Annotated in this window: 53 protein-coding genes, 1 other RNA gene and 1 pseudogene (2 of these 55 running past the window's edge); 22 read left to right on the top strand and 33 right to left on the bottom strand. The window is 72.9% G+C overall.

Annotation, left to right across the window (positions count from 1 at the left end; translation table 11 throughout):
• Positions 1–139 carry the end of a prenyltransferase gene (locus ACFXOA_RS11945; RefSeq protein WP_385025419.1) on the top strand. The gene continues 938 nt to the left of window position 1, outside the view, so 139 of the gene's 1077 nt are visible here — the last part of the coding sequence; its start codon lies off the left edge, out of view; it ends in the stop codon at positions 137–139.
• A 43-nt stretch (positions 140–182) separates the two neighbouring features.
• Here ACFXOA_RS11945 and ACFXOA_RS11940 read toward each other — a convergent pair whose 3' ends face one another.
• From ACFXOA_RS11940 to ACFXOA_RS11910, 7 genes are all read right to left on the bottom strand, one after another.
• Positions 183–473: a hypothetical protein gene (locus ACFXOA_RS11940; protein ID WP_362543906.1), complete on the bottom strand. Its 291-nt coding sequence runs from the start codon at positions 471–473 to the stop codon at positions 183–185.
• Between the two features lie 126 nt (positions 474–599).
• Positions 600–1406: a hypothetical protein gene (locus ACFXOA_RS11935; RefSeq protein ID WP_385025416.1), complete on the bottom strand. Its 807-nt coding sequence runs from the start codon at positions 1404–1406 to the stop codon at positions 600–602.
• A 186-nt stretch (positions 1407–1592) separates the two neighbouring features.
• Positions 1593–2465 (bottom strand): N-acetylmuramoyl-L-alanine amidase, encoded by an 873-nt coding sequence (locus tag ACFXOA_RS11930; RefSeq protein ID WP_385025414.1) that lies wholly within the window; start codon positions 2463–2465, stop codon positions 1593–1595.
• A 14-nt stretch (positions 2466–2479) separates the two neighbouring features.
• A complete protein-coding gene (locus ACFXOA_RS11925) occupies positions 2480–3067 on the bottom strand; it encodes a class I SAM-dependent methyltransferase (protein ID WP_385025544.1) in 588 nt (195 codons plus the stop codon).
• Positions 3068–3260: 193 nt separating this feature from the next.
• Complete coding sequence (locus tag ACFXOA_RS11920; protein ID WP_385025411.1) at positions 3261–4568, bottom strand: M20/M25/M40 family metallo-hydrolase; 1308 nt, start codon at positions 4566–4568, stop codon at positions 3261–3263.
• On the bottom strand, positions 4565–5950 hold the full coding sequence (locus ACFXOA_RS11915; protein ID WP_385025408.1) for a cytosine permease: 1386 nt from the start codon (positions 5948–5950) through the stop codon (positions 4565–4567). Before ACFXOA_RS11915 ends, ACFXOA_RS11920 begins: the two co-directional genes overlap by 4 nt.
• The gene (locus ACFXOA_RS11910) at positions 5950–6903 is read right to left on the bottom strand and encodes a DUF1177 domain-containing protein (protein ID WP_385025405.1); all 954 of its coding nucleotides are present in this window, start codon (positions 6901–6903) and stop codon (positions 5950–5952) included. Before ACFXOA_RS11910 ends, ACFXOA_RS11915 begins: the two co-directional genes overlap by 1 nt.
• 148 nt (positions 6904–7051) lie before the next feature.
• Here ACFXOA_RS11910 and ACFXOA_RS11905 point away from each other — a divergent pair, with 148 nt between their 5' ends.
• Positions 7052–7879, top strand: a complete 828-nt coding sequence (locus tag ACFXOA_RS11905) for an IclR family transcriptional regulator (protein ID WP_385025402.1) — start codon at positions 7052–7054, stop codon at positions 7877–7879.
• A gap of 68 nt (positions 7880–7947) precedes the next feature.
• Complete coding sequence (gene pepE / locus ACFXOA_RS11900; protein ID WP_385025399.1) at positions 7948–8676, top strand: dipeptidase PepE; 729 nt, start codon at positions 7948–7950, stop codon at positions 8674–8676.
• On the opposite strand, the gene ACFXOA_RS11895 is transcribed toward pepE, so the two are convergent.
• The 6 genes from ACFXOA_RS11895 to ACFXOA_RS11870 all read right to left on the bottom strand — a co-directional run bounded on the left by ACFXOA_RS11895 (position 8642) and on the right by ACFXOA_RS11870 (position 15867).
• Positions 8642–10168, bottom strand: a complete 1527-nt coding sequence (locus tag ACFXOA_RS11895) for an MFS transporter (protein ID WP_385025396.1) — start codon at positions 10166–10168, stop codon at positions 8642–8644. The two genes, pepE and ACFXOA_RS11895, sit on opposite strands and share 35 nt — an antisense overlap.
• Positions 10169–10491: 323 nt before the next feature.
• A complete protein-coding gene (locus tag ACFXOA_RS11890; protein ID WP_385025540.1) occupies positions 10492–11124 on the bottom strand; it encodes a response regulator in 633 nt (210 codons plus the stop codon).
• 83 nt (positions 11125–11207) lie between these two features.
• Positions 11208–12437 (bottom strand): sensor histidine kinase, encoded by a 1230-nt coding sequence (locus ACFXOA_RS11885; RefSeq protein ID WP_385025393.1) that lies wholly within the window; start codon positions 12435–12437, stop codon positions 11208–11210.
• A 3-nt stretch (positions 12438–12440) separates the two neighbouring features.
• Positions 12441–13163 (bottom strand): ABC transporter permease, encoded by a 723-nt coding sequence (locus tag ACFXOA_RS11880; protein ID WP_385025390.1) that lies wholly within the window; start codon positions 13161–13163, stop codon positions 12441–12443.
• The gene (locus ACFXOA_RS11875) at positions 13163–14140 is read right to left on the bottom strand and encodes an ABC transporter ATP-binding protein (RefSeq protein ID WP_385025387.1); all 978 of its coding nucleotides are present in this window, start codon (positions 14138–14140) and stop codon (positions 13163–13165) included. The genes ACFXOA_RS11880 and ACFXOA_RS11875 overlap by 1 nt, the downstream gene beginning before the upstream one ends.
• Positions 14141–14586: 446 nt before the next feature.
• A complete protein-coding gene (locus tag ACFXOA_RS11870) occupies positions 14587–15867 on the bottom strand; it encodes a hypothetical protein (RefSeq protein ID WP_385025537.1) in 1281 nt (426 codons plus the stop codon).
• Between the two features lie 925 nt (positions 15868–16792).
• Here ACFXOA_RS11870 and ACFXOA_RS11865 point away from each other — a divergent pair.
• Genes ACFXOA_RS11865 through ACFXOA_RS11855 form a run of 3 tightly spaced genes read left to right on the top strand, consistent with a single transcriptional unit; the run spans position 16793 to position 19628 of the window.
• A complete protein-coding gene (locus ACFXOA_RS11865; protein ID WP_385025384.1) occupies positions 16793–17629 on the top strand; it encodes a Nif3-like dinuclear metal center hexameric protein in 837 nt (278 codons plus the stop codon).
• Positions 17626–18369 (top strand): C4-type zinc ribbon domain-containing protein, encoded by a 744-nt coding sequence (locus ACFXOA_RS11860; protein WP_365095139.1) that lies wholly within the window; start codon positions 17626–17628, stop codon positions 18367–18369. Before ACFXOA_RS11865 ends, ACFXOA_RS11860 begins: the two co-directional genes overlap by 4 nt.
• On the top strand, positions 18369–19628 hold the full coding sequence (locus ACFXOA_RS11855) for a bifunctional RNase H/acid phosphatase (protein ID WP_385025381.1): 1260 nt from the start codon (positions 18369–18371) through the stop codon (positions 19626–19628). Before ACFXOA_RS11860 ends, ACFXOA_RS11855 begins: the two co-directional genes overlap by 1 nt.
• 83 nt (positions 19629–19711) lie before the next feature.
• Here the strand turns inward: ACFXOA_RS11855 and eda are convergent, their stop codons facing one another.
• The 3 genes from eda to ACFXOA_RS11840 form a co-directional block, all read right to left on the bottom strand.
• Entirely contained in the window at positions 19712–20359 is a 648-nt protein-coding gene (eda, locus tag ACFXOA_RS11850) for a bifunctional 4-hydroxy-2-oxoglutarate aldolase/2-dehydro-3-deoxy-phosphogluconate aldolase (protein ID WP_385025378.1), read from the bottom strand.
• 179 nt (positions 20360–20538) lie between these two features.
• Positions 20539–21339 (bottom strand): peroxide stress protein YaaA, encoded by an 801-nt coding sequence (gene yaaA / locus ACFXOA_RS11845; protein WP_385025375.1) that lies wholly within the window; start codon positions 21337–21339, stop codon positions 20539–20541.
• A gap of 134 nt (positions 21340–21473) precedes the next feature.
• Positions 21474–22706, bottom strand: coding sequence for an MFS transporter (locus ACFXOA_RS11840; protein WP_385025372.1), 1233 nt, complete (start codon positions 22704–22706; stop codon positions 21474–21476).
• Positions 22707–22865: 159 nt separating this feature from the next.
• Between ACFXOA_RS11840 and ACFXOA_RS11835 the strand changes: the two genes are divergently transcribed.
• The 3 genes from ACFXOA_RS11835 (at position 22866) to rnpB (ending at position 24972) form a co-directional block, all read left to right on the top strand.
• The gene (locus ACFXOA_RS11835) at positions 22866–23801 is read left to right on the top strand and encodes a LysR family transcriptional regulator (RefSeq protein ID WP_385025369.1); all 936 of its coding nucleotides are present in this window, start codon (positions 22866–22868) and stop codon (positions 23799–23801) included.
• A gap of 173 nt (positions 23802–23974) precedes the next feature.
• A complete protein-coding gene (locus tag ACFXOA_RS11830; protein ID WP_385025366.1) occupies positions 23975–24496 on the top strand; it encodes a TetR/AcrR family transcriptional regulator in 522 nt (173 codons plus the stop codon).
• Between the two features lie 76 nt (positions 24497–24572).
• Positions 24573–24972, top strand: an RNA gene (rnpB, locus tag ACFXOA_RS11825) — RNase P RNA component class A.
• Positions 24973–25178: 206 nt separating this feature from the next.
• Here rnpB and ACFXOA_RS11820 read toward each other — a convergent pair.
• Positions 25179–26120 (bottom strand): helix-turn-helix domain-containing protein, encoded by a 942-nt coding sequence (locus tag ACFXOA_RS11820; RefSeq protein ID WP_385025363.1) that lies wholly within the window; start codon positions 26118–26120, stop codon positions 25179–25181.
• Between the two features lie 246 nt (positions 26121–26366).
• Between ACFXOA_RS11820 and ACFXOA_RS11815 the strand changes: the two genes are divergently transcribed.
• Complete coding sequence (locus ACFXOA_RS11815; RefSeq protein ID WP_385025360.1) at positions 26367–27806, top strand: MFS transporter; 1440 nt, start codon at positions 26367–26369, stop codon at positions 27804–27806.
• Between the two features lie 327 nt (positions 27807–28133).
• Here ACFXOA_RS11815 and ACFXOA_RS11810 read toward each other — a convergent pair whose 3' ends face one another.
• From ACFXOA_RS11810 to ACFXOA_RS11800, 3 genes are all read right to left on the bottom strand, one after another.
• Complete coding sequence (locus ACFXOA_RS11810; protein WP_385025357.1) at positions 28134–29063, bottom strand: LLM class F420-dependent oxidoreductase; 930 nt, start codon at positions 29061–29063, stop codon at positions 28134–28136.
• Positions 29064–29198: 135 nt separating this feature from the next.
• A complete protein-coding gene (locus ACFXOA_RS11805) occupies positions 29199–30002 on the bottom strand; it encodes an SGNH/GDSL hydrolase family protein (protein WP_385025354.1) in 804 nt (267 codons plus the stop codon).
• Positions 29989–30558, bottom strand: a complete 570-nt coding sequence (locus ACFXOA_RS11800; protein ID WP_385025352.1) for a PadR family transcriptional regulator — start codon at positions 30556–30558, stop codon at positions 29989–29991. Before ACFXOA_RS11800 ends, ACFXOA_RS11805 begins: the two co-directional genes overlap by 14 nt.
• Before the next feature lie 87 nt (positions 30559–30645).
• Between ACFXOA_RS11800 and ACFXOA_RS11795 the strand changes: the two genes are divergently transcribed.
• The 6 genes from ACFXOA_RS11795 (at position 30646) to ACFXOA_RS11770 (ending at position 35808) form a co-directional block, all read left to right on the top strand.
• On the top strand, positions 30646–31080 hold the full coding sequence (locus ACFXOA_RS11795; RefSeq protein WP_385025349.1) for a nuclear transport factor 2 family protein: 435 nt from the start codon (positions 30646–30648) through the stop codon (positions 31078–31080).
• A 362-nt stretch (positions 31081–31442) separates the two neighbouring features.
• Positions 31443–33155 (top strand): ATP-binding protein, encoded by a 1713-nt coding sequence (locus ACFXOA_RS11790; protein ID WP_385025346.1) that lies wholly within the window; start codon positions 31443–31445, stop codon positions 33153–33155.
• Positions 33156–33160: 5 nt separating this feature from the next.
• A complete protein-coding gene (locus ACFXOA_RS11785; protein ID WP_385025344.1) occupies positions 33161–33571 on the top strand; it encodes a roadblock/LC7 domain-containing protein in 411 nt (136 codons plus the stop codon).
• Positions 33568–33939 (top strand): DUF742 domain-containing protein, encoded by a 372-nt coding sequence (locus tag ACFXOA_RS11780; protein WP_385025341.1) that lies wholly within the window; start codon positions 33568–33570, stop codon positions 33937–33939. Before ACFXOA_RS11785 ends, ACFXOA_RS11780 begins: the two co-directional genes overlap by 4 nt.
• Positions 33920–34528: an ATP/GTP-binding protein gene (locus ACFXOA_RS11775; RefSeq protein WP_385025338.1), complete on the top strand. Its 609-nt coding sequence runs from the start codon at positions 33920–33922 to the stop codon at positions 34526–34528. The genes ACFXOA_RS11780 and ACFXOA_RS11775 overlap by 20 nt, the downstream gene beginning before the upstream one ends.
• On the top strand, positions 34525–35808 hold the full coding sequence (locus ACFXOA_RS11770) for a cytochrome P450 (protein WP_385025335.1): 1284 nt from the start codon (positions 34525–34527) through the stop codon (positions 35806–35808). Before ACFXOA_RS11775 ends, ACFXOA_RS11770 begins: the two co-directional genes overlap by 4 nt.
• A 108-nt stretch (positions 35809–35916) precedes the next feature.
• Here ACFXOA_RS11770 and ACFXOA_RS11765 read toward each other — a convergent pair whose 3' ends face one another.
• The 5 genes from ACFXOA_RS11765 to ACFXOA_RS11745 form a co-directional block, all read right to left on the bottom strand.
• A complete protein-coding gene (locus ACFXOA_RS11765) occupies positions 35917–36948 on the bottom strand; it encodes a 7-epi-alpha-eudesmol synthase (protein ID WP_385025332.1) in 1032 nt (343 codons plus the stop codon).
• Positions 36949–37217: 269 nt separating this feature from the next.
• On the bottom strand, positions 37218–37646 hold the full coding sequence (locus ACFXOA_RS11760; protein WP_385025329.1) for a pyridoxamine 5'-phosphate oxidase family protein: 429 nt from the start codon (positions 37644–37646) through the stop codon (positions 37218–37220).
• A 150-nt stretch (positions 37647–37796) separates the two neighbouring features.
• Positions 37797–38699, bottom strand: a complete 903-nt coding sequence (locus tag ACFXOA_RS11755; RefSeq protein ID WP_385025326.1) for a glycosyltransferase family 2 protein — start codon at positions 38697–38699, stop codon at positions 37797–37799.
• Positions 38700–38783: 84 nt separating this feature from the next.
• A complete protein-coding gene (locus ACFXOA_RS11750) occupies positions 38784–39365 on the bottom strand; it encodes a GNAT family N-acetyltransferase (RefSeq protein ID WP_385025323.1) in 582 nt (193 codons plus the stop codon).
• Positions 39366–39421: 56 nt separating this feature from the next.
• Entirely contained in the window at positions 39422–40867 is a 1446-nt protein-coding gene (locus ACFXOA_RS11745; protein ID WP_385025320.1) for an MFS transporter, read from the bottom strand.
• 105 nt (positions 40868–40972) lie between these two features.
• Between ACFXOA_RS11745 and ACFXOA_RS11740 the strand changes: the two genes are divergently transcribed.
• Complete coding sequence (locus ACFXOA_RS11740; RefSeq protein ID WP_385025317.1) at positions 40973–41590, top strand: TetR/AcrR family transcriptional regulator; 618 nt, start codon at positions 40973–40975, stop codon at positions 41588–41590.
• A 64-nt stretch (positions 41591–41654) separates the two neighbouring features.
• Positions 41655–42653: an aldo/keto reductase gene (locus ACFXOA_RS11735; protein ID WP_385025314.1), complete on the top strand. Its 999-nt coding sequence runs from the start codon at positions 41655–41657 to the stop codon at positions 42651–42653.
• Between the two features lie 22 nt (positions 42654–42675).
• On the opposite strand, the gene ACFXOA_RS11730 is transcribed toward ACFXOA_RS11735, so the two are convergent.
• Positions 42676–43530 (bottom strand): PhzF family phenazine biosynthesis protein, encoded by an 855-nt coding sequence (locus tag ACFXOA_RS11730; protein ID WP_385025311.1) that lies wholly within the window; start codon positions 43528–43530, stop codon positions 42676–42678.
• Between the two features lie 553 nt (positions 43531–44083).
• Positions 44084–44839: an SDR family oxidoreductase gene (locus ACFXOA_RS11725; protein WP_385025308.1), complete on the bottom strand. Its 756-nt coding sequence runs from the start codon at positions 44837–44839 to the stop codon at positions 44084–44086.
• Positions 44840–44980: 141 nt separating this feature from the next.
• Between ACFXOA_RS11725 and ACFXOA_RS11720 the strand changes: the two genes are divergently transcribed.
• On the top strand, positions 44981–46645 hold the full coding sequence (locus tag ACFXOA_RS11720; RefSeq protein ID WP_385025305.1) for an alkaline phosphatase D family protein: 1665 nt from the start codon (positions 44981–44983) through the stop codon (positions 46643–46645).
• A 28-nt stretch (positions 46646–46673) separates the two neighbouring features.
• Here ACFXOA_RS11720 and ACFXOA_RS11715 read toward each other — a convergent pair whose 3' ends face one another.
• Positions 46674–47681, bottom strand: coding sequence for a Gfo/Idh/MocA family protein (locus tag ACFXOA_RS11715; RefSeq protein WP_385025302.1), 1008 nt, complete (start codon positions 47679–47681; stop codon positions 46674–46676).
• Between the two features lie 84 nt (positions 47682–47765).
• Between ACFXOA_RS11715 and ACFXOA_RS11710 the strand changes: the two genes are divergently transcribed.
• Positions 47766–49160, top strand: a complete 1395-nt coding sequence (locus tag ACFXOA_RS11710) for a Bcr/CflA family multidrug efflux MFS transporter (RefSeq protein WP_385025299.1) — start codon at positions 47766–47768, stop codon at positions 49158–49160.
• A 31-nt stretch (positions 49161–49191) separates the two neighbouring features.
• Here the strand turns inward: ACFXOA_RS11710 and ACFXOA_RS11705 are convergent, their stop codons facing one another.
• Positions 49192–50502, bottom strand: coding sequence for a hypothetical protein (locus tag ACFXOA_RS11705; RefSeq protein ID WP_385025296.1), 1311 nt, complete (start codon positions 50500–50502; stop codon positions 49192–49194).
• 176 nt (positions 50503–50678) lie between these two features.
• Between ACFXOA_RS11705 and ACFXOA_RS11700 the strand changes: the two genes are divergently transcribed.
• Positions 50679–51677, top strand: coding sequence for a small ribosomal subunit Rsm22 family protein (locus tag ACFXOA_RS11700; protein WP_385025293.1), 999 nt, complete (start codon positions 50679–50681; stop codon positions 51675–51677).
• Positions 51678–51711: 34 nt separating this feature from the next.
• Here ACFXOA_RS11700 and ACFXOA_RS11695 read toward each other — a convergent pair whose 3' ends face one another.
• Together ACFXOA_RS11695 and ddaH are read right to left on the bottom strand one after the other, a co-directional pair.
• Positions 51712–52050, bottom strand: a complete 339-nt coding sequence (locus ACFXOA_RS11695; RefSeq protein ID WP_385025291.1) for a DUF4333 domain-containing protein — start codon at positions 52048–52050, stop codon at positions 51712–51714.
• A 67-nt stretch (positions 52051–52117) separates the two neighbouring features.
• Positions 52118–52960, bottom strand: a pseudogene (gene ddaH, locus ACFXOA_RS11690) (dimethylargininase); the annotation flags it as partial.
• Between the two features lie 613 nt (positions 52961–53573).
• On the opposite strand from ddaH, the gene ACFXOA_RS11685 reads away from it, so the two are divergent.
• Entirely contained in the window at positions 53574–54317 is a 744-nt protein-coding gene (locus ACFXOA_RS11685; protein ID WP_385025288.1) for a bifunctional DNA primase/polymerase, read from the top strand.
• Between the two features lie 50 nt (positions 54318–54367).
• Here ACFXOA_RS11685 and ACFXOA_RS11680 read toward each other — a convergent pair whose 3' ends face one another.
• Positions 54368–55366: a hypothetical protein gene (locus ACFXOA_RS11680; protein ID WP_385025285.1), complete on the bottom strand. Its 999-nt coding sequence runs from the start codon at positions 55364–55366 to the stop codon at positions 54368–54370.
• Between the two features lie 124 nt (positions 55367–55490).
• Positions 55491–55666: the final stretch of a heme ABC transporter ATP-binding protein gene (locus tag ACFXOA_RS11675; protein WP_385025282.1), read on the bottom strand. It continues 664 nt past the right edge of the window; 176 of the gene's 840 nt are visible here — the last part of the coding sequence; its start codon lies beyond the right edge, outside the window; it ends in the stop codon at positions 55491–55493.

Below are 55666 nucleotides of genomic sequence, written 5' to 3'. Positions count from 1 at the left end.
GCCGGAGGAACTCACCACCTGGACGGCCGGATCACTGCTGCTCGCGGTGGCCGCGCTCGGAGGGGACGAGGCGACCACCGCGGTCTTCGGTGGTGAACGGCTGCCCAGGGGGCTGGAACCGGACTGCTGCGCGCGGTGACCGCGCCTCCCGCCCGGCCACGGGCACACGGGCGGGTCCTGGCTCAGCTGCGGACACGGCCCGCGATCGCGTGCCCGACGAAGAGGTAGACGGCCGCGGCGAGACCGTACCCGGCGACGACGCGCGCCCATGCCTCGTCGAAGGTGAACAGGTCGTAGGACCAGCCCGCCAGCCAGTTGGCCGAGTCATGGACGAAGTCGACCAGTTCGTTGCCCCGGTTGGCGTCGAGCAGATACATCAGTATCCACAGGATGAGGATGAAGGCCATGATGTCGGCGATCACGGCGATCGCGCGGGCGGCCGTACTGCTTCCTGAGCCTCGTCTGTATGCCATGCACTCCGGATTGCCGCTCCGCGACGGGTGAAACCCGCCCGCTCGCGCATGCGTCGGGGGCGGCGACGCCCGGACACGCGACGAGCCCCGCCCTGAGGAGGGCGGGGCTCGCTCTGCGCTCGGGGCTCAGCCGCGCTGGATGCCCGTGGTGTCCTGGAGGACACCGCGACGGCCGTCCTGCGTCTGGGCGATGAGGCCCGTGCCGCGCTGCTCGACCGCGAGGTACCAGGTGCCGGGGGCGAGTTCGGCGATCGGGTTCGGGGCGCCGTCCTCGCCGTAGAGCGGCCGGGCGACCGGCACCGCGAACCAGAACGGGGTGAAGTCACCGGCCGGGGCACCGCCGCCCTGGGGCGCCTGAGGCGCGGCCTGCTGGTGGTCCGGCCCGCCGGGCTGCTGGGCGCCGTAGGGCTGCGTCTGGCCGTACGGCTGCTGTGCACCGGGGTAGCCGTAACCCTGGCCGGGCTGCTGGCCGAAGGCCGGCTGCGGGGTCTGCGCCGGACGCGGGGCGCCCATCAGCGGCGCCTTGAGCGCGGGGACCATCGGGGTCGCCACGGCGGCGCCGGCCAGTACGAGGGTGGCGAGCAGGCCGAGGATCAGGCCGGCGCCCGCGTCACCCGCGTCGATGATCGTCCAGAACATCGTCCACAGGGCGTACACGGTCAACGCGGCGCCGAACTGGCCGAGTTCGAAGCCCACCACCTTGCGGCCCGGCATCGCACGGCTGACGATCAGCAGCGCGGCACCGATGATTCCCGCCAGGTAGATCCCCATCAGGAGGGAGAGCGAGTCCCAGGCGTTCGCGCTGCTGAAGCCCGAGCAGTCCACGCCCGAGGGGCAGTCGTAGCCGGAGAGGTCGAGGAAAGAGGCGATGAACAGCACGACCGCTGCTCCGATCACCACGCCGTCGCCTCGAGTGAGGGAGCGGATATTCACGTGAAGGTCCTTAGTCGGTCGTCTCGTCGGGGCGGTCGTCGATGCCGCCTGGACGGCGGGTACGGCGTGAAGCTCGGAGGCGGCACCCCATCGTACGGATGAATCTATCGTCTGCCGGGGCGGGTTGTGCCGGTGCCCGCACACCGGACAAGCCATCCCCCCGATGTCGCCACTTTCACCGCAGAACTACCTCTTGAGATAGCTGGTGACGCCCTCGGCGATGCCGAGAGCCGCCTTCTGGCGCCAGCTCTCGCGGGTGAGCAGGGCGGCGTCATCCGGATCACGCATATTGCCGCATTCGATGAACACTTTGGGCACGGTCGACAGATTCAGGCCGCCGAGATCGCTCCTGGTGTCGAGCCCGGTACCGCCCCCGATGTAATTGGAAGGGGTGCTTCCGGTAATGCGTGCGAAATTCCCCGCAATCCGTTCTCCCAGTTCACGCGAGGGGGCCACGATCTTCGCGGTGTCCGCGTCGCCGCCGTTCACCGCCGCGGGGAGAATGACGTGGAACCCCCGGTTTCCGGTCGCGGAACCGTCCGCGTGGACCGAGACGACCGCGTCGGCCTTCGCCTTGTTGCCGATCCGCGCCCGCTCGTCGACGCACGGCCCGAAGGGGCGGTCGCCGTCCTGGGTGAGGACCACCTTCGCGCCCTCGGCCTCCAGCAGGGTGCGCAGCCGGCGGGACACGTCGAGGGTGAACCGGGCCTCCGCGTAACCCGAGTTGGTGGCCGTACCGGTGGTGTCGCACTCCTTGTGCCCGGTGCCGATGCCGACCTGGGCGCCGATCTCCCGCGGGTGGTCGCGGTTGCCGGGGTTGTGCCCGGGGTCGATCACCACGGTCCGGCCGCCGAGCGGCGCCGTGGGCGCCGGCCGCGCGGCCGTGGACCCGGCGGGTGCCTCGGTGGCGGGGGCGGGGGAGGACGGGGCCTCGCCGCCGCCGGCGCATCCGGCCGTCGCGGCCAGGCAGAGGCCGGTCAGGGCCGCCGAGGCGAGGAGGGGCCTGCGGCGAGGGCGGGACGTGGAGGGAGCGGAGTCGTGGGGGCGCACGTCGCGCATGCTATCCGTGGTCCTCAGATCCCCGTCCCCGTACGGCACAGCACACGCAGCGAGTCCGTGACCGAGATCTCGGTGAACGCCCCCGAGGCCAGGGCCCGTTGGTGGACGCGGTAGGGGGCCTGCCCTCCGTCGGCCGGGTCCGGGAAGACGTCGTGGATGACGAGCAGGCCGCCCTCGGCCACCTTGGGCGCCCACCCCTCGTAGTCACCGTTCGCGTGCTCGTCGGTGTGTCCGCCGTCGATGAACACGAGACCGAGCGGCCCGCTCCACACCGCGGCGACCTGGGGGGAGCGCCCGACGAGCGCCACCACGTGGTCCTCCAGGCCCGCCCGGTGCAGGGTGCGCCGGAACGTCGGGAGCGTGTCCATCAGACCGATCTCCGGGTCCACGACCGAGGGGTCGTGGTACTCCCAGCCCGGCTGCTGCTCCTCGCTGCCACGGTGGTGGTCGACGGTGAGGGCCGTCACCCCCGCGTCGCGGGCGGCGGCGGCCAGCAGGATCGTGGACCGCCCGCAGTAGGTGCCGACCTCCAGGAGGGGCAGGCCCAGCGCGGCGGCCTCGGTCGCGGCGGCGTGGAGCGCGAGCCCCTCGTGGAGCGGCATGAAGCCCTTGGCTGCCTGGAACGCGGCAAGAATCTCCGGCTTGGGCTCGGCGGCCACGGGTTCCTCCTGGTGGGACGTGGGATCGGACGGCGTCCCATCGTGCCGTACGCCCCCGCCGGCGGGACCGGCGGGGGCGTACGGGTGGGGTGGGCCCGGGTCGGGGCAGGCCCCTGGCAGGGCGGCCGAGGTCAGGTCAGCAGCTCTGCCAGAGTCGGGTCATGACCCGGACGCCGAAGCGCAGGCCCTCCAGCGGGACGCGTTCGTCCACGCCGTGGAAGAGCCGGCCGTAGTCCAGGTCGTGCGGGAGCTTCAGCCCCTTGAAGCCGAAGCAGCGGATGCCCAGGTGGGTGAAGGCCTTGGCGTCGGTGCCGCCCGGGTTGCAGTACGGGACGGGGTGGCCGTCCGGGTCCTCGGCGCGGACCGCGTCGCACATCGCGTCGACCAGCGGGCCGTCGAACGACGTCTCCATCGCGATGTCGTGGTTGACCCACTCACGGCTGACGGACGGCAGCAGCAGCCGGTCGATCGTGTCGATCAGCTCCTGCTCGTGGCCCGGGAGGAACCGGCCGTCCACCCGCGCCGTGGCCTTCCCCGGGATCACGTTGGTCTGGTAGCCCGCGGAGAACATCGTGGGGTTGGCCGAGTTGCGCAGCACCACCTGCATGAAGTCGGCGACCGGGCCCAGCCGGGACAGGGTGCCCTCGATGTCGTCCGCGTCGAACTCGACGCCGTACAGGCGCGCGGCCTCCTGGAGGAGGGCGCGTACCGGTTCGATCAGCCGGACGGGGAAGGTCTCGCGGCCGATGCGGGTGAGGGACTCGGCGAGGTCGGTGACGGCGTTCTCGTCGTTGGGGGACGAGCCGTGCCCGGCCCGGCCGGTCGCCGTGAGCTCCATCCACGCCATGCCGCGCTGGGCGTTCTCGATCGGGTACAGCCGGCGGGTGTCGTCGATCGCGAAGGAGAAGCCGCCGCCCTCGCCGATCGCCTCGGTGACCCCGGAGAACAGCTCCGGGCGGTGCTCCACCAGCCAGTGGGCCCCGAACTTCCCGCCCGCCTCCTCGTCGGCGAGGAAGGCGAGGACCAGGTCCCGGGAGGGCCGCGTGCCCGTCCGGGCGAAGTGCCGGGCGGTGGCCAGCATGACCGCCACCGTGTCCTTCATGTCGATCGCGCCGCGCCCCCAGAGGTAGCCGTCGCGGATCTCGCCGGAGAACGGCGGGACCTGCCACTCGGAGGCGTCGGCCGGCACCACGTCGAGGTGGCCGTGGACCAGCAGGGCGCCCCGGGAGGGATCCGAGCCCTCGACGCGGGCGATGACGCTGGCGCGGCCGGGCGCGGACTCGACCAGTTCGGAGGCGATGCCGACCTCGTCGAGGCGGGCCACCACCCAGTCGGCGGCCGCGCGCTCGTCACTGGTGGGGTTGGAGGTGTCGAAGCGGATCAGGTCGGCGCAGAGGCTCACGACCTCTTCCTGCGCCTGCTCGGAGGCGGGGACGAAGCTCATGCTGCTGCCTTCACGGTGACGGGGGCGGTCGGGGCGGTCTCCTCGTCCTCCAGGGCGGAGGTGCCGTACGGCCGGACCCAGCCCAGCTTGCCGATCACGCAGTAGAGGACGAAGGCGGTGAGGAGCGAGTTCAGCGCCGGAATGCCGCCGTCGACGAACTTGCCGACGCAGAAGGCCGCCGCCCAGATCAGCAGGGACATCGGCACCCAGGTGGGCGAGGACGCCGGGAGCGTCTGCGCCTCACGGGTCTCGTCCAGGGGCCCCCGCATCCGCTTCACGACCCAGTACTCGGCGACGACGATGCCGCCGATCGGCGGGATCATCACGCCCAGGAAGGAGAGGAACTCCGTGAAGTGGGTCATGATGCCGACCGCGGAGAGCAGGGTGCCCGCGACACCGAGGGCGACGGTGACGACGCCGCGGTGCAGCCGCTTGCCGAAGACGACCTGGAAGAAGTTGACGACGCCGAGCGAGGAGCCGTAGAGGTTCCAGTCGTTGATCTTGGCGGTGGACATCAGGACCACGATCACACCGAAGACGCCCGAGGTGGAGAGCACGATGTGCGAGACCTCGCTGGACTTCACCAGGTGGCCCAGCAGCACACCGGTCAGGCCCACGATGTACTCGGAGAGGATCATCGAGGAGGCGCTCTGCAGGAAGACGTGCGAGCCCTTCCTGTTGTAACGGGTCATCTCCGGGGAGACGATCGCGCCCGTCATGTAGCCGCCCGCGATGGCGGTGGCCGCGACGGCCAGCGGGATCGTCTCGCCGGGGGGCGGCGAGCTGATCAGGTCGCTGACGGAGTGGTCGTTCAGCGTGGTGACCACGGACCAGGCCACCATGGCGAAGAACAGCGGGGCGACGATCTTCGCGAAGAACGCCATGTACTTGAAGCCGAAGATCACCAGAGCGGTGATGGCGACGCCGGCGAGGACGCACCACAGCCAGGACGGACCGCCGACGAGGGCGGACACGCTGTCGCCGAAGATCGAGTTCTGCACACCGAACCAGCCGACCAGGCTGACCGCGATGACGAAGCTGACCAGCGCGGAACCGTTGCGGCCGAAGCCCGCCCAACGGGTCAGCATCGGGGTGGCGAGTCCTTCGCGCATCCCGGCCAGGCCGATGGCGAAGATCACGATCTCCAGGATCACCGCGCCGAGCGTGAAGGCGAGGAAGGCGTCGCCGAAGGTCATGCCGACGCCGATGGTGGCGCCCAGGGTGAACTGGGAGATCGACCCGGACTGGGCCAGCCACTGCAGGAGCATCGACCAGAAGCCGAAGCGCTTGTCACGGGGCACCCGCGACAGCGCGTAGTCGTCGCTGCCGATGCTCTTGGCCTCGGGGGCAGCCGAGACGGCGGCCCGGTTGTCGGAAGCCATCAGGACTCCAGGGGTGTGCGGCCGAAGGTCTGCAGGTGAGCCAGCGACCCGTAGCGGTTGACGAGGTTGTCGAACTCCACCGCGTCGTGGAAGTCCAGGTTTCCGGCGCCGAAGGCCTTGGCGACCTCGACGGCGTACCGGGCGGCGGACGCGATGTCGCTCTCGTGACTCGCGCCCGTCTGGCAGCCCGGCACCGCGGCGGCCGAGGTGACCGCGAGACCGACGACCGGTGCGGCGGTCGCGGTGGAGGGCTGGAGAATCGAATTGATGTGGTGTGCCCCATTACCGTACGGGGTGATGTCCTGTGTGGTCACCGGGTACGTGACCAACGGCTCACCGGTCACGACGGCCAGGAGCTCTCCGAGCTGCTCGGAGACCCGGAGCACCCAGCCCTCCTTGACGGTGGGCGACAGGGCCAGGCCCTTGTGGTTGATGATCCGGTTGCCCTTGGTGGTGTCGATGGAGAGCACGGCCTCCATCTCGCCGGTGACCTCGTGCCGGTTCATCGTCGCGATGTCCACCGGGGACCCCATGAACGGGACCGGGTCGTGCGGCTCGGTCGGCGCGCTCGGGCAGATGTGCGTGGCGATGATCACGTCACCCGGCAGGCTGTCCCCGCGCCGGCGCATGTCCAGCAGCTTGGCGGCGGTGGCGACCGCCGCCGCCGCGCCGTCCGCGTCGGACACCAGGCCCGTCACCTCGGGCCGGGCCCCGACGCCGCCGAGGCGGCCGACCACTCCGAGTGTCCTGGCGTCGCCGCCCGAGGTGCGCCCACGCGAGCCCGGGACGCGGACGAGTACGAAGTCGGTCGACCCCTGCTCGCCGGTGACGGTCGTGACCTCGGCGGACACGCCCTCGGCCCCGGCCACGGAGTCGAGGTAACCGGCCACCGACTTGCCGGAGACCTGCGGGTCGTCGAGGAGCTCGACGATGTCCAGTACGTACTTGAGCATGGGGGGCCTTTCTCGGAGCGGGACACCCGCCCGGCGCTCGCTCAGGGCGGGCGCGGGGCGGGGTGCAGGAGCAACATTCGGGATCGGCTACCGTAGGGCGCAATAGTTTCCCGTTATCTGCAATTCAGGTCTGAATGGTGAGATACCGATGACCGATCTCGTCCCGGACCGGCGCACTCCCGCCGGCGCCCTGCAAACCGTCGACCGGGCGCTCCTGGTCCTGCTCGCCTTCGAGCGCACCCGCCCCGACTGGGGCGTCACCGAGGTCGCCGCGGAGTTCGGCTGGGACACCTCCGTCGCCCAGCGCCTGCTGGCCACCCTCGCGGGCCGCGGGTTCCTGGTCTCCGACCCCGTCACCCGCCGCTACCGCATCGGACCCGCGGTGCTGCGCCTGGGCCGGCTCTGGGAACGCTCGGGCTCGCTCGAACTGCTGGCCGCGCCCGTGCTGGAGGAACTGCGCCGCGCCACCGGCGACACCGTCCTCTTCTCCCTGCCCGACAGCTTCCACATGCGGTGCGTGGCGGCCGAGGAGGGCGAGACCGGGCCGCTGCGCTACTACCCGCTGGTCGGTGAGCTCTACCCCGCGCACGCGGGGGCGACCAGCAAGTCCTTCTACGCGTACCTCCCCGACGAGCAGCGGCACCGGCTCTTCAGGGGCCGGCCCATGGCGCGCTTCACCGACCGGACCGTGACCGACCCGGACCTGCTGGAGCAGGAGTTCCTGAAGATCCGCGCCCAGGGCTACGCCTGGACCGTCGGTGAGTACGACGCCGGGATCGCCACGGTCGCCGTCCCGGTCTTCCTGGGGCGCGAGCCCTACGGCAGCCTCAGCCTCGGCGGCGGCGAGGAGCGCTTCCGCGGGGCCCCCGAGGACCGGCTCGACGCGCTGCGCCACGCCGCGCACCTGCTGGAACAGCGGCTCACCCACCCGCCGCAGCGGCCGAAGACCCGCGCGGGCCGCCCCCGCGCCACCTGAGACGGCCGCTCCCCGCCCGAACCGGCGAGCGCACGCGCCGCCGGCCCCACCCGTACGAGGATCCGAAGATGAATCTGCTGCTTCTCTCCAACTCCACCCAGCACGGCCGTGGTTACCTGGAACACGCGCTGGAGACCGTCACCGCGTTCCTTCCGGCCGCCGCCCGGCTCGCCTTCGTGCCGTACGCGCTCGCCGACCACGACACGTACACCGCCCGCGTACGCGCGGCCCTGGAACCGTCCGGGATCGGCGTACGCGGCGTCCACGAGGGGCGCGACCCCCTCGCCGTACTCGCGGACGCCGACGCCGTGTTCATCGGCGGCGGCAACTCCTTCCGGCTGCTCGACGCCCTGTACCGCACCGGTCTGCGCGAGGCGGTACGGGACGCGGCACGCGGCGGACTGCCCTACATGGGCGCCAGCGCCGGCACCAACATGGCGGCGCCGACGCTCCGCACCTCCAACGACATGCCCATCGTCCAGCCGCCGTCTTTCGACACCCTCGGCCTGGTCCCCTTCCAGATCAACCCGCACTACCTGGATCCGGACCCGGCCAGCACCCACAAGGGCGAGACCCGCGAGGAGCGGCTCACCGAGTTCCTGGAGGAGAACGACGTCCCCGTGCTCGGGCTGCGCGAGGGCACCTGGCTCCGCGTGCAGGGCGACACCGCCACCGTCGAAGGCGCCCATCCCGCCCGCCTGTTCACCCGGGGTGCCCCGCCGCAGGAGCTCGCGGCGGGTTCCGACGTCTCCCGGCTGCTCGTTACGGAGCCGAGGTTCGACTCCCCGGCACGCTGACCGCGGCCCCGGCCTCCGCCGCCGCGTCCCGCGCGTCACCGGCGCTGCTCGCCAGCAGCACCGGGCGCGCGGGCCGCTGGGCCGGGAGGAACGCGGCCAGCACCAGGCCGATCAGCACCGCCCCGGTGGCGATCATGAACGAGGTGCGGAACCCCTCCATGCTGGGGACGTCCACCGGGCCCATGCGTACCGAGGTGTTCGCCAGCACCATGCCGATCACCGCGCTCGACAGCGAGGTGCCGATCGACCGCATCAGCGTGTTCAGCCCGTTGGCCGCTCCCGTCTCCGAGGCGTCGACCGCACCGATGATCAGGGCGGGCAGCGAGGAGTACGCCAGTCCGATCCCGGCACCCAGCACCACGGCGATCACCACGGTCTGCCAGGGGGCGCTCATCAGCCCGAGGCCCGCCCCGTAGCCGACGGCGATGACCAGCATGCCGAGCATGAGGGTGACCTTGGGGCCGCGGCGGGCCGAGATCCGGGCGTACAGCGGGGCCACGAACATCATGGTCAGCCCCAGCGGAGCCACGCAGAGCCCGGCGACCACCATCGACTGCCCGAGACCGTAGCCCGTCGCGGCGGGGAGCTGGAGCAGCTGGGGCAGGACGAGGGAGACGGCGTAGAACGCGACGCCCACCATGATGGAGACGAGGTTGGTGAGCAGCACCTCACGCCGTGCGCTGGTCCGCAGATCGACCAGGGGCGCGGGGGAGCGCAGCTCGAACAGCCCCCACAGGACCAGGATCACCAGGGACGCGACGATCAGGCCGAGGGTCAGCGGGGAACCCCACCCCCAGTCCGAGCCCTTGGTGACCGGGAGCAGCAGGCAGACCAGGCCGAGGGAGAGGCCCAGTGCCCCGACGAGGTCGAAGCGCCCCGGCGCGCGCAGCGGCGGCTCCGGCACCACGAGGACGGTCAGGGTCATGGCCAGGACTCCCAGCCCCGCCGAGGCGAGGAAGAGCGCGTGCCAGTCCGCGTGCTGGGCGACGAGCGCGGCGGCGGGCAGCGCGAGCCCGCCGCCCACGCCTATGGAGGAGCTCATCAGGGCCATCGCCGAGCCCAGCTTCTCCGGCGGCAGCACGTCGCGCATGATGCCGATCCCCAGCGGGATCGCCCCCATGGCGAAGCCCTGGAGGGCCCTGCCGGCGATCATGACCACCAGGGTGTCGGTCGAGGCGCAGATCAGCGAGCCGACGACCATCACCGCGAGGCTGGCCAGCAGCATCCGCCGCTTCCCGTAGAGGTCGCCCAGCCGCCCCATGATCGGGGTCGCGACGGCGCCGGCGAGCAGCGTCGCCGTCATCACCCAGGTCGCGTCGCCGGGGTCGGTGCGCAGGAGGGACGGCAGGTCCTTGATGACGGGGACGAGCAGGGTCTGCATCACCGCGACGGTGATCCCCGCGAACGCGAGCACGGGAACGACACCGCCACCCCTGCCCCGGGGCGGGGCGGGGAGCTCGCCCGCTCGCTGTCTGTTCGTCGTCCGTCGCATACGTGTGGCCTCCGGGCAGGGGGAGTTCGGGAGAGGTACGGGGGTGGAACGTGCGGCAGCGCCGCCCGAGGGCAGCGCCGACCACCAAGTGTGTGCATGCTGAACGCTTCCGTACGCCCGAGATATTCCGGTGAACGCGACGTAAAAACAGCCCGGTGAAACGCGGCGCAGAACAGCCCGGTGAAACGCGGCGTGGAAACAGTCCGGTGTAACGCGGCGTGGAAACAGCGCTGCCCTGTCCACGGTCGTGCAACCCGGTCGCGGGCCCGCGACCGCCGTCCCGCGCTCCCCGAGGCCTGAGGGCGCCCGGCCCGAGCGAGCTCTCAGAGCCAGCCCTGGGAGCGGGCGGCCCGCATCGCCTCCGTGCGGTTGCGGGTGCCCGTCTTGCCGATGGCCGACGACAGGTAGTTGCGCACCGTCGACTCCGACAGGCTCAGCTTCACCGCGATGTCGGCGACCGTCGCCCCGTCCGCCGACGCGTTCAGCGCGTCCCGTTCGCGGGGGGTCAGCGGGCACGGGCCCGCGCCCAGGGCGGCGGCGGCCAGCGCCGGGTCGATCACCGTCTCACCGCCCAGCACCCGCCGGATCGCCTTGGCGAGCTCCCCGACCGGCCCGTCCTTCACCAGGAAGCCCGCCGCCCCGGCCTCCATGGCGCGCCGGAGATAGCCCGGCCTGCCGAACGTCGTCAGGATCAGCACCCGGCACTCCGGCGCCTCGTCGCGCAGGTCGGCGGCGGCGTCCAGCCCGCTGCGCCCCGGGAGTTCGATGTCCAGCAGCGCCACGTCCGGGCGGGAGTGGAGCGCCGCGTCCACGATGGCGTCACCGGACTCCACCTGGGCGACCACCTCGAAGTCCGGCTCCATCCCGAGGAGCAGCGCGAGCGCGCTGCGCATCATGCCCTGGTCCTCGGCGAGCAGGATGCGGACCGACGCGGTGGGCCGGTGGTCCTGCGGCATCTCGTTCACGGAATCAGCGTAGGCCGCGCGGCGCCCGGGGGAGCCCTCACTACGCCACAGGAGTGTCCCCGCCGGTGCGGCCGTCAGCCGCAGGCCCGCTCCTCGGAGCCGCCCGGAGCGTCGTCCTGCATCTCCGCCGTCACAGTGAACCCGCCGTCCTTCGCCCGGCCCGCCTCCAGCGAGCCGCCTACGGCCGCCAGTCGTTCGGCCAGCCCCTTCAGCCCCGTGCCGCCGCCGGCATCGGCACCGGTCCCTCCGCCCGCTTGGTTCCCGGTGGCCGGCCCGTGCCGGGGGCCGGCGCCGTCGTCGGCGACCGTCAGCCGGATGCGTCCGCCCGTGGACTCCAGGGTGAACACACAGCGCGAGGCGCCGCTGTGGCGTACGGCGTTGGTCACCGCTTCCCGGGCCACCCAGCCCAGCAGCGCGTCGGCCCGTGGGCCGGGCGGGCTGCCCGAACGGTCCACGACCGCCTCGATCCCCGCGGCTGCCAGCACCGGTCCGGCCCTCTCCAGCTCGCTCGCCAGGCTGCTGTCCCGGTAACCCGTCACCGCCTCCCTGACCTCCCTGAGCGCCTGCCTGCCCACCGACTCGATGTCGCGGACCTGGGCGATCGCGGCGTCGACGTCGTGCGGGGCGAGCCTGCGCGCCGCCTCCGACTTGACGACGACGACCGAGAGGGTGTGGCCGAGCAGGTCGTGCAGGTCGCGCGAGAACCGCAGCCGTTCCTGCTCGACCGCGGCGCGGGCGAGCTCCCGCCGGGTCGCCCGCAGCTCCATCACCGTCTCGGAGAGGGTGAGGATCGCCGCGGTCACCGCCCCCGAGATGACCGTCCCGTAGCCGATCGTCCACGGCTCCGATACGTGGTCGCCCTTCCACACCGCCACCGCACACGCTCCCGACCCCAGCACCAGCAGGGTGATGCCGAGCCGCCGGCCCCGGAGGATCGTGCCGACGGCGAGCGAGTACACCGGGAAGAACAGCAGCCAGGTGCCGCCGTAGCCGACGGCCAGGCCGACGGTCACCGTGCCCATGAGGGCGAGCAGCACATACGAAGTGACGCTCTCGCGCCGCCTACGGTCGAAGCCCCGGAACACCACCGAGATGTAGAGGGTGTTGAAGGCGAACAGCCCCAGGCCGCCGATCCAGGGGTTGGGGGTCTCGCCCCTCCAGAGGTTGGAGAATCCCCCGAGCCCCATCAGCAGTGTGGGCAGCAGCACGTACGGCCCGGGCGGCCCGGGCCGCCGCTCGCCCGTGACCTTCCTCCGCCTGAACATCCCACGCATGCGGCGCCCTTCGACTCGATCGCCCGCCATCGGTCACACCGTCCTGGCCGAGCGGCGGTAGGAGACCGCGGCGTACAGGCCGAACAGAACCAGCCAGACCCCCAGGACGGCCGTGGACCCGAAGGCCGGCGGATCACCGGCGATCACCGACCGCCCGAGGCCGGAGAAGCCGTACGCGGGGGTGAACTCACCTACGTCCCGCAGCCATTCGGGGAACAGGTCGAGCGGGAACCAGAGCCCGCCGATCACCGCGAAGCCCGTCAGGCAGGCCACGTTGACCACACCCGTCGCCTGCGGCGTGAGCCGGTAGCCGTTGCCGATCCCCAGCAGGGTGAACGGCAGGGCGCCGGCCCACAGCAGCACCACCAGGGAGGCCCACTGCCAGATCTCCAGCCGCACCCCGTTGACGAGCGCCCCGGACAGCAGGACGGCGAGAACGGCGGGCAGGACCGTCACCGAGCCGCTCACCGCCCGGCCCGCCACCGCGCGCCCCTGGGAGAGCGGCGTGATCCTCAACTGCCGCAGCCAGCCGAGTGACTTGTCCGCGGCGATGCCCGTCCCGATGCCCATGGACGAGCCGAGCGCCCCGTAGGCCGCCATACCCACCATCGACAGGGCCTTCCAGTCGTCGGAATCGCCGCCGCCGCCGAGGTTGGTGAAGAGGAGATACATCATCACCGGCATGCCCGCCCCGAAGACCAGGTACGAGGGGTCGCGCAGCGTACGGCGCATCTCGAGAAGGATGTACGGGATCATCACACGGCCTCCTGTCCGACGCGGGTCACCGCGGGCACGTCGACGACCGCCCCGGTGTCCGGCGGTGCGGTCAGGGAGAGGAACGCGTCCTCCAGGGTCGCCCTGCCGACCAGGAGGTTCCGCACGGCCCCGAGCGCGGCCAGCGCGACGACGGTCGCGTCCGAGTCGTCGGTACGCAGCCGAGCGCGTCCCCCGGCCATGTCCACGTGCACGACACCTGGGAGTGAGGCCAGTTCGGAGGGGGTGAGCCCCGCCGGATCGAAGGACACCAGGCCCCCGCCCACCGACCGTCCGATCTCCTCTCCGCTGCCGTCCGCGACGATCCGGCCCCGGTCCATGACGACGATCCGGTCGGCGTACCGGTCGGCCTCGTCCAGCTGGTGGGTGGAGAACAGCACCGTGCCGCCCCTTTCGGCGAACTTCCCGACCGACTCCCACAGGGAGCGCCTCGCCTCCACGTCCAGTGCGGACGTCGGCTCGTCCAGGACGACCAGTTCCGGACCGCCCGCCAGTGCGACGGCGAAGCGGACCCGCTGTGCCTGACCGCCCGACAGCTTGTCGACGCGCCGGTCCGCGTACGCGGTCACTCCGGCCAGGTCGAGGGTCTCCGCCACCGGCAGCGGCCGGGGGTGGAGGGAGGCGACGAACCGCACCAGCTCACGCGCCGTCACCCGGGGGATGGGGCGCCCGTCCTGGAGCATCGCGCCGGCCAGCCCGGCACGGACCGCCTGCTCCGGTGGACGCCCCAGGAGGCGCACCGTGCCGGAGTCGGGGGTGTCGAGCCCCAGGAGCAGGCCGATGGCAGTCGACTTGCCCGCCCCGTTGCGCCCCAGCAGGGCCACGGTCTCACCCCGCCGCACGACCAGATCGACGCCGTCGGCCGCCCTGACCGTGCGCCCCGCTCTCCCGTAGGTCTTGACCACGCCGGTGAACACCACCGCGGGCCTTCCGTCTTCGTTCTCAGCCGTCCCCGTCATGAACCAGACGCTACGGGGCCGCCGTTCGTCCGGGCAGGGGCGAGTGTACGAAGCTGCCCGGGACAAATGTCACGGACGCGCGAGCCGCCGGGAGCGGCAACGCCGAGGGCCGCCGCAGCCGGACGGCTGCGACGGCCCTCGTCCCGTGCGGAGCGGCCTCAGGCCGCCGCGCCGCCACCCCCTTCGGAGGGGCGGCGGTGACGGCCGTGCGGCTGCGATGTCGCGCCCTCCGCGGATGCGCCCCCTCGGTGCTTTCCGTAGCCGCCGGCTTCGGCCCCTTCCGTGTCCGCCTCGGGCGGACGCGGCTGGGTCGTGTCGGTTCGGGCTTCAGACATGTGGGAAGTCTCCCCGTTGCAATCGCTTACGTGTGTGTCGCGGCCCCGCCGCCTTCCGGCACGGTCACCGTCGGCGCCCGGACGGTACGGCTGCGTAGCCCGGGGCAGAGTTTATCCAGGTGCGGTCCTGCCGGTGAGAGGCGCCTGCCCCAGAGGAACGGGCTTACGCGCGCCGGCTTCCGGGGCCTGCGCGGAGGAAGCCGTTCCGTTCGCGACGGACTGGTACGGGTCGTCGGCGGGAGCCTCCAGCAGCGCCACGCCACAGGGCGCGTCCGGCGGTACGTACGGCAGACGCAGCACACCGTCCCGGCTCCAGAAGCCGGTGCCGGTCAGCCAACCGGCGGGCGCCGCGTACTGGTGCAGCCGCCGGCCTGCCGGGCGCCACAGGCCCACCCAGCTGCCGGCCGCGCCGTCGATCCGGAGTGCGACCGCACAGCACTCGGGCATCAGCATCTGGCCCGGCTGCACGGCGAACGGCGTCATCGTCACGTCGGGCGTGCGCAGGCACTCGGGAAAGCGCACCGGCAGACAGCTGCCGAGCACGCCCCAGCCGAGCCGGTCCTGCCCCGGCGCGTCGGAGCGCACCAGCAGCAGGCCGCTGTCGGCGTCGGCCAGCAGCAGGCGGTCGTTGCTCTCCGGTGCGATCTGAAGCAACGGGGTCGCCTCTCCGCCGCGCCCCAGGTCCACCACGATCGTCTTCACCGGCCCGCCGCCCGGCATCTGCCGGTCCAGGGCGAGCAGCCGGCCCTCACGGTCGAGCCAGGCGCCCCCCGAGCACCGCCCCGGGACGTCCGCGATGTGCTCCGGGCCGAACGCCCCGCCCGCCACCAGCCAGACGCCGGTGGATCGCGCGCCGGGGAGCAGCGCGAGGACGTTCATCCCGTCGGGGGACGGGGGCAGGAGCGCGAGCTCCGTCCCGATCACGGCACCGAGGGGAAGCTCACCCGTGTCCGGCCCGGTCGGATACAGGAGCGAGAACGTGTGCCGGTCCGCCGCCGCCCGCCGGCGGATCAGGACCCGACCGTCCGAGAGGGGCAGGACATCGGCGTCCGCCGCCTCTGGGCGGTCGAGAGGAAGGGGGACGGCGTACGGCTCGGGCCCGTCGAGCGTCCAGCGCTCGGGACACCAGCCCGGCCCGCCCCCGGCGGGGGCGAGCCGGGCGGCGTACGAGTGGTCGGCGGAGATGGTGAGCGGCCCCGGCCCCGGCTCCGGTTGCTGCGCCCGGTCGGCGGCATCGCCCGGTACGGACACCGTTTCCGGTGCGGCCCGGTACTCCGCATCAGGAGCGGTGGGGCCCGCGCCTGGCGTCGCCGCGGCCGGTGCTCCGGCGGGCCCCCGGGCATCGCCCGCCCGCCCCGGTTCCGGTGCTTCGGCGAGACCCGCCGGGGGCACCTCCGAGAGGGCCGGCGCCACGACACCGGCGGGCGGGACGGCCGGCACGGGGGGCACGGCAGGCACCGGCGGCACGGGCCCCGCAGGCGACACGGGGGCGACCTTCACCCGCACGGAGATGCCCGGAGCGCCGGTGCCGGACGCCCCGCCCGGTGCGGCGCCGCGCGATGCCGTGCTCCTCGGGAAGGTGACGGCCGGTCCGCCCGGGGAGCCGGTGGAGGGCGCCGCACCGCTCGGAGCGGCGCCCGTTCCGTACCCGCCCGCAGCGGCGGTGGGCGGGGGTGCGGGAGTCGTCGCGGTCCTCGGTGCCGCACCCGCGTCCTCCCGGGGCGTTTCCGCCTCGCCGGGAGCTGACGGGGCAGCGGCGCCCGTGACGCCGGCAGTCCCCGCTCTGAGCGGATCCCCGCCCTCGTCGGAAGTCGCCATGGTGTGGGCCTCTCCGGGCCGGACCGGCCCGTCCGGTTCAGGGGGGCGGGGCGTGGATTCGGCCGTCGCCGCAGCCTCTGCGACTCCGGTGGTCTTGTCCTCGATGGCACAGGCAGTCATGGTCCGGTCACCTCCGGCAACCGAAGCTAGATTTCGCGGTTCCCACCGGACAACACGAGCTTCGGCACTTCACACATAAGGGTGCCGATGCCCTGATTCGCCTGCGGAGACTCAGGAAACTGTGCTGTCGGAACCTCCGTCCGGGCCGGTCAGCCCTCGCCCGCACCACCCGTACCGGAGCGGCACATGCCGCCCGCATGCCCCTCTGTCATCGCGCCAGGTCCGCCGGTACGGCCGGGGTGCGGACCGGCCGTCCCCGCCCCGGGTGGCCCGCACCACGGCGGTACCGGCGCTGCGGTCCGTACCGCCCGCCGGCCCTCCTGTCCCGGGACCGGCGGGCAGGGGCGGCGGGGTGCGGTGGGCAGGTAGCCTTTCTCCCGTGCCCCGTCTGTCTGAAGTCATCGCCGAGCTCGACGCCCTGTGGCCTCCCGAGCGGGCCGAAGGATGGGACGCCGTCGGCACGGTCTGCGGCGACCCCGACGCGGAGATCCACCGGGTCCTGTTCGCCGTCGACCCCGTGGGCCCGGTCGTGGACGAGGCCCGCACCCTCGGTGCGCACCTGATCGTCACCCACCACCCGCTCTATCTGCGCGGTACGACGACGGTCGCCGCCTCCACCTTCAAGGGCCGGGTCGTGCACGACCTGATCAAGCACGACATCGCCCTGCACGTCGCGCACACCAACGCGGACACCGCGGACCCCGGCGTCTCCGACGCCCTCGCCGCCGCACTCGGCCTCCGGGTCACCGGCCCGCTCGTCCCCGACCCGTCCGACGCCACGGGCCGCCGCGGACTGGGCCGGGTCTGCGAGCTCGACCACCCCGAGTCCCTCCGCGACTTCGCCGCCCGCGCCGCCGCCCGGCTGCCCGCCACCGCGCAGGGCGTCCGGCTGGCAGGCGACCCGGACGCGGTGGTACGCCGCGTCGCGGTCAGCGGCGGCTCCGGCGACAGCCTCTTCGACGCCGTGCGCGCGGCCGGGGTGGACGCCTTCCTCACCGCGGACCTGCGCCACCACCCGGCGTCCGAGGCCGTCCAGCACTCCCCGCTCGGCCTCGTCGATGCCGCACACTGGGCTACCGAATGGCCCTGGTGCGAGCAGGCCGCAGCGCAACTCGACGCACTTTCCGACCGCCACGGATGGGACCTGAGGGTCCACGTCTCGAAGCAGGTCACCGACCCCTGGACCACCCACCACTCTTCTGGAGCCCCCAACTGAACGCCGCGCCCGCCGACCAGATCCGACTCCTCGAAGTCCAGGCACTCGACGTACGTCTGTCGCAGCTCTCCCACAAGCGCACCTCGCTGCCCGAGCACGCCGAGCTCGAATCGCTGGGAAGCGACCTCGCCCAGCTGCGCGACCTGCTCGTCGCCTCGCAGACCGAGGAGAGCGACACCACCCGCGAGCAGACCAAGGCGGAGCAGGACGTCGACCAGGTGCGCCAGCGCGCCGTCCGCGACCAGCAGCGGCTCGACTCGGGTGCGGTCTCCTCGTCCAAGGACCTGGAGAGCCTGCAGCGCGAGATCACCTCGCTCGCCAAGCGCCAGGGCGACCTGGAGGACATCGTCCTCGAGATCATGGAGCGCCGTGAGTCCGCCCAGGAGCGGGTGGCCGAGCTGACCGAGCGCGTGAGCGCCGTGCAGGCCAAGGTCGACGACGCCACCGCCCGCAGGGACGCCGCGACCAAGGAGCTGGAGGCCGAGGCCGCGGGCGTCGCCAAGGACCGCGAGGTCGTCGCCGGTGCCGTCCCCGCCGACCTGCTCAAGCTCTACGACAAGCTCCGCGCCCAGCAGGGCGGCGTGGGCGCCGCCCGTCTTTACCAGCGCCGCTGCGAGGGCTGCCGGCTGGAGCTGAACATCACCGAGGTCAACGACGTGAAGGCGGCCTCCCCCGACACGGTGCTCCGCTGCGAGAACTGCCGCCGCATCCTGGTCCGCACCTCGGAGTCCGGGCTGTAATGGCCGCTCCCCGCCGGGTGGTCGTCGAAGCCGACGGAGGGTCCCGCGGCAACCCGGGGCCCGCCGGTTACGGCGCTGTCGTCATCGACCCGGAGACCGGCGGGGTGCTCGCCGAGGCCGCCGAGTACATCGGCGTCGCGACGAACAACGTGGCCGAGTACAGGGGGCTGATCGCGGGCCTCACCGCGGTCAGGTCCCTCTTCCCGGACACCACCGTGCAGGTGAGCGTGCGGATGGACTCCAAGCTGGTGGTCGAGCAGATGTCGGGCCGCTGGCAGATCAAGCACCCCGCCATGAAGCCGCTGGCCCAGGAGGCCGCGGGCATCCTGCCCGCCTCCTCGGTCACGTACGAGTGGATCCCCCGCGCGCAGAACAAGCACGCCGACCGGCTCGCCAACGAGGCGATGGACGCGGGCGGGCGGGGCGAGCAGTGGGACCCCGGGGCCTCGAAGGCCGACCGGGGTACGGCGCGCACCCCGGCGAAGCCCCTGCCCGTCGACGGACCGCCCGGCGACGCCGTGGCCGGAGCGGCGAAGGTGCGGGCCGCGATGGCGAAGGCCCGCCCGGCGGCGGCCTCCACGACCCCGCAGGCGGACACCACACCGCAGGTGGGCTGGGGAAGCGCACCCGATCTGGGCACGCCCACGGTCTTCGCCCTGCTGCGCCACGGCGAGACGGCCCTCACCCCCGAGAAGCGGTTCTCGGGGAGCGGCGGCGGCGACCCTGAGCTGTCGGCCACCGGGCGCGATCAGGCGGCCCGCGCCGCCGAGGCGTTCGCCGCGCGCGGCGCAATCCAGGACATCGTCAGCTCACCGCTGCGCCGCTGCCGGGAGACCGCGCAGGCCGTGGCCTCCCGGCTGGGCCTGGAGGTCCGGATCGAGGAGGGGCTGCGCGAGACGGACTTCGGCGCCTGGGAGGGGCTCACCTTCGCCGAGGTGCGGGAGCGGTACGCCGCGGACCTGACCACCTGGCTGTCATCCCCCGACGCGGCACCCACGGGCGGAGGCGAGAGCTTCGCCGAGGTGGCGGAGCGGGTCTCGGCGGCCCGTGACCGGCTGATCGCCCGCCACGGCGGGCGCACGACGCTCCTGGTCACCCATGTCACGCCGATCAAGACGCTGGTACGGCTCGCGCTCGGAGCCCCGCCGGACTCGCTCTTCCGCATGGAACTGTCGCCCGCGTCCGTCTCGACGGTGGCCTACTACGCGGACGGCAACGCCTCGCTGAGGGTCCTCAACGACACCTCGCACCTGCGGTAGGAGCGGCAGTGGGGCCCGTCCTCCCGTACGGCACGCGCCGTACGGGAGGACGGGCCCCACCCGCACCGGGGACCGCCCGGGGCTCAGCCCCCGGCCAGTGCCGAAGCCTCGGCGGCGAGCCGCTCGACGCGCGCCCAGTCCTTGGCGGCGACGGCGTCGCCGGGAACCATCCAGCTGCCGCCCACGCAGCCCACGTTGGGCAGGGCCAGGTACGACGGCGCCGAGGCGAGCGAGATGCCGCCCGTCGGGCAGAACCGTGCCTGGGGGAGCGGCGAGGAGAGCGCCTTCAGGTAGGCGGTCCCGCCCGCGGCCTCGGCCGGGAAGAACTTCATCTCGGTGACCCCGCGCTCCAGCAGCGCGACGACCTCGGAGGTCGTCGAGACGCCGGGGAGGAAGGGCACGCCCGACGCCTTCATCGCCTCCAGGAGGGCGTCGGTCCAGCCGGGGCTGACCAGGAAGCGCGCACCGGCCGCGACAGTGTCCTCCACATGTGCCCGGGAGATCACCGTGCCGGCGCCGACCACCGCGTCCGGTACCTCGGCGGCGATCGCCCGGATGGAATCCAGCGCGGCCGCCGTCCGCAGCGTGACCTCGATCGCGGGCAGCCCCCCGGCGACGAGTGCGCGAGCCAGCGGCACCGCGTCGGCGGCGTCCTCCAGGACGACGACGGGGACCACGGGGGCGAGATCGAGGACGGAGGCGGACACGGCGGAGGGCGCGGAGGAGGTCATGGCTTCATCCTGCCGCGAGAACCGCACACTGCGCAACGCGCGTTGCGCATGCTGCAACGCCCGCCTTCCGTGCGGAGTCGCACGCGCCTGTGTGTCGTGCGTCCGTGCGCCTGTGCCTCTGTGCGCCGTCGGGCCGGTGTGCTCGCGCCGGTGTCCGCGTGGGGCGCGCGTCCTCCGGGTCAGTGGATCTCGGTGACCACGACGTCCAGCGACCACGGCCGTCCCGCCCGTGCAGGCGCCTGCGCCTCCACCACGTGGCCGAGGTCACGCAGGACCCCCACCAGCTCGGCGGGTCCCTTCGGGCGGGCGCCCGCCACCAGCAGGTCGCGGACCAGACGCCCCTTCGTCGCCTTGTTGAAGTGGCTGACCACGGACCGCTTCTCCACCCCGTCGACCATCCGTGACTGGAGCACCCGCACGCTCGCCGTGCGTTCCGCGACCTCGCCCGCCGGCTTCCATGCGCCGGCGTACGCGGACGACCGCAGGTCCAGGACCAGGCCGTCCCCCGCCGCCTCGGGCATGACCGACGCCATCGGGGCCCGCCAGTACGCGTTCAGCGCTCCGAGGCCCGGCAGCCTGACCCCCATCGACAGGCGGTAGGAGGGGATCCGGTCGCTCACCCGCACCGCACCCCACAGCCCGGAGAAGACCAGCAGCGACGTGGCCGCCCGCCGCTTGGCCGCCGTGTCCAGCGTGGCCAGGCCGAGGGCGTCGTACAGCACGCCGGTGTAGATCTCCCCAGCCGGACGGGTCCCGGCCGTACGCAGCTCCGCGTTCTTCGCGATCTCGCCGCGCAGCCCCTCGCTCAGGCCCAGTACCTCCCGGGCCTTCTCCTCGTCCGCCACGCAGAGCTCGACGAGTTCGTCGAGGATCGCGGCCCGCGCGCCGGCGAGACCCGGCAGGGACAACGACTCCGGCTTCAGCGGTGCCCCGCGCCCCGAGGCGGCCTTACCTTCGGAGGGCGGCAACAGCACGAGCACGAGGGTCTCCTTTTCACACGCGGCGCAGGGCCCCGGGCGGGTGGGAGCCCCCGGCAAGGGTACGGGCCGTCCCTCGGGCGCCGTGCCCGGCGCTGTGACCGGAAGGGCTCACCGGCCGGCTCTCGCGCACGCCACTACCGGACCGGCTCCGCCTCCACGGGGGACGGCGTCCGGCGGGGCATCAGCAGAGGCGTCGCCAGCAGGAACAGCCCGGCCAGCCCGACGGCCGTACGCGGACCGGCCAGGCTTCCCAGCACACCCCAGGCGGCGGTCAGGAGCGCGGTCGCCGCCTTGGCCGTCACGGACCAGGCGGACAGCGCGCGGACGACCCGGTCCGCGGCGGTGCGCTCCAGGCGGCAGGTGGCCGAGACCGGGTTGAAGACGCCGCAGCAGAGGATCAGGCCGGTCTCGACGCCGATGACCAGCAGCAGCCCACCGGTACCGGGCCCCACGAAGGTCAGCCCGACCGGCCACAGCGCCCGCAGAGTCCCGGACCAGGCCAGCACCCGGTGCTGCCCGAACCGGGTCACCAGCGGCCGGGCCAGCCCGGACCCCAGCAGGCCGGCGACCGAGGGGGCGGCGAAGGCGAGACCGTACTGCCAGGGCGCGAAGCCGAGCTCACCCAGCATCAGGACGGCCAGCAGCGGGGAGGAGGCCATCACCAGGCCGTTGAAAAGGGCGGTGTTCAGGAAGAGCGGCCGCAGGGTCGCGTCGGCCAGGATGTACCGCCAGCCGTCCAGCAGGTCCCCGGCCCGTAGCCGTACCACGTCCCGGTGCCCGGGGGGCGGCTCCTTCCCGCCCGTCATGCGAAGCCCCAGCGCCGACAGCAGATAGCTGGCAGCGTCCGCCGCGACCGTCGCCACGGGACCGAGGAGCCCGGTCAGCGCACCGCCCAGCGGCGGCCCGACGATCGTCGCCGTCCAGGCCGTGGACTCGAACCGGGCGTTGGCGACGAGCAGGTCCTCCGCGCTCAGCAGCGTCTTCAGGTATGCGCCCGAGGCCGCCCGGAAGGTGATGTCGGACGCCGCGACGAGGACCGAGACCAGCGCGAGCTGGAGGAGGGTGAGCACTCCGAGCCCGTACGCGGCGGGGACTGTCAGCAGCGCCGCGCACCGCACCAGGTCCATCGCGATCAGCACCGGCCGCTTGCGGCGGAACTCCACCCAGGGGCCGAGCGGCACCGCCACCGCCGCGCCCGCCGCCGCCCCCACGGCGGAGAGCGCGGCGACCTCGGCCGGCCCGGCGTCGAGCGCCTGGATCGCGATCAGCGGGAACGCCCCGAAGGCGAGCCAGGTGCCGAGCGCGCTCGTCCCGTACGCTCCCCAGAGCCACCCGAACGGTCGCCCCAGCCGGTGCCCGCTCCCCATCCCTCGGCGCTCCTTGCCTGCGCTCGTACAACCCGTCCGCGTACGAACCCATCAAAGCGAGACCCCCGACCAGGGATCAAACAACCGTCGTCGCCGCGGGAACAACCACCGGTTGTTCCGATGCCCGCCTGGAGCGGATGCCCGGCCTAGAGTGTCCGTATGGATCTCGATGCCGTCCGGACCTTCGTCGCCGTCCTGGACGCGGGACGGTTCCGCGAGGCGGCCGACGAGCTGGGCGTCACCCAGCAGGCCGTCTCCAAACGCGTCGCCGCGCTGGAGCGCACCCTCGGCGTGCGGCTGTTCACCCGCACCGCGCGGGGGGCCGAGCCCACCATCGACGGCCAGGCCTTCCTGCCGCACGCACGTGAACTGCTCCGCGTCGCCGAACGCGCGGCCACCTCCGTACGCACCGGCCGCCGCCCGCTCCGGGTCGACATCATCGCCTCACGGGGCGCGGCATCGGGCCTGATGCGGGCCTTCCACGGGGCGCACCCCGAGATCGACCTCGACGTGGTGATGCTCTTCTCCATCGAGACGGCCGTCGCCGCCATCCGGTCCGGAGAGATCGACGCGTCCTTCCGCGCCGTCACCGCCCCCGGCCTGCCGCTGCCCGAGGACATCGCCTCCGCGCGGGTCCTCGACGAGGACCTCGAACTCCTCACCGGCCCGCACCACGCGCTCGCGGGAGCCCGCTCGGTGACCCTCGCCGAGCTCACGGGACACCGGATCTGGATGCCCGGCATCGTCCCCGGGACGGAGTGGGCCGCCTACTACGACGACCTCGTCGCCGAGTTCGGCCTGACCATCGAGGCGACCGGCCCCAACTTCGGCTCCGACGCCCTGCTCGACACCGTCGCCGACACCCCCGCGCTGGCCACCTTCATGGGCGGGCAGACCCGTCTCGTCTGGCCTGCGGGACACGGGCTGCGCCGCATCCCGGTCACCGGGCCGAAGCCCGTCTACCCGCACTCCCTCCTCTGGCACCGCGACAACCCCCACCCGGCCCTGGCCACCCTGCGCTCGTACCTCGACACCGCCGCGGCCGGGCAGGACCCGGCGGGGACCTGGACCCCGGGGTGGACGAACGCGCGCTGAGACCGGGGTGCGCACCCGCCGGTCCCTGCGTCCGGGAGGTGCCTCACAATGCTGTGGAATGGGCAATTCCGGACACTCGCGGGCCGCTCGCCGGCCGGCTCGTCCCCCTCTCGTACGATCACGTACTCGGTCACGGACCGCGTACCGACTCCGTACGAGGGAAGGCCTTATGTGTGAGTGACCTCGCGACCGCCCCGACCGCCGGACGGCCCCGGCAGATCGTCTCGGCTGCCCGCACCCTGCTCGAGGCGGAGGGCCCCGACGCGCTCACGATGCGGAGACTGGCGGACCGGGTCGGCGTCAAGGCACCGTCCCTCTACAAGCACTTCCCGGACAAGTCGTCCGTGGTGACGGCGCTGGCCACCGAGATGCTCCGGGAGACCGCGGGCGTCCTCACGGCGGCCGAGGCGGCGGCCCCCGGGTCCTTCTCCGCCCTCGCCACCGCCTACCGCGCCTACGCCCTCGCCCACCCGCACCTCTACCTCCTGACCATGGGCCGCTCCATCCCCGACGGAGCGGCCGCCGACGCCGCGGCCGCGCCTCTGGTCCGGGCGGCGGGCGGCGACGAGGACCGCGCCCGCGCCGCCTGGGCCTTCGCCCACGGGATGCTGGTCCTCGAACTCAACGGCCGGTTCCCCCCGGGCGCGGACCTCTCAGCCGCCTGGGAGGCGGGCATCGCCGCCTTCACGGCCTGACCGCGCACGCGACGGGCGGCCCGCACGGCCGCACGGAGGTGCCCGCCCCGCCGGGTAGCATGGTCACCACGGCAGACGAGCCGGGCGGACGGCCGCGTGAGGATCCCCGGATCCTCCCGAGGAACGTCCGGGCTCCACAGGGCAGGGTGATGGCTAACGGCCACCCGGGGTGACCCGCGGGACAGTGCCACAGAAAACAGACCGCCCGGGACTCCGGTCCCGGGTAAGGGTGAAACGGTGGTGTAAGAGACCACCAGCGCCTGAGGCGACTCAGGCGGCTAGGTAAACCCCACCCGGAGCAAGGTCAAGAGGGAGCACCCCGGTGCTCCTGCGCGAACGTCCGAGGGCTGCCCGCCCGAGTTCGCGGGTAGACCGCACGAGGCCGGCAGCAATGCCGGTCCTAGATGGATGGCCGTCTCCCCGGCCGCCGCGAGGCGACCGGGCGACAGAACCCGGCGTACAGCCCGACTCGTCTGCCGCCCACTGCGGCGTTGTCCGGGTAAGGGCCTCCGGCGTGCGTCGGAGGCCCTTACCGGTCTATCAGGTGCTTGCCGCGTGAGGCGGCGGAAAGTACCTCGGAAGTCCCTCGGACAGCGCTGAAAGTCCCTGCGGAGTCCCCAGCCCGGCACCAGGCCCGACAACCTCAAGCGCGGACGAGCGCCGGCGAGGACGGCGGCCCGGCTCAGCCGGCGGAGGCGTCGGCCGCGGTGGGCACGCTGGTGGGGCACAGCTCGGCTGCCGGCTCCGGGGGCTCCACGCGTGCCGGCTCCGGTGTGGCGCCCACGGTGTCCAGGCGCAGCATGGCCTGCTCGTCCGCGGTGCCGGGGAGTGCCTGGTAGACCACCATCCGCTGGCCGCTCGCCCGGGCCAGTCGCATGACCTCGTATGTCAGGGTCATCGGCCCGACCTTCGGATGCCGGAAGGACTTCTGCCCGCCACCGCGCTCGCAGACGTCGTACCGTTCCCAGATGCGCGCGAATTCCGCTGACTTCAGAGCGAGTTCGCCGACGAGCGCGGTCAGCTCGGGATCGTCCGGGTCGGCCCCGGCGACCGCGCGCAGATGTGCCACCGAGAGGGCGACCGTCTCCTCCCACGGCTCGTAGAGCGTCCGGCCGACGGGGTGGAGGAACAGATAGCGGGTCAGGTTGCGCTGGTCCTCCGGCATGTCCCAGAGGCCGGGCATCAGCCGCCGGCCGGGCCGGTTCGCCGCCAGTACGCGGTTGTAGCGGTCCTCCACATAAGCGGGCAGCGGACGAACCGACTCCAGCATTCGCAGTACCGAGTCGCGGACCGCGTCCTGCGGGCCGGCTGACAGCTCGGAGCACCGGCCGGAGGCCAGCTCCGCGAGTTCGTGCAGGCGTTCGTAGCCGTCGCCGCTCAGCCGCAGGGCCCGGCCCAGGGCGTTCAGCACGGCGGACGACGGATTGGTCTCCCGACCCCGCTCCAGGCGGATGTAGTAGTCGACGCTCACTCCGGCCAGCACGGCCAACTCCTCCCGGCGCAGCCCGGGCGTACGGCGCAGGCCCTCGCCGGCCGGGAGACCGGCCTCCTCCGGCTTCACCTGCGCCCTCCGGGCCTTCAGATATCGGCCGAGTTCGGTGCCCCTCGTCTCTGCTGCTGTCATAGGGCCATTTTCGCAGGCGGTCAACGCCCGTGGGGGGCCGTGTCAGAGCCTGGAGCGCCGTACCCGGGGACAGCGCGGTCTGCCGGACGGCCGCGAGGGGGCGGAGAGTCGATCCCGGAGCGGGCGGTCCGGCCGTCGGGACCCAGGGGGTGCGAGACACCGGGCCGCGGCCCCCGCCGCGTCGGACCGCCCGCCCGCCCGGTCCTTTCTGTCGAACAGTCACCTGGCCTTGATCTGGAGTCCTCCATGACAACCACCCCGTCCGCCTCCGGCACCGGACACACCCCCGAGCCGCCGGTGTCCGGGCTTCCACGACAGCCGGACCGAGCCCGGCCGGCCGCACCGCCGCAGTCCCGCGTCGCCGCACTGGTTGCTTCGTTGCTCGGCTTCACCGTGATCACCATCGACGTGTCGGCCGTGAACATCGCGCTGCCCGCGATCCAGGACTCCCTCGACGGCGGAATGGCCGTACTCCAGTGGGTGGTTGACGCCTACACGCTGATGCTCGCGGCCCTGATGCTCTCCGCCGGTGCCCTCGCCGACCGCGCCGGCGCCCGCCGCGCCTACGCCTGGGGCGTCGCCCTGTTCACTCTCGCCTCCCTCGGCTGCGCGCTCGCGCCCGGCATCGGCGTGCTGGTCGCCGCACGCGTGGCACAGGGCGCTGCTGCCGCGATCGTGATGCCGGCCTCGCTGGCACTGGTCCGGCAGGCCTTCGAAGACGCCCGGGCACGCGCCCGGGCCATCGCGACGTGGACGGCCGGTGGCGCGGTGGCGATGGCGGCGGGCCCGGTGCTGGGCGGGCTGTTCACCGACATGGCCGGCTGGCGGGCCGTCTTCCTGCTCAACCTGCCGGTGGGCGCGGTGATCCTCATCCTGCTGATCCGGGTGCCGCAGTCCCCGCGCCGACCCGCCGTGCTGGACGGCGGTGGCCAGCTCAGCGCGGTTCTGGCCCTGGCCGGGCTGACCTTCACCGTGATCGAGGGTGGCCACCTGGGCTGGACCAGCGGCCCCGTGCCGGCCGCCGCCGCGCTCGCCGCCGTTTCCGGTTACGCCTTCTGGGTGATCGAGGCGCGCCACCGCCAGCCCATGGTCCCTCCGGCCCTGCTGAAGAACCGCCGGCTGGCCGTCACGCTCGCGGTCGGCTTCACCGTCAACGCCGCCTTCTACGGCGGGATCTTCCTGCTGGGGCTGTACTACCAGCAGCTGCGAGGAATGCCGGCGTTCGCGGCCGGGCTGATGTTCGTCCCGGTTTCGGCGCTGGTGACGGCGAACAACCTGCTGTCGCCGCGGCTGGCGGAGCGGATCGGGCGCCGTTCGGTGATCGTCGTCGGGCAGCTGATCTTCGTCATCGCCATGCTCGCCATGCTGCCGCTGGCCGCACAGACTCCGCTGTGGCTGGTGCTGGTCCTGCTGCTGCCGCTGGGTGTGGGCGGGGCGCTCGCGGTGCCCGCGCTGACCGCGCTGCTGATGGACGTGGTTCCGTCGGAGCGCCCGGGGACCGCGTCCGGGCTCCTCAACTCCTGTCGTCAGACCGGCGGTGCGCTCGCCGTCGCGCTGTTCGGCGGACTGCTCGCCGGTTCCGCCGGGGGCTTCTCCCTCCCGGGCATGCGCATCGGCCTCGTCACCGTCGCCGTCCTCCTCCTTGCCACCGCCGTGCTCTCTCGAGCCCTCCTGCCCCGTGACTGACCGCCGCGACGGATGCCGCCCGTCCGTCCGAAGGCGCTCCGGTCCGGGCGAGCGGCCTGATGAGCCGCCGCCCGGACGCCGCCGGAGCGGATCGCGCATCGCACGTACCTCATGCCGGAAGTCGTGAGCGGGACAGACCCCGGCGTGCAGCCCGACTCGTCTGCCGCCGACCGAAGGTCTCATGGCCGGATCGGCCGGCGACGCCGACGAGGGTGACCGAGCGGGGCCGCGAGGCGTAGCGGCGGCCTCCTCGTGAGGTCGATCCGGGAGGGAACACCGGCGACCTTCATCGCGCGGGCCCGGGTTCGGCTCACGGCCGGCAGTCCGTCAGATACCGGCCGCCCGCGCCCCCTCGTACACCTCGGTCGCCACGTCGGCGAGTTCCGACGCGTCATGGAGTGTGGCCTGGAGGTCCAGCAGGATTCCGGGGACCCCGGTGGCGGCATGTGCGACGAGGTCCTCGACGATCTGCGCGGCATCACCGTGGAAGGGCTTGCGGTCGGCGCCTGGCAACGGCTCGGGGGTGTGGCGGGCGTTGGCGCGGGCCCAGACGCCGAGCGGGCGCTCGCGCCCGCGTTCGGCGGCGGTCTCCTGTACCCGCTGCCACTGCTGCGAGAGCTGTGCGGGGCCCGCCGCCACCGGCATCCAGCCGTCGGCCCGGTCGACCAGGCGGCGGGTCGCCCGGGGGCTGCTCGCGGGGAGGTAGACGGGGATGGGGCGGGCCGGCTTGGGGCCGACCTCGGACGGCGCGATCGTGGTCAGGGCGCCGCTGTACGAGACGGGGTCCGGCCCCCAGACGGCCGCGCACACGTCCAGCAGCTCGTCCAGCACGGCGCCGCGCCGCTCGAACGGGGCGACGGAGGCGGCCGCGTACTCGTCCAGCGACCAGCCCGTACCCAGCCCGGCGATCACGCGGCCACCGCTGGCCGCGTCGAGGGAGGCGAGGGAGCGGGCGAGCTGGAAGGGCACATGCAGGGGGGCGACCAGGACGCTCGTGCCGAGCTGGACACGTTCCGTGGCCGCGGCGGCCAGTGTCAGGGTGATCAGGGGATCGGCGACCCCCCGGTAGTTGTCCGGCCAGGCCAGCCCCGAGATGCCGTACAGGCCCTGGGTGGCCGGCTGGGGGAAGATGATCCGCTCGTACACCCACAGGCTGTCGTATCCGGCCGCTTCCGCGGCACGCGCCACCAGGGGGACGTCGCGGCCGATGCCGTACTGGTTCGCCTGCGGCAGACCGAGACCGAGTGCTACGCGCATGCGGGAACTCCCTGCTCAGTAGACCGAGGCAACCATCCTAGGTCTGCGGCTTTCCTGGCGTGCCGTCAGGGGCCCGGTGGCCGGTACGTCGCGGGGGGTGCCCGGCCGGGGAGGGCTGAGCGGCGCTCCCGCCGGTCAGAGGCCGCGCGCGTCCGGGACCTCGGCATCGGTGTACGGCAGCAGCTGAGGGCGTTTCGGCACACGGCCGTCGCCGGAGGACCTGCCGCGCAGCCGGCGTCCGAGCCATGGGCCGAGGAATCCGGCGGCCCAGCGCACCTCAGCCGCCGCGGCTCGTACGCCGGTGGGGAGCCGCTGCGGCGGCAGCGGCAGCGCCCAGGTCTCGTCGCTGCCGGGGAGGCCGAGCGAGTGGGCGACGGCGGCCGCGATCCGCTCGTGGCCCAGCGGGCTCGCGTGCAGGCGGTCGGCGCTCCACAGCCGGGGGTCCGTGGCGACCGGGTACCGGTCGCACTCCGCCACCGTGACGCCGTGCCGGGCGGCCGCTGTCCGGATGCGGGCGTTGAGCTCCAGCACGCGGGACCGTACCGGCCGGGCGGCCGGTGCTATCGCCCCGACGTCAGGGAAGGTGAGGGTCGCCACACGGGCCCCGGCGGCCGTGAGCGCGGCGAACATCTGCTCCAGGTGCCCGGCGACCTCCGCCGCGTCGAACCTGGGCCGCAGTACGTCGTTGACCCCGGCGACGACCGTCGCCAGGTCGGGACGCAGCGCCAGGGCGGGGCCCAGCTGCTCCGCGTGGACCTGGTGGGCGAGCCGCCCCCGTACCGCCAGGTTGGCGTACTCGAGCGCGGGCTCGGCGGCGGCCAGGTGCCCGGCCAGCCGGTCGGCCCAGCCGCGCAGACCGGTGACGTCGTCCCCGTCGCCCACGCCCTCGGTCTGGCTGTCGCCCAGGGCGACATAGCGAAGGTACTCACCGCCGGCCACGTACACCGCTCCTCTCGCGCAGGACGGCCGCGACCCGCAGGCACCAGTCCCTGTTGTCCCGTTCGAAGGCCAGGCCCCGCATGCAGGTCAGATACGGACCGATCCGCTCACCCCGCAGCAGGAACTCCTCCTCGTCGGCGTCGCCCCGCATCTGGCGCAGCAGCCCGCCGAAGAGGTCGATCCTCGCCTCGGCCGCGGTCGCCCGTTCCTCGAGCTGGGCGACGAGCGGTGCGCCGTCGACGCGATCGGCGGCCTGGACCTTCACCAGCAGGTCGTCGCGGATGAAGGAGGGTTTCGACACGGCTGCGGCGAAGCGCTCCAGCTCCGCGAGTCCGGCGTCCGTGACCCGGAACACCCGCTTGTTGGGCCGGGTCTCCTGGACCACCTGCCGTCCCGTGACCAGCCCGTCCCGCTCCAGCCTCGCCAGCTCCGTGTAGAGCTGCTGGGGCACGGCGTGCCAGAAGTTGGCCACGCCGACGTCGAAGGCCTTGGCCAGTTGGTATCCGCTGTACTCGCCGTCCAGCAGGGCGGCCAGCACGGCATGTCGCAAGGCCATCGGGGAGGCCCCTTCCCAAGTCGTGTCCGTCTCCCTCATCATACTCAAGAAAGTGACTAGTAACTTTATTGAGTATCTGGAGGAGTCATGCAGCAGACCGTCGACCGGTTCCGCGCGGCCGTGGAGAAGGGTGATCTCGCGGCACTGGAGGAGCTGTTCACCGAGGACATCCGCCTCTGGAGTCCGGTGAAGTGGACACCCTTCGAGGGCCGGCCCGCGGTCCTGGGGCTCTTCGGTGTCCTGCTCCGCACCTTCGAGGACTTCCGTTACACCGGGCGGTTCGAGGGCGCCGCCGAGACCGGGGCGGGCGGGCCGGACTCACCCTCGGCGATCCTCGTCTTCAGGGCGACCGCGGGTGGCAAGCAGATCCACGGCATCGATCTGCTGCAGTTCGACGACGAGGGCCGCGTCAAGGAGTTCACCGTGATGGTCCGCCCGCAGTCCGCGGTGCACGCCCTGGGGGAGGCGGTGCTCGCGGGCCTCGCGGCGGACGGCCTTGTCCCCGCCCCCGAGGAAGGCTGACGCCCACGGGCTGACGCCCACGGGCTGACGCTTGCGAGCGGACGCGGCGGCGGGTGTCCCGGCCCCGGCGGGGGAGCGCGCCGCCTGCCGCGTCCTCAGGTCAGCTGTGCCGCCCCCTCGGCCGGCGGCGTGGCGCCCTGGCGGCGTCGCGCCCCGGGGCGGACGCACAGTTCCGGCCACAGCATGATCGAATACCTCCCGATATGCGGAGGACGGTTGATCAGTTTGCTGCTGAACCCGATAGGCTCCGCTGCGGCGCGGCGAGTTGACGTCATGTCAGTTTGCTGCCGCGATGCTGCGCGCTCCCCCCGGGCGCTGCCCGCACCGCCCCCGTTCGAAAGTGGTGCACTCGAAGGATGCAGATGGAACTTGCCACTCCACCACCCGCGGCCCGTGCTCCCGCCGCCTGGCTCGGCTGGTGGCTGATGCCGCTGACCCTGGGAGCCGGGACCGTGGTCACAGCGGTGGCCGGACCGGACGAGGCCCAGATACCCGCGACGTTCGCGGGTGCGGCGGTCACCGTCGCCGGCGCGGTCTGCGTGCGGCTCCTGATCCGCTCCCGTACGCAACTGCGGCAGGCCGACGCCGACTTCCGCGCGGCCCAGGCCGAGCACTCCCGGCAGCGCTACGCCGACGTCGCGGACCGGGAGCAGGGATTCGCGGCCGAGCGGTCCTCCTTGCAGGCGCGACTGGCCGAGCAGAAGTCCCGGTTCGAGGCCGAGCTCGCCGAGAGCTCCCGGATGCACGAGGACAGCCTCGAGGCAAGGACCCGCGACTGGGAGCGACAGCTGGAGCTGCGGCGCGAGCTCGTCGTCCGCCTCGGCGACGTCCACCTCCCGGAAGCCGTGAAGCGGCTGCGCGAGGGCGAGGCCATCGACGACATCCTGGCGGAGGCCGGCCAGGAGGAGGACGCCGACCCACGGACGCGGACCGCGCTGAGGAAGGTTCTGCGGACCGCGCTCCTCGGTGTCGAGGAAGAGCTGAATCGTTCGACCTCCGCGGAGCAGGCCGTGGTCGGTATCGGCAGCCGGATCCATGTGCTGACCGGCAGGCTGCGCGGCCGGCTGCACGAGATGCAGGGCGAACACGGGCGGCTGCCCGCCGTGGCCCAGGGCCTCATGGAACTCGACCAGGAGATCGGCCCCGCCGACTGCCTGGCCGCGAGCATCGGCGTGCTCGGCGGTTCGGACCGGCCCGGACGCCAGTGGCAGGACCCCCAGCGCCTGCTCAGCGTCGTACGGGGCGGAATCGGCCGGATCAAGGACTTCAACCGCGTCCAGATACGCCACCTGCCCGAACTCGGGGTGGACGGCTCCCTGGTGGACCACCTCACCCTGATCTTCGCCCACCTCCTGGACAACGCGGCGCGCTACTCCCCGCCGGCCGAACCCGTGGTCGTCTCCGGCAAGGAGGTGCCCAACGGCGTCGGCATCGAGATCCAGGACTCGGGCAAGGGCCTGAGCGACGAGCGCAAGCGCGAGGCCGAGCAGGCCATCGCGGGCACCTCGAAGGGCCCCGGCCTCGGCGGAATCTCCGAGGACGCCAACCTCGGCCTGCGTGTGGTGGGCGCCCTGGCGCGCCGCTACGGCATCCGCGTCACCTTCGCGGACTCGCCCTGGCTCGGCACCTCCGTCGTCGTGGTCGTACCGCACAAGTACTTCAGCCATCTGCCCGCGCCGGCCGTGGAGCCGTCCGCGCCCGCGACCGCCGGGGGTGCCGCACAGGCGCCCAGGCCGATCGCCGCTGCGGCGCCGGCTCCCGTGGGCGTCCCCCGCGCCGCGGAAGCGCCGGTCGCCACGGACACCACGCCGGGCGGACTGCCCCGGCGCAGGAGCCGGAGAGCGGACGCGGTGCCGGGCGCGGCCGCGCGGGCCGTGGAGCCCGTGGCCGCGACGCGGCCCGCGGAGTCCGTGGCCGCCGTGCCGCCGGACGCCTCGTTCGCCGGCCTCGCCGCCTTCGCCACGGCCGGACGCGACAGCGACCTGCCTGGCACGACCGCCCCCGTGGACGCCGGCCCGGGCGCACGTGAGACGCGTGCCGGCCGTGAGTCCGAACGTACGGAAGAGAGCGACTAGTCCCCATGACGCAACAGGGAACCGACGTGAGCTGGGCGCTCCGCGATCTGACGGAGAGCATCCGGGAGATCCGCTTCGCCCTCGTGGCCTCCAGCGACGGAAAGGCCATCACCTCCTACGGCGCCGACGACCCGGACGACGTGGACCGCTTCGCCGCCGTGGTCGCGGGCCTGCAGGCGCTCGCCCAGCCCGTCGCCGAGCAATTCCCCACGTACGCCGGCCAGCTCCGCCTCGCGATGATCGAGGTCGACGGCGGTCACCTCTTCGTGGTGCGGGCAGGGGTGGAGACCTACCTCGGGGTCCTCGCCCGGGAAGGGCTCGACCAGGGCCTGCTCGGCCATCAGATGAGAGACCTGGCGCGCAGGATGGGAGAGCTCCTCGGCACCAGTCCGCGCCTGGAGGAGCACACTGGATGAGTGGTCCCCGCCGGCCCACGGACCCGCCCGGTCTCGAGCGCTACTACGTCCTCACCGGAGGGCGCAGCGGACCGGCGGGTCCGGCGTCGACCCTGGACGTGGCGACCCTGATCATCTCCCGCTCCGGGGCCGAACCGGGCCTGCAGCACGAGCACGAGGAGATCATCCGTCGCTGCCGAGACCCGTTGTCGGTGGCCGAGCTCGGCGCCCATCTCGGACTGCCCTTCAACATCCTCGCGGTGCTGCTCGCCGATCTGCTGGACGCAGGCCGCGTCGAAGCCCGTGACCCCATCCCGGCGTCAGCCGTCGGCCGCGCGCCCGACCTCGCGCTCCTTGAGGAGGTACTCAGTGGACTTCAAAGGCTTTGACCGCCCAGGCCGGCACGCGGCCGCCGGCGGCACCCGATCGGTGAAGGTGATGATCGCCGGCGGGTTCGGCACCGGTAAGACCACCCTGGTGCGCTCGGTCAGCGACATCAAGCCGCTCACCACCGAGGAGACGCTGACGCAGGCCAGTGCGGACGTCGACGACCTGATCGGGGTGGCGGACAAGCAGGAGACCACCGTCAGCCTCGACTTCGGGAAGATCGGCCTCAACGACGAGCTGGTGCTCTACCTGTTCGGGACGCCCGGGCAGGAGCGGTTCTGGTTCCTGTGGAACGGCCTGTTCAAGGGCGCCCTGGGCGCGGTCGTCCTGGTCGACACCCGCAGGCTGGCCTCCAGTTTCCGGGCCATCGAGGAGATGGAGCGGCAGGACGTACCCTTCGTCATCGCCCTGAACGTGTTCCCCGACTCCAAGGACCACCCGATCGAAGAGATCCGCGACGCCCTGGACATACCCGACCACACCCCGGTCGTGACCTGCGACGCCCGGGACCGTGCCTCCAGCCGCGATGTGCTGATCGCGCTGATCCACCACCTCAAGGCACGTTCCGCCCCCGCCCTGGAGTCCCGATGACCGATGACCACGAGGCGAGCGGCGGACACCCGGCGGCCGGGGCGGACGCCCCCGGGGGCTGCCCCGTCGCGCACGGCGGCACCGACGGGCTCACCCGGCTGTACGGGCCGGACGCCGCGGTCGATCCGCAGGGCATCTACGGGCGGCTGCGCAAGGAGTACGGGGCGGTGGCGCCGGTGCTCCTCGAAGGGGACGTCCGCGCCTGGCTGGTGCTCGGCTACCGGGAGAGCAGGCGGGTGCTCGACAACCCGCTCCAGTTCAGCCGTGACTCACGGATCTGGCAGGACTGGAAGGACGGGGGTGTCGAGGAGACCTCACCGCTGATCCAGATGCTGGGCTGGCGCCCCGACTGCGTCTCGCAGGACGGCGAACCGCACCGCAGGCTGCGCAGGGCCGTCACCGACAACCTGGACACCGTCGCGGGGCGCGGGATCCGCCGCCATGTCACGCACTTCGCGAACAAGCAGATCGACGCGTTCGCCGCGGCGGGCACCGCCGATCTCGTCGGGGACTACGCCGAGTACCTGCCGATGCTCGTGCTGACCCGGCTGTTCGGGCTCCCGGCGGCCGAGGGGCGCAGCCTCGCGGTCTCCTGCGCGCAGGTCATCAAGGGCGGGCCGGACGCCCTCGAACACAACGACCGCATCATGGGGATCCTGGCGGAGCTCGCGGAACGCAAGCGGATCGAGCCCGGGCCCGACTTCACCACCGGACTGCTCGGCCACGACGCGGACCTGGACGAGGGCGAGATCCTCAGCCATCTGCGGCTCGTCCTCATCACCGCGCACACCACCACCAGCAATCTGCTGGCCCGGGTGCTGGAACTGATCCTCACCGACTCCTCCCGGCTCGCCGGACTCGTCGGCGGCCGGCGGGCCGTCTCCGAGGTCGTCGAGGAAGTCATGTGGAACACCCCGCCCCTGGCGGTCCTCCCCGGCCGGTTCGCCACCTCGGACCTCGAACTGGGCGGTACGCGGATCCGGGAGGGCGAACTGCTGGTGCTCGGGCTCGCCGCCGGGAACCTCGACCCGGACATCCGGCCGGACGAGGGCGTCTCCGTGCTCGGGAACCAGTCGCACCTCGCGTTCAGCGGCGGCCCTCACGAGTGCCCCGGCCAGAACATCGGCCAGGCCATCATCGAGACCGCCGTCGACACCCTGCTGCACCGCCTGCCCGGACTGCGGCTGTCCGTACCCGCCGACGAGCTCACCTCGACGGCCTCCACCTGGGAGGCCCGGCTGGACGCCCTTCCCGTCGAGTTCACCCCCCAGGGCGGCTGAGCGCCGCCCGCCCCGGGCCCATCCGGTCCGGGGCGACTCGGCGCCGCACCGGCCGGACCCCCGCCCGGCCGGTGCGCACTCCGGGCCGGGCGGGCGGGAAGGGGCCGGTCAGACGGCGAGCAGGTCGTCCAGCGATCCGCGTCCCGCGAGCTCCGCGGTCGCGGCGGGGCCCTCCTTCGCGGCGGCGTACCGGCCCGAGGTCAGCGCCCACTCGTAGTTCCCGCTGATCCAGTGCTGGATGGCCTCCACGCCCATCCGTACCTGGTCGCGCTCGTCACGGCCGAGGCCCAGCTCGTCGCACATCCCCGGCACCCGGGCCTCCAGTTCCAGGTACTCGTCGAGGCACTCCGTGGTCATCCGGTAGGCCTCGTCCGCGGCCTGCTCCCAGGTTCCCCCGCGCTCCCGGTGCAGAACCGCGATGAGGTTGTGGCCGTCCCCCCGGCGCTTCTCGCGCTCGAAGGAGTGGATGTCGTTCATGAAGCCGATGGTGTCCGCGGCCAGGTCGCGCATCCTGACCATCAGGTCGTGCGCCTGGACCTGCGCCGGGACCTCGAAGCCGCGGCTGCGCTCACCCGCGTCGATGCTGTGGTGGATGCCCACGGTGCGGCGGCGGAACTCCGCGTACTCCTCGATGGAGAGCGTTCCCGCCCGGCCCCTGGCCGCCAGGTCGACCTCCTCGGTGTGCGCCACGAGGAACCGTCCCCAGGACGCGGCGAAGCGGGTACGCCAAGTCAGGGACATGCCATCCGAGAGCTGGGCCCAGACCTCCGCCCACGCGGTGGTGATCGGGCAGACCACGCGTGGAGGCGTGCCCGCCGGGCGCAGCGGTGTGGCGATGAGTTCCCGTGCCACCTCGGCTATCCGGTCCGCCCGGTCGGGGCTCCCGGAGTCGAACTGGTCGTCGAAGAGGAAGGCCAGGGAGAACCAGTTCATCAGGACGACCATGTCCTCGGCCGAGGCGTGGGGGTAGGTCCGCGCCGCCGCCTGGGGGAGGTCCCAGGACTGGTACTCCTCGAACCCCGCCTGGCTCCGCACCAGGCCCGTCTCCCAGACCCAGCGCAGATGACGCTCCCGGGCGGGGGCGAGATGCTCGCTGACCGGTGCCTCGAAGGGGAGGTCGAACGTGACGTCCTGCGGCATGGGTGTCCTCTCTTGACACGGTTCGCAGGCCCCCCGCCCCTGCGACAGGGCGATCGATATTGTCGCCCGTTGACTCGAAGTGCACGTTTTGGGACGCAATTTGATGCCCCATCATGTGCGCCCTGATGCTGCCCAGAGCCTAAACGATCTATGCCACAAGATCAGTACGAAGATGTGATGACCGGAATCAGTGGTTCGGCTCCGGCCGTGACACGGCACCGCCCGCTCGCCGAAGCGGTGGAGCGGGCGGTGCGGCGCGGGCCGACGGGTCAGACCGCGCCGAGGTCGGTGCTCAGCCAGTGCTCGGGGCGCATGTGGATCACGACCTGCTCGCCGTGGGCCTTCCAGGCGAAGTCGACGTAGGCCGCGACCTTGTCGGCCGCCAGGTAGCGCGAGGCGATCTCGGTCAGCAGCTCGCGGGTGGCGGGGGCGGTGGATGTGACCGGCCCTTCGACGGACACGTAGCGGACGGTCGGCGTCACACGGTCCACCATGATGCTGAAGCGGCCGGCCGCGGCGATCGCCTTCCCCTTGTGGGAGTCGCGGCCCGTCATGATCCACAGATCGCCGCCGGCCTCGTACTGATACCAGATCGGCACGGTGAGCGGCGCCCTGCCCTCCTCCGGTGCGTCCACGGCGATCGCCGCGACATGCGGTTCGGCCAGAAACTGCTCACGCTCTGCGCGCGTCAAAGCCACGGCTGGACTCCTCTGGTGGGCGGTCGGCACGACCTGGGGCCTGCCTGGGGCCGCATTATGCAACGCACCGCACCGCGGTCCCGGGGAGCCGCGCCCGTCCGGCGTTTCGGTGGCGGCCGCGGATTCCCCCCGCCGTTCGGCCCCCCGGTGTCAGATCACCGGCGGGCGTCCCAGCCGGGTCATCCGCCACACCGTGCGCCAGCGCATCGGCCTGCGGACGCCGCACTCGGTGCGCATCCCCTCGCGGAAGCCGGCGGCCCAGGCCTTCAGGCCGGTGACCGAGCGGGTGCGTGCGACGGTGAGCAGCACCCACGTGCCGAGGTAGAGGGGCACCAGGAGGGCCGGCAGGTGGCGGCGGGCCAGCCAGACGCGGTTGCGGGCCGTCATGCGGTAGTAGACCGCGTGCCGGGCGGGGGACGTCTTCGGGTGCTGGAGGAGCAGCCCGGGTTCGTAGAGGATCTTCCAGCCGGCGTCGAGCGCGCGCCAGGACAGATCGGTCTCCTCGTGGGTGAAGAAGAACTCGGCCGGCCAGAGGCCGGTCCCGGCGAGCATCTCCATGGACAGCGCGTGGCCCCCGCCGAGGAACGCGGTGACCTCGCCCCGGCGCATCGGGTCCTTGGCCCGCAGCCGGGGGACGTGGCGGCGCTGGGTCTCCCCGTGCTCGTCCGCGATTCGGAAGCCGACGATGCCGAGTCCGGGGTCTGCGGCGTACAGCTCCTGGACCCTGCTGAGCACGTCCTTGTCCACCAGGAGCCCGTCGTCGTCCAGCTCGACGACCACATCGACGTCGCCGAAGCCGGCCAGGGCCTCCAGGGCCTCGTTACGGCCGCCGGGACAGCCGAGGTTCTCGTCGAGTTCCAGCACCGTCACCCCGCCGGGCAGGTCCTGGAGGCCGGGGAAGGACGCGTAGTCCGGGAGCGGTGACCCGTTGCCCACGACGACCACGCGGGCGGGGCGCGCGTCCTGCATGGCGACCGAGGCCAGCAGTGCCTCGACCTGCTGCGGGCGGTCCCCCATGGTCACGACCGACACTCCGACACGTGGTACGGACAAGGCTCGGCTCTCCCTGAGGAATCGGTTCTTCGCTGCTGCGGTACCGCGTACTGCCACGGTGCCCGCGATCGTAACCCCTCGTGTTCAGCCGTCCGTCGGGGCCCGGTCACCTGGAGGCGGGTCACCGTTCAGCCGGGCGTACATCAGCATGTCGCGGCGCCGGCCGCCGATCTCCTGCCATCCGCGCAGCAGCCCCTCGCGCCGGAAGCCGGCGCTCTCCGCGGTCCGCACCGAGGAGGTGTTCCACGGCTCGACGAGGAGCTGTGCCCGCGGGATGCCCAGCTCGTGCAGGGCCCAGGTGGCCACCGTCCGCAGTGCCGCGCCGGCCACCCCCTGGCGGCGGGCCGGGGCCGTCATCCAGTAGCCGATGGAGGCCCTGCCCTCGGCGGAGTCCCTGAGCCAGAGCCCGATGGAGCCGACCGGCCGCCGGTCCCGGGTCCGCGCGATGGCGAACGGATACCCGGTACCGGCGGCCGCCCGCTCCCACTGGCGTCTGACGTAGGCCTGCGCCGCCTCGTCGGAATAGGGGGAGGGGATGGTGGTGATCAGGGGGATGTAGCCGTCGTCCGCCGCCTCGCGGATGAGGGGCAGGTCGCTCATCTCCCAGGGGCGCAGCACGAAGTCTGCTCCGGCGGTCATGCTGGGGACGGTCAGCGGTTGTGCCATGGACGTCATCCTGCCGCGCGTGGTCCGCCGTGCCGGGCTCGACTCACCCGGCGGGCTCACCCGGCGGACGTACGGCCGCCGGGCCGGCCGAGGAACACTCCGGCGAGTACGGCGCCCGCCAGGACGAGGGCCGAGTTGACCAGGACCGCGGCCGAGATGCCGGACAGCATGGCGCCGGCCCCGGTCTCCGTGCCGGTCCGAGCCGTGACGACCGCGCTCATGACCGGGATGCCCAGGGTGATGCCGACCTGCTGGGTCATCGTGGCGAGGCCGGTGGCGAGGCCCTGGTCCGCGTCGGGGAGCCCCGAGGTGGCCGTGACCATGAAGCCCACGATCATCAGCATGTTGCCGACCCCGCCGACGAAGGTGGCGGCGAGCAGTAGGGCGATCCAGCCTCCCGAGGTGCCGAGGGCGACCAGGGACAGGGTGGCCGCCGCCTGGACGGCGCCGCCGGCCACGATGGTGCGCCGGGTTCCCCAGCGGCCTGCCGCCCGCCCGCCGAGCACCCCGCCCAGCACGGTGCCGGCGCCCAGGACGCCGAACGCGAGGCCGGTGGCGAGCGGGGAGTAGCCGAGGACCTCCTGCAGGTAGAGGGTGAGCAGGAAGACCAGGGAGGTCTCGGTGACGAAGGCGATCAGTCCGGTGGTGTTGCCCCAGACGACGCTGCGGCGCCGCAGGATCCGCACGGGTACCAGGGGTGCCGTCGCCCGCTTCTCGATGAACCAGAACCCGGCGAGGAGCGCGGCGCCGACGAGCAGCGCGGCCAGGGTGGAGGGTGTGGTCCAGCCGGACTCGCCCGCCTGGGTCAGCCCGTAGACGAGCAGCAGGAGGCCGCCGGTGACGGCGACGGCACCCGGCACGTCGAGCCGGGGACGCTCCGCCGGCCGTGAATCCGTGATCACGGACGGAGCGAGGAGGGCGACCAGCGCGGCGACGGGGACGTTGATGAAGAAGGCCCACCGCCAGGAGAGCAGATCGGTGAGCAGGCCGCCGAGGATCGCCCCGGCCGTGAACCCGGCGGACATCAGGGCCCCGTTGAGGCCGAGCGCGCGTTCGCGCAGCGGCCCCTCCTTGAACGCCGTCGTCAGCAGGGCGAGACCGGCCGGGGTGACGGCCGCGGTGGCCAGGCCCTGGAGCACCCGGGCGGTGAGCAGGACCTCAGGGGAGGTTGCGAGCCCGCCCAGCAGGGAGGAGAGGCCGAGGACCGCCATGCCGGCGATGAACAGACGCTTGCGGCCCACGAGATCGGCGACGCGGCCGAACAGCAGGGTGAAGCCGGCGGCGGCCAGGGCGAAGGAGGTGGCGATCCACTGGAGGTGGGCCAGGGAGAAGCCGAGCCCCTCGCCGACCGCAGGCAGAGCGACGTTCAGGATCGAGAAGTCCACGGCGATCATGAACTGTGCGCCGAGGAGCAGGACGAGGACGAGCTTCTGCCGCCCGGTCATCCGGACGGCCGTCGTGCGGGCTGATGGGGGCGCGGATGTCGTACTGGTCGCGGACATGGGGTGCCCTTTCCTGGAACCCTGGAGTTTTAACGGGTCTGTGGTCCCGTTAATATGGCCTCACCGTAGCAGGAGATGACGCACTAATGGAACTGGAGACCCGTTATGAATGCTGGTGATGGTGAACCGGGCATGGTCAGGCCCGGCGGGCGCACGGCCCGGGTGCGGGAGTCCGTGCTGCGCGCGGCCGGTGACGCCCTGGTCGAGCACGGTTTCGACCGACTGGACCTCGCCGACGTCGCCCGCCGGGCCGAGGTCGGCAAGACCACGGTCTACCGGCGCTGGTCCACCCCTGCCGGGCTGGTCGCGGACCTGCTGACCGACATGGCGGAGCAGTCCGTCCCGCGGGCGGACACCGGCTCCCTGGACGAGGACCTCAGGGCCAACGCCCGGCTCGTGGTCGACACGCTCACCGACGCGCGCCAGGGCCCGCTCTTCCGCGCGGTCATCGCGGCGGCGACCTGCGACACCCGCACGGCGCAGGCGCTGCACCGCTTCTACGCGGTGCGCGTCGAGGAGTGGGCCGGCTGTGTCGAAGCGGCCGCCGCACGGGGGGAGTTGCCGGAGGGCACCGACGCGTGCGAGGTGGTCCGGGCCGTCTCCGCCCCGCTCTACTACCGGCTGCTGGCCAGCGGTGACCCGCTCGACGAGGCGGTCGCCGACCGCGCGGCCGAGGCGGCGGCCGTGGCCGCCCGGGCGGGGGTGTACGTGGTCCGGCCGTGAGTCCGTACGTGCCGGACGGCCGGGCTTGACCTCGTGTGCGCTTCAACTCGTAGCGTCCCCGGCCATGGAGACGGAAACGAACTGGCAGAAGAGGACCCTCGGCCGCAGCGGGATCGAGACCGGCGCGCTCGGCTTCGGGTGCTGGGCGATCGGCGGCGAGTTCACGGCGCCCGACGGCAGCCCGCTCGGCTGGGGCCGCGTCGACGACGAGGAATCGGCGGCCGCGATCAACAGGGCCCTCGATCTGGGGGTGCGGTTCTTCGACACCGCCGACGCCTACGGGGCCGGCCACAGCGAACGCGTGCTCGGCAGGGCGCTGGCGGGCAGGCGGGAAGAGGCCGTCATCGCCACCAAGTGGGGCTACCACTTCGACGAGGGCGCCCGCGTCATGTACGAGGCCGACACCTCACCGGCGTACGCCCGTCGGACGCTCGTCGCCTCGCTGCGCAGGCTGGGGACCGACCACATCGACCTCTATCAACTGCACCTGAGTGACGCGCCACTCGACGAGGCGGCCGAACTGCGGGACGCCTGCGAGGAGTTCGTGTCGGAGGGGCTGATCCGGGCCTACGCGTGGAGCACCGACGACCCGGCGCGTGCGGCGCTGTTCGCCGAGGGGGAGCACTGCGCCGCCGTCCAGCACGCCTGCAACGTGCTGGAGGACGCCCCGGAGATGCTGAGGATGTCCGAGGAGCGCGGCCTGCTCGGTGTCATCCGGAGCCCGCTGGCCATGGGGCTGCTCACCGGAGCCCGTGACCCCGGCCGGAGAGCCGCCCCCGGCGACATCCGGTCCACCCCGCCGGCCTGGCTGAGCTGGTTCGAGGAGGGCGGGGTCCCGGCGGAGCGCTGGGCGAAAAAGGTCGAGGCCGTCCGCGACATCCTCACCGCCGACGGCCGTACGCTCGCGCAGGGTGCGCTCGGCTGGCTCTGGGCGCGCGGTCCGCTGACCGTACCGATCCCCGGTTTCCGCACGGTGGCCCAGGCCGAGGAGAACGCGGGCGCCCTGGCCCGCGGCCCCCTGAGCCCCGGGCAGGTCGAGGAGATCGACGCCCTCATGCGGTGAGGGCGGGCCGGACGGGGCCCGGTCAGCCGATACGGGTCCCCGTCCCGCTCACGGCCACGCGCGCGTCGCCCGCGGTGAGCGAGACGTTGAGGGTGCCGGGGCGGCCCATGTCGGCGCCCTGGTGCAGGGTGAGGACCGCCTCCTCCGGTACGAGCCCCAGCTCGCGTGCGTACGCGCCGAAGGCGGCCGCCGCGGCGCCCGTCGCCGGGTCCTCGACCACTCCGCCGACCGGGAACGGGTCCCGGACGTGGAAGACCGTTCCCGACTCCCGCCACACCAGCTGAAGGGTCGTCAGGTCAAGTCGGTGCATCAGCGCCTCCAGGCGGGCGAAGTCGTACGACAGGTCCGCCAGCCGCTCCCGGGTCGCCGCCGCGAGCACCAGGTGCCGGGCCCCGGCGAAGGCGATCCGGGGAGGGAACGCCGGGTCCAGTTCGGTCTCCCGCCAGTCCAGGGCGGCCAGTGCCTCGGCCAGGTCGCCGGGGGCGACGTCCGTGGTGTGCGGTTCGACGCTGGTGAGGGTGGCCCGCAGCTCGCCGGACTCCCGGACGACCGTGACCGGGACCCGGCCGGCGGGGGTGGAGAAGGCGAGACCGCCCGGGCCGTCCCGCTCCGCGAGGGCGAGAGCGGCGGCGACCGTGGCATGACCGCAGAAGGGCACCTCGGCCTTCGGGCTGAAGTAGCGCACGGTGTACCCGCCCCGGCCGTCCGGATCGGTCAGGAACGCCGTCTCGCTGTAGCCCAGGCCGGCGGCGATCGCGAGCATCGCCGCGTCGTCGAGTCCGGAGGCGTCCAGGACGACTCCCGCGGGGTTGCCGCCGCCGGGGTCGGTGGAGAAGGCGGTGTAGCGGAGGACCTCGGCGCCGGAGTGTGTGCTCATGCCGCTGGTCAACCGGGTGTGGAAGGCGGGTATTCCGAGCCCCCCGGCGCACGATCCCGCGCATGGCGTCCGGGGGTGTCCGGCGAGGCTTCCGCGCATGGCGTCCGGGGATGTCCGGCAAGGCTTCCGCGCATGGTCGGCCCGGTCGCGCGGCGAGGGCGTCCGCGCATGGCTTCCGGGGCGTACGGCGCGTGATCCCGCGCATGGCCTTCCGGGGCGTACGGGGAGGGCGTCCGCGAACGGCCTTCATGATGCGCGCGGCGAGAGTCCCCCAGGGTGGTCCGGGGTCCTGACCCCCCGGACCACCCCTTGGCCGCACCCGCGGACCCCCCGGCCGCGGCGGCCCCTTCACTGCGGTCTGTGGCAGGCGTGCGCGCCGGTGCCCGGTGAGGCCTGCGCGCGTGCGCGTGCGATGTGTTCCTTCTGTGTGCAAGGCGTGAAGGTCACAGCATACGGGCAAGGCGCACCCGTCCGGGCCCGAATACGGACACGGGTAAGTCACGGTGCTCCGGGGTGAGTTCCGGTGTGTGTTCCCCGGGTGGGCCGCGGCGGATCAGCCCCGGCCCACGTACGGCATGTTCGTCGCCAGCACCGTCGCGAACTGCACGTTGGCCTCCAGCGGCAGCTCCGCCATGTGGAGGACCGTGCGGGCCACGTCGTCCGCCGCCATCACCGGCTCGGACATCACCTCGCCGTTGGCCTGCAGGATCCCCGCACTCATCCGTTCGGTCATCTCGGTCGCCGCGTTGCCGATGTCGATCTGTCCGCAGGCGATCCGGTAGGGGCGGCCGTCCAGCGACAGCGACTTCGTCAGGCCGGTCACCGCGTGCTTCGTCGCCGTGTAGGCGATGGAGTGCGGACGCGGCGCGTGGGCCGAGACGGAGCCGTTGTTGATGATCCTGCCGCCCTGCGGGTCCTGCTCCTTCATCAGGCGGTACGCCGCCTGGGCGCACAGGAACGTCCCCGTCAGGTTGACGTCCACGACCGTCCGCCAGTCCTCGTACGCGATGTCCTCGACGGGGGCCGAACGCGGCCCGAAGGTACCCGCGTTGTTGAAGAGCAGGTCCAGCCGCCCGAAGCGGTCGGCCACGGCGCTGAAGAGCGCCGAGACCCCGTCCGGGTCGCTCACGTCGGTGGGCAGGCACACGGTCGCGCCGGGGGCTGCCCCGGCGGCCGTCTCGTCGAGGGCCGAGGCCCGTCGCCCGGCCAGGACCACCGTCCACCCCGCACCCGCCAGGGTGAGGGCGACAGCCCGGCCGATCCCCGACCCGGCACCTGTGACGACCGCGATTCTCTGATCGGTGTTCATGGCCCGGCAGCGTACGGGAGGTTTCCGGAGGGTCGCACCCGGTGCTCATCGTGCGGCCATTCGGATGTTGTGTACCCGCCAACGGTAGGTCGTCGCACCGCACTCCAATGCCTCTGACAGCATCCGGCAGGGGAGGGGCATATGACACCCGCACAGTTCAGCTCGACGCCCGGGCAGCACCACTCCGAGGAGCTGCGCCGCGCCGCGCGGCGCATCGGATCCGGCGTCGACCGCCGCAGGTTCCTCACGGTCACCGGCGCCGCGGCGGCGCTCGCCTTCGCGGTCAACCTGCCCGGCGCGGGCACGGCGGCCGCCGCCGAGCTCGACGCGCGGAAGATCACCGAGGACCCCTTCACCCTCGGGGTCGCGTCCGGCGACCCCCAGCCGGAGTCCGTGCTCCTGTGGACGAGACTCGCGCCCCGCCCCTACGAGGCCGACGGCGGGCTGCCCGCCGAGCGCGTCGAGGTCCGCTGGGAGATCGCCCGCGACTCCCGGTTCCGGTGGATCGTCCGGCGCGGCACCTCCACGGCCCACCCGGAGTTCGGCCACGCCGTCCACGTGGACGCCCGCGGGCTCGACTCCGACCGGACCTTCTACTACCGCTTCCGCGCGGGCAGCTGGATCAGCCCCACCGGACGCACCCGCACCGCCCCCTCGCCCCGCGCCCGCAACAGCTCCCTGACCCTCGCGGCCGTCTCCTGCCAGGCCTACCACGACGGTTACTACACCGCCTACCGGCACCTCGCGGACGAGGACGTCGACGTGGTCTTCCACCTCGGCGACTACCTCTACGAGTACGCGGTCACCGCCGTCGGCGGCGTCCGCAACTACACCGACCGGGTCCTCCCGGACCACTTCAACCGGGAGACCCTGACCCTGGAGGACTACCGCATGCGGTACGGCCTCTACAAGTCCGACCCCGACCTCCGCGCCGCCCACGCCGCGCACCCCTTCGTCGTCACCTGGGACGACCACGAGACCGAGAACAACTACGCGGGGGACACCCCGGAGAACAGCGTCCCGCCCGAGGAGTTCCTGCTGCGCAGGGCCGCCGCCTACCGCGCCTACTGGGAGAACCAGCCGCTGCGCGCCCCGCAGCTCCCCACCGGCCCCGACATGCGGCTCTACCGGCGGCTGCAGTTCGGCAGGCTGGCCCAGTTCGACATCCTCGACACCCGGCAGTACCGCAGCAACCAGGCGTACGGCGACGGCTGGAAGGTCCCCGGCCCCGAGTCCGAGGACCCGTCGCGCACCATGACGGGCGCCGCCCAGGAGCGCTGGCTGATCGACGGCTGGAAGACCTCCGGCGCCCTGTGGAACGTCGTCCCGCAGCAGGTCACCTTCTCGCAGCGCCGCGATGTGCCGACCGACGCCTACAAGCTGTCCATGGACTCCTGGGACGGCTACCCGGCCTCCCGGCAGCGGATCATGGACGGTGCCGAGGCCGCCGGGGTCGACAACCTCATGGTCCTCACCGGCGATGTGCACGTCGGCTACGCCTTCGACATCAAGAAGGACTTCGACGACCCGTCCTCCCGGACGCTCGGCACGGAGATCGTCGCCACCTCGATCACCAGCGGCAAGGACGGCGCCGACAAGCCGGCCAGCTGGGACAACCAGACCCGGGCCAACCCGCACATGAAGTTCTACAACGGCCGCCGCGGCTACGTGCGCGTCACCCTCGGGAAGCGTGAGGCCCGCGCCGACTTCCGTACGGTCTCCGCCGTCACCACGCCCGGCGCGCCCGTCAGCACGGCCGGCTCCTTCGTGACGGAGGCCGGGAACCCGGGGCTCAACCCCGCGTGACCCGGCCCCCGGACGGCGCCGGACGCCGTCAGACGGCGCCGTCCGCCGGGTAGCGGACGCCGACCCGGTCACGCACCGCGTCGAGCGTCCGCATCACGGCGAGCGAACCCTCCAGCGGGACCAGCGGCGACTCCGTCTCGCCCGCCAGCAGGGCGCGCGTCACCTCGGCGGCCTCGTACTGCATGCCCGAGAGGCCCTGCGGGCCCGGGCCCGAGACCACCTTCTCGGGCTCGCGGCCCGCCCGGTGCAGGATGAAGTGGTCCGGGTGGAAGAAGCCGTGCGGGAACTCGATCCGCCCGGTCGTACCGGTGACGGACGCGGCGGTCGGCAGATCACTCGTGATCGAGCAGGCCAGCAGCGCCGTGGCACCGGAATCCCAGCCGAGCAGCATCCCGGTGTTCAGGTCGACGCCCTCGGGCGACAGCAGCGCCTCCGCCTGGACCCGGTCCGGCTCGCCCAGCAGCAGGTGGGCGAACGACACCGGGTAGACGCCGAGGTCCAGCAGCGCGCCGCCGCCGAGCGCGGGATCGCGCAGACGGTGCTCCGCCCCGAAGGTGCCCGCGAAACCGAAGTCGGCCCGCACCGTGCGGATCTCACCGATCGCGCCGTCCCGCACCAGCTCGGTCATCCGCCGGATGACCGGGTTGCAGTACGTCCACATGGCCTCCATCAGGAACAGCCCGCGCTCCCTGGCCAGATCCACCAGCTCCCGGGCCTCACGCTCGTTGAGCGTGAACGCCTTCTCGCAGAGCACGTGCTTTCCGGCCTCCAGGGCGAGCCCGGCCGCCTCGCGGTGCGCGGAGTGCGGGGTCGCGACGTAGACGACGTCCACGGTGTCGTCGGCGACGAGCTCCGCCCAGCTGCCGTACGCCCGCGCTATCCCGAACCGCTCGGCGAACGCCTTCGCCGAGGCCTCGGTGCGCGAGGCGACCGCCACGACCTCCGCCCCCCGGTCCCGCATCGCCAGCAGATCCCCCGTGAAGGTCGCGGCGATGCCACCCGTCGCCAGCACACCCCAACGCACAGTCCCAGTCATGCCCGTCCGCCCCACGCAATTAGGTTTCGACCACTACGGCTGACCTGAGAGCATAGATGCGGATTCAACGAAGCGGAGACGAGGATGCCGGACAGCGGCGCGAGCCGGGCCCAGCGAGAAGACGAGCACATACCGACGAGCAGCGAGGGCGCCGTACTCAGCGCCCAGGCCACCGCCACCCCCACCGCAGCGGGTGTCCCGGCCGTCACCACCACCACCTCGGCACCGGGCCTCCCCGGCGCCCCCACCACCACCGCACGGCGGGCCGGGCTCCTGGTCACGCTGGTGCTGGGCGGACTCACCGCACTGCCGCCCCTCTCGATGGACATGTACCTCCCGGCACTCCCGGAGGTCACCGGAGCACTGCACTCCCCGGCCGCGACGGTCCAGCTCACCCTGACCGCCTGCCTCACCGGCATGGCGCTCGGCCAGCTCGTCGTCGGACCCATGAGCGACCGCTGGGGCAGGCGCAAGCCGCTGCTCCTCGGCATGATCGTCTACGTGCTCGCCACGGCGATCTGCGCGGTGGCCCCCACCGCCGAACTCCTCATCGGCTTCCGGCTGCTCCAGGGCCTGGCCGGTGCGGCGGGCATCGTGATCTCCCGGGCCGTCGTACGCGACCTCTACGACGGCGACGAGATGGCCCGGTTCTTCTCCACCCTGATGCTGATCTCCGGGGTGGCGCCCGTCGTCGCCCCCGTGATCGGCGGGCAGGTCCTGCAGTTCACCGACTGGCGGGGCATCTTCGTCGTCCTCACCGGCGTCGGAGTGCTCCTGACCCTCGTCGTCTGGAAGTGGCTCCACGAGACGCTCCCCGAGTCGCGGCGGCACACCGGCGGGGTCGGCGACGCGCTGCGCACCATGCGGGGACTGCTGGCCGACCGGGTGTTCACCGGCTACATGATCGCGGGCAGCCTCGCCTTCGCCGCGCTCTTCGCCTATGTGAGCGCCTCCCCCTTCGTCGTCCAGGAGATCTACGGCGCCTCGCCGCAGACCTTCAGCCTGCTCTTCGGGATCAACTCCATCGGGCTGATCACCGTCGGCCAGATCAACGGGAAGCTGCTCGTGGGCCGGGTCAGCCTCGACAAGGCCCTGTGCTTCGGCCTCACCGTCATCTCCGTCGCGGCCGTCGCCCTGCTGCTGATGACCTCCGGGGTCTTCGGCGACGTCGGCCTGCTGCCGGTGGCCGCCGGGCTCTTCGTGCTGATGTCGGCCATGGGCCTGGCGATGCCCAACACCAACACGCAGGCCCTCATGCGCACCAGGCACGCGGCGGGCTCCGCCTCCGCGCTGCTGGGCACCTCCCAGTTCCTGATCGGCGCCGTCGCGTCGCCGCTGGTCGGGATCGCGGGGGAGAACACCGCCGTACCGATGGCCGTGGTGCAGGTGGTCTGCGCCCTGTCGGCCATGGCGTGCTTCCTGCTGCTGTGCCGCCCCTGGCGCGGCTCCGGCGACTCACGCACCGCGTCGGCCGGATGAGCCTGAGCCGGCCGGGCAGGCCCCGGCCGGCTCAGCCCACCCGCGGGCGGCCCAGCAGGTGCGGGCGGTCCTTGCGGTCCGTCCAGCGGAAGACCCCGGTGCCTGAGATCTCCGCCTCGGGCAGCCGCGTGTTCGGGTCCAGTGCCTCGACGTCCCAGGCCGTGAAGCTCATGACGACCGGCCCGCCGCCCTCGCCCCGCAGGGCCTCGTCCGCGTCACGCGCGTTCGTCGAGCCGTAGGCGCTGCCGCCGTCCGTCACCGAGGCGAGGGTCAGCTGCGCCGACCCGTCCTCCTCCTCGAAGCAGAACCCCTTCCGCTCCTCCAGGTCGAACGCGAGGTTCCCCGCGACCAGGTAGCGGCCGGCCGGTGCGAGGACCGCCTGCGGATAGGTCCCCGGCTCCATGGCGGGCGTGTGACACTCCACCGACACCACGGGTCTCCCCGTGGCCGCGTCATGGACCGCCCACAGCTGATGGGTGCCCGCCCGTTCCGTGCCCTTCGCCGGCCGCCACTTCGCGAGGACCAGCCCCGGTGCCACCGACGTAGGCACCCCGCTCGCGGGATCCGCGCCCTTCGGGGCGGCGTTCCTGCTGAACCAGCCGCCCCGCACCCAGAACTCGCGCACCCCGCTCAGCAGCAGGCCCTTCGGAGTCTGCCCCCGCACCTCGGTGAGCTGCCGGCAGGCCTTGCAGCCCTTGGGGAAACCCACCGAGGACGCGGGGATCCTCGACACCTCGCCCCCGACCGGGTCGACGAGCACGCTGTTCGCCCTGCTGTCGCTGATCAGGACGTCCGGGCCGGTCGCCGTCACGGAGGGCACCCCCGACCACGGCACCTCGACACGCCGGCGATCGCCGTCCGTCACGTCGTACACGTCCAGGGAGACGAAGGTCTCCGAGGGGGTGAGGCCGTCACCGGCCTTCCCGAAGGACCAGGTCACGAAGAACTCCTGGTCGTCCTTGACGACGGTGAGCAGTCCCGGCAGGCGCCGGGGGTCCTGCGGACGCCACGCCTCGCCGCTCCAGCCTGCCCTGCCCGTCTCCGCGTCGAGGGTCCGCAGCCTGTAGCGGTCCCCGGGCGCCTTCACCAGATAGGCGAGCCTGCCCGTCGGATGCGAGAGGGCGTAGCCGGGCCCTGCGGCGACCACCTCCCAGCCGCGCCCTCCGGCGTACTCCGGAGGGACGTTCAGCTCGGTCGCGGGGCCGCTCGTGCTCTTCCCGGCGGGCCGGGGCGGGCGGTCGCCGTCCCGGCTCCCACCGCCCCCGCAGGTCGCCAGGAGCAGCACCAGGGCGAGGACGACCACCCCGCCCACCAGGGCCAGGCGCACGATCCGCTGTCTCATGGTCCCCCCGGTGAAGCGGTGCTCCGAGCCGCCCCCTCGCGGCGGCGATCAGCCTAACAACGAGCCCGGCTCCAGAGGCAGTTCGGACCTGTACGGGTTCCGTACCCATTCCGTCCCGGCGTCGTGCCCGGCGGCCGGTCCGAGGGACGGGAGCGCCCTGCGCCTACAATTCGGCGGTGAACGACACACTCCCCACGGCACAGGCACTGCGCGCGGCACTGACCGCCCTGCTCGACGGGCTGCCCCCGACGCAGGCGGCGCAGGCCGTCGACCGGCTGATCGCGAGCTACCGAGGGACCACCCCGACCGACGCCCCGATCCTGCGGGACCGGTCCGACGTCGCCGCGTACGCCGCCTACCGGATGCCCGCGACGTTCGAAGCCGTACGCTCCTGCCTCGCCGCACTCCGCGAGGCCGCTCCCGGCTGGGCGCCCGCCACCCACACCGACATCGGGGGCGGCACCGGGGCGGCGAGCTGGGCGGTCGCCGGTGCCTGGGAGGGGGTGCGGTCCACGGTCCTCGACTGGTCCGAACCCGCCCTCACGCTCGGCCGTGAACTGGCCGAGCGCTCCGGCATCCCGGGGCTGCGGGCCGCCGGCTGGGAGCGGGCGCGTATCGGCGCCTCCCCGGCGCCGGAGCCCGCGGACCTGGTGACCGTGTCGTACGTCCTCAAGGAGCTGACCCCGAAGGACCGGGCCACGGTCGTGGACGCCGCGGCGGCGGCCGGGCAGGCCGTGGTGATCGTGGAACCCGGCACCCCCGACGGCTACGACCGGGTGATCGAGGCCCGCGCCCGGCTGCTCGCCGCCGGCATGGGCATCGCCGCGCCCTGCCCCCACGACCAGGCCTGCCCGATCGAGCCCGGCACGGACTGGTGCCACTTCTCGGCGCGGGTCAGCCGGTCGTCCCTGCACCGCCAGGTCAAGGGGGGATCCCTCAGCCACGAGGACGAGAAGTTCAGCTATGTCGTGGCGACCCGCTTCGCCACCGCCCCGGCCACCGCGCGGGTCACCCGCAGGCCGCAGATCCGCAAGGGGCAGGTGCTCCTCGAGCTCTGCACCCGCGACGAAGGTCTGCGGCGTGAGACCGTCACCAAGCGGCACGGCCCGCTCTACCGCGCCGCACGGGACACCGACTGGGGTGACGCCTGGCCGCCGCCCGGCGAGGCCGGGTGAGCAGGGCCCTCGAGCAGCGTGACCGCCGCCGTTACTACGGCCGCCCCAGGGAGAGCCGGCCCTGCTCGTCCACGATCTCGACCTCGATCACCGCGACACCGTCGTCGTGGACGGTGCACTCGAATTCAGCGCCCTTCGTCACGACGACCGAGAGCGGACAGAGCACCGGGGCGTCGGAGGGCTCCATGCTGTTGGCATAGGTGCGGACCTGCTCCTCCAGAGCTGTCTGGTCCAGCACACGGGGCGGCGGAGGCGACTCGACCCCGACGGTGCCGAAAGTCAGCACCTTGACGGTGACGGCCACCGCGCAGGCCGCGACGACGAACGAGCAGAACGCGACGGAGCGCGGGAATCTTCGAGTTTCTTCGGTCACCCGAGTGTCCTACCGAGCGCACGGGCGGGCCCACAAGGGCCTGCCCGTGCAGGTCCTGTGAGGGTGCCTACGGACTGTTCCGCAGCTCCTGGGTGCAGCACTTCACGCTGCCGCCGCCCTTGAGCAGTTCGCCCAGGTCCATCGGGACCGGTTCGAAGCCCCGGTCCCGCAGCGGGTCCAGCAGGCCCACCGCGGCCTGCGGCAGCAGCACATGGCGTCCGTCGCTGACCGCGTTGAGGCCGAGCCGCGCGGCGTCCGCCTCCTCGGCCAGCAGCGCGTCGGGGAAGAGCCGGGCCAGCACGGAGCGGCTGCCGGGGGAGAACGCGGCGGGGTAGTACATGATCTCGTCGGCCGCGTCGTCGAGCACGCACAGCGCCGTGTCCAGGTGGTAGTAGCGCGGGTCCACCAGATCCAGGCCGATCACCGGGCGCCCGAAGAACTCCTGGGCCTCACCGTGGGAGAGCGGGCTGGACCGGAAGCCGCGCCCCGCCAGGATGTACGAGGCGGTCACCGCGAAGTCGCCCTCGCCCTCGTTGACATGGGCCGGTTCGTGGACGTCGGTGAAACCGTTGGCCAGGAACCATTCCCGGTGCGCCCCGGCCTCGGCGTAACGCTCCCGGTAGGCGAAGAGCGCGCCGAGCACACGGCCGTCGATCACGGTGGCCCCGTTCGCGGCGAAGACCATGTCCGGCAGGTCGGGGCGCGGAGTGAGCAGCTCCACGGTGTGGCCGAGCGCCCGGTAGCGGTCGCGCAGGTCCTCCCACTGGGTGGTGGCCAGGCGCAGGTCAACGGGCTTCGACGGGTCCATCCAGGGGTTGATGGAGTAGGTCACCTCGAAGTGGGCCGGGGCGCACATCAGGTAGCGACGAGGGGTGGCGTCACGGTTCAATGCAGGCTCCTCGCGAACGGCGGACGCTGCCGCGGAACGGTGGGACGCGCACGGGGTGTGTGCGTGAGTTCATGGTGCGCCGCGCCGGGCCGCCGCGCTGTGATCCGTTCGGGTGGTTCGTCGGTCCCCGGCCGTGCCGCGGGGGTGGGACGACGGCCGCGGACCGTGGGTCCCGGGGCCGGTGCGCGACGCCGCCCCGGCACGTCCCGCGGCCGAGGGGCGGCGCAGCGCTCGTCGCCGGCGGGGTGCCGACGGCCCGGGCGCGCAATTCGTCGAAAAACTGCTCGAACCATAACTTCGGTCGTATGTCACACGACCATGTGACGCCGGGAGCGGCCGGCCCGCGCGAGGACGCCGGGCCGCGGGGGCGCGGTGGAGCTCCTGACCACCCCGCCGGCCCTCCGCGGGCTGCTCAGGGCGCTTGTCCCGGCCCGGGTGTGCGTGGACGCCGCTTCCGGCACGCCGTTCCGGGGGCTCGCGGCCGGGACGTGTGACTCGTGATGCATTTCGTGATATTTCGCCCCGGCGTGACGGCCCCCGCACGGCCGCCCGGACACCCCGCTTGGGAACTCTGGCCACCCGAGGAGCAGGATGGTGCGACGATGGAGGGGTAACCGCTGAGGTGAGGGGATAGATGGGCGCCGATTCCGGCCGCAGTCGCGGCTCAGAGGGCAGGTTCTCCCAGTGGCTGCGCAGGCGGCCCAGACAGAAGCCGGAGGCCGACGACGCGGCCCGGCTGGGGCTGCTCCTGGCCGTCGCCGAGGCAGGAATGCCGATCGCGCCCGCCGCGTACCCGTCGGGATACCGGTGTTCGTGCGAACGCATCGGCTGTCCGACACCCGCGCGGCACCCCGTGTCCTTCGCCTGGCAGACCCAGTCGACGACCGATCCCGCGCAGATCGAGCGGTGGGCGGCAGGCCAGCCGTCGGCCAACTTCATCACCGCGACCGGGACCATCCACGACGTGCTCGACGTCCCGCTCGCCGCCGGCCGTGCGGCCCTCGACCGTCTCCTCGCCGCCGGGGTCGAGGTGGGGCCCGTCGCGCTGTCGGGCGCCGACCGGATGCTCTTCTTCACCGCCACCCGGGGTACCCCCGAGGACGAGGACGAGTGGTGGCCCTGTGAGCTGGACTGCCACCCGGAGACCATGGATGAGCATCCCGGCCTGCGCTGGCACTGCCGCGGCAGCTATGTCCTCGTACCTCCCGCACGGCTCCCCGGCGAGCTGGACGTCCACTGGATCCGAGGCCCGGAGAACCCCCTGCCCGACCCGCTGACCCTCCTGGAGTCGCTCACCGACGCCTGCGCGCAGTACGCGGACGCCGCCGGTGACAGCGACCTCGACCACGACTCGGTCGCCTGGCCCCTGAGCCGCTGAGCGTCAGCCGGGCGCCTGAGCCCGGGCGTCAGCGGGGCGCCGCCCGGCGGTCATGAACCCTGTGCCGCGATCAGTCCGGGCAGCCGGTTCAGCAGGCGCACCTTGCCGTCCGTGGCACCCGCCCCCTTCGGCGGGACGTACGCCAGCTGGCTGGAGACACGCTCCTTGGTGAGGGTGCTCGTCACCTCGCCGGTCAGCAGCGCCCGCACGTCGTCGGTCACCGTGGGCCGCAGGCCCTGCGCCGCCGTCTGCCGTTCGAAGTGCTTGCTGCTGAAGAAGACGAGCGCCCCGCCGTCCTCCGTCGTCAGCCCCAGCGGTGCGAACGTCCCGGAGTCCAGCCGCTGGTCGTCGTACTGGTAGGAGAAGCCCGCCCGGCGGGTGGTCCTCCGTGCCTCACGCCACCCGGAGGTCATCGAACCCGGGGCGAACACGTCGGGGGCGCCTTCCTTCAGGTAGCCGGTGTAGGTGCCGCTCAGATCCGCGGGAGGGGTGGCCAGCGCGTCGTCCGCGTCCGCGGAGGGCAGCGGCCGGGCGAAGCCGTCGGGGTCCACGCGGAACTTCGGGATCTCCGACGGGGGGACGACCGCCAGGTAGGAGACCTTCCACGGCGCGTCAGGGCCGGTGCGTACGAACGTCAGCAGCCAGCGGGTGTCCAGCTTCCCGCCGTCCTGGTCGCGGTTGGAGTCCGTGTCGGCGAGGAACCAGCGCGGCCAGCCCGCCTTCTTCGGAACGACGTACGAGGCGTCCGTCAGTTCCAGCGGCGTGTGCTCGGCGTTGCCCTGCGGGTTGTTCTTGCGCCGCGCGGTCAGACCGGCCTGGTTGATCGCGCCGAGCGAACCGGTCACCCGGTCCTCGTCGAGCGCGGGATCGTACGCCTTGTCCGCCGCGTTGTAGGCGGCGGTGAAGTCCTCCAGGGCCTGCGCGGCCTCGGACTTCGTCGCCGCGGGCACGACTTCGAGTTCACCGTGTACCGTCACGCAGCCGCTCGCCGTCACGACCAGTACCGTCGCCGTCCCGAGCCCCGCCGCCAGCCGCCCCAGCCTTCTCATCCCTTGCCTTCTGCGCCTTCTGATCCGTCGTCCGCACTGACCGCCTGAACCCTACCGGGGCGGCGAACCGCCCGAGCCCCGGCCCGGGATGCGGCACCCAACCGTGACATGGGCGCCGTGACGCTCAGGAAGGGCGCCGGGGGACGACGAGGGGCACCCCCGTCCGCGGGTGCGGGAAGACGTCCACCGGCTGCCGGTACACCTCGCCGAGCAGTTCACCTGTGAACACCTCGGAGGGCGGCCCGGCGGCCGCGACCCGGCCGTCCCTCAGCACCAGCGCCCGGTCCGCGTAGGCGGCGG

It is taken from the genome of Streptomyces sp. NPDC059166 (genome assembly GCF_042755185.1).
Lineage (GTDB): Bacteria > Actinomycetota > Actinomycetes > Streptomycetales > Streptomycetaceae > Streptomyces.
The sequence above is the reverse complement of the archived record's forward strand: the minus strand, read 5'-3'. Positions and strand labels throughout refer to the sequence as shown.

Coding starts and splice junctions, on each gene's coding strand:
- ACFXOA_RS11780 (WP_385025341.1), top strand. CDS start 33,568: ATGAGTGGTCCCCGCCGGCCCACGGACCCGCCCGGTCTCGAGCGCTAC.
- ACFXOA_RS11930 (WP_385025414.1), bottom strand. CDS start 2,465: ATGCGCGACGTGCGCCCCCACGACTCCGCTCCCTCCACGTCCCGCCCT.
- ACFXOA_RS11730 (WP_385025311.1), bottom strand. CDS start 43,530: ATGAGCACACACTCCGGCGCCGAGGTCCTCCGCTACACCGCCTTCTCC.
- ACFXOA_RS11920 (WP_385025411.1), bottom strand. CDS start 4,568: ATGAGCTTCGTCCCCGCCTCCGAGCAGGCGCAGGAAGAGGTCGTGAGC.
- ACFXOA_RS11705 (WP_385025296.1), bottom strand. CDS start 50,502: ATGAGACAGCGGATCGTGCGCCTGGCCCTGGTGGGCGGGGTGGTCGTC.
- ACFXOA_RS11915 (WP_385025408.1), bottom strand. CDS start 5,950: ATGGCTTCCGACAACCGGGCCGCCGTCTCGGCTGCCCCCGAGGCCAAG.
- ACFXOA_RS11840 (WP_385025372.1), bottom strand. CDS start 22,706: ATGGGGAGCGGGCACCGGCTGGGGCGACCGTTCGGGTGGCTCTGGGGA.
- ACFXOA_RS11720 (WP_385025305.1), top strand. CDS start 44,981: ATGACACCCGCACAGTTCAGCTCGACGCCCGGGCAGCACCACTCCGAG.
- ACFXOA_RS11910 (WP_385025405.1), bottom strand. CDS start 6,903: ATGCTCAAGTACGTACTGGACATCGTCGAGCTCCTCGACGACCCGCAG.
- ACFXOA_RS11895 (WP_385025396.1), bottom strand. CDS start 10,168: ATGCGACGGACGACGAACAGACAGCGAGCGGGCGAGCTCCCCGCCCCG.
- ACFXOA_RS11735 (WP_385025314.1), top strand. CDS start 41,655: ATGGAGACGGAAACGAACTGGCAGAAGAGGACCCTCGGCCGCAGCGGG.
- ACFXOA_RS11765 (WP_385025332.1), bottom strand. CDS start 36,948: ATGCCGCAGGACGTCACGTTCGACCTCCCCTTCGAGGCACCGGTCAGC.
- ACFXOA_RS11745 (WP_385025320.1), bottom strand. CDS start 40,867: ATGTCCGCGACCAGTACGACATCCGCGCCCCCATCAGCCCGCACGACG.
- pepE (WP_385025399.1), top strand. CDS start 7,948: ATGAATCTGCTGCTTCTCTCCAACTCCACCCAGCACGGCCGTGGTTAC.
- ACFXOA_RS11715 (WP_385025302.1), bottom strand. CDS start 47,681: ATGACTGGGACTGTGCGTTGGGGTGTGCTGGCGACGGGTGGCATCGCC.
- ACFXOA_RS11785 (WP_385025344.1), top strand. CDS start 33,161: ATGACGCAACAGGGAACCGACGTGAGCTGGGCGCTCCGCGATCTGACG.
- ACFXOA_RS11800 (WP_385025352.1), bottom strand. CDS start 30,558: ATGGCCTTGCGACATGCCGTGCTGGCCGCCCTGCTGGACGGCGAGTAC.
- ACFXOA_RS11820 (WP_385025363.1), bottom strand. CDS start 26,120: ATGACAGCAGCAGAGACGAGGGGCACCGAACTCGGCCGATATCTGAAG.
- ACFXOA_RS11815 (WP_385025360.1), top strand. CDS start 26,367: ATGACAACCACCCCGTCCGCCTCCGGCACCGGACACACCCCCGAGCCG.
- ACFXOA_RS11680 (WP_385025285.1), bottom strand. CDS start 55,366: ATGAGAAGGCTGGGGCGGCTGGCGGCGGGGCTCGGGACGGCGACGGTA.
- ACFXOA_RS11810 (WP_385025357.1), bottom strand. CDS start 29,063: ATGCGCGTAGCACTCGGTCTCGGTCTGCCGCAGGCGAACCAGTACGGC.
- ACFXOA_RS11925 (WP_385025544.1), bottom strand. CDS start 3,067: ATGCCGCTCCACGAGGGGCTCGCGCTCCACGCCGCCGCGACCGAGGCC.
- ACFXOA_RS11795 (WP_385025349.1), top strand. CDS start 30,646: ATGCAGCAGACCGTCGACCGGTTCCGCGCGGCCGTGGAGAAGGGTGAT.
- eda (WP_385025378.1), bottom strand. CDS start 20,359: ATGACCTCCTCCGCGCCCTCCGCCGTGTCCGCCTCCGTCCTCGATCTC.
- ACFXOA_RS11940 (WP_362543906.1), bottom strand. CDS start 473: ATGGCATACAGACGAGGCTCAGGAAGCAGTACGGCCGCCCGCGCGATC.
- ACFXOA_RS11905 (WP_385025402.1), top strand. CDS start 7,052: ATGACCGATCTCGTCCCGGACCGGCGCACTCCCGCCGGCGCCCTGCAA.
- ACFXOA_RS11875 (WP_385025387.1), bottom strand. CDS start 14,140: ATGACGGGGACGGCTGAGAACGAAGACGGAAGGCCCGCGGTGGTGTTC.
- ACFXOA_RS11725 (WP_385025308.1), bottom strand. CDS start 44,839: ATGAACACCGATCAGAGAATCGCGGTCGTCACAGGTGCCGGGTCGGGG.
- ACFXOA_RS11890 (WP_385025540.1), bottom strand. CDS start 11,124: ATGCCGCAGGACCACCGGCCCACCGCGTCGGTCCGCATCCTGCTCGCC.
- ACFXOA_RS11885 (WP_385025393.1), bottom strand. CDS start 12,437: ATGGCGGGCGATCGAGTCGAAGGGCGCCGCATGCGTGGGATGTTCAGG.
- ACFXOA_RS11710 (WP_385025299.1), top strand. CDS start 47,766: ATGCCGGACAGCGGCGCGAGCCGGGCCCAGCGAGAAGACGAGCACATA.
- ACFXOA_RS11740 (WP_385025317.1), top strand. CDS start 40,973: ATGAATGCTGGTGATGGTGAACCGGGCATGGTCAGGCCCGGCGGGCGC.
- ACFXOA_RS11855 (WP_385025381.1), top strand. CDS start 18,369: ATGGCCGCTCCCCGCCGGGTGGTCGTCGAAGCCGACGGAGGGTCCCGC.
- ACFXOA_RS11880 (WP_385025390.1), bottom strand. CDS start 13,163: ATGATCCCGTACATCCTTCTCGAGATGCGCCGTACGCTGCGCGACCCC.
- ACFXOA_RS11770 (WP_385025335.1), top strand. CDS start 34,525: ATGACCGATGACCACGAGGCGAGCGGCGGACACCCGGCGGCCGGGGCG.
- ACFXOA_RS11835 (WP_385025369.1), top strand. CDS start 22,866: ATGGATCTCGATGCCGTCCGGACCTTCGTCGCCGTCCTGGACGCGGGA.
- ACFXOA_RS11790 (WP_385025346.1), top strand. CDS start 31,443: ATGGAACTTGCCACTCCACCACCCGCGGCCCGTGCTCCCGCCGCCTGG.
- ACFXOA_RS11750 (WP_385025323.1), bottom strand. CDS start 39,365: ATGGCACAACCGCTGACCGTCCCCAGCATGACCGCCGGAGCAGACTTC.
- ACFXOA_RS11685 (WP_385025288.1), top strand. CDS start 53,574: ATGGGCGCCGATTCCGGCCGCAGTCGCGGCTCAGAGGGCAGGTTCTCC.